The 55727-nt window shown below is 71.6% G+C and carries 58 protein-coding genes and 1 pseudogene (1 of these 59 cut by a window edge); 35 read left to right on the top strand and 24 right to left on the bottom strand.

Annotated elements, in window-relative coordinates; translation table 11 throughout:
• Nucleotides 1-1509: 1509 nt before the first annotated feature.
• Together ASD62_RS07310 and ASD62_RS07305 are read right to left on the bottom strand one after the other, a co-directional pair.
• Nucleotides 1510-1923 carry a VOC family protein gene (locus ASD62_RS07310; protein WP_056915391.1) on the bottom strand — a complete coding sequence of 138 codons (414 nt, stop codon included), beginning with the start codon at nt 1921-1923 and terminating at the stop codon, nt 1510-1512.
• A complete protein-coding gene (locus ASD62_RS07305; RefSeq protein WP_162254755.1) occupies nt 1920-2999 on the bottom strand; it encodes a GNAT family N-acetyltransferase in 1080 nt (359 codons plus the stop codon). The genes ASD62_RS07310 and ASD62_RS07305 overlap by 4 nt, the downstream gene beginning before the upstream one ends.
• A gap of 21 nt (nt 3000-3020) precedes the next feature.
• Here ASD62_RS07305 and fdxA point away from each other — a divergent pair, with 21 nt between their 5' ends.
• The 3 genes and pseudogenes from fdxA to ASD62_RS07290 all read left to right on the top strand — a co-directional run.
• Nucleotides 3021-3347: a ferredoxin gene (fdxA, locus tag ASD62_RS07300; protein WP_056917233.1), complete on the top strand. Its 327-nt coding sequence runs from the start codon at nt 3021-3023 to the stop codon at nt 3345-3347.
• Complete coding sequence (gene dapC, locus ASD62_RS07295) at nt 3344-4465, top strand: succinyldiaminopimelate transaminase (RefSeq protein WP_304438293.1); 1122 nt, start codon at nt 3344-3346, stop codon at nt 4463-4465. The genes fdxA and dapC overlap by 4 nt, the downstream gene beginning before the upstream one ends.
• A gap of 104 nt (nt 4466-4569) precedes the next feature.
• Nucleotides 4570-5861, top strand: a pseudogene (locus ASD62_RS07290) (citrate synthase); the annotation flags it as partial.
• A 201-nt stretch (nt 5862-6062) separates the two neighbouring features.
• Here ASD62_RS07290 and ASD62_RS07285 read toward each other — a convergent pair.
• Both ASD62_RS07285 and dapD read right to left on the bottom strand, forming a co-directional pair.
• Nucleotides 6063-6950: a hypothetical protein gene (locus tag ASD62_RS07285; protein WP_056915389.1), complete on the bottom strand. Its 888-nt coding sequence runs from the start codon at nt 6948-6950 to the stop codon at nt 6063-6065.
• 2 nt (nt 6951-6952) lie between these two features.
• Nucleotides 6953-7885 carry a 2,3,4,5-tetrahydropyridine-2,6-dicarboxylate N-succinyltransferase gene (gene dapD, locus ASD62_RS07280; protein ID WP_056915388.1) on the bottom strand — a complete coding sequence of 311 codons (933 nt, stop codon included), beginning with the start codon at nt 7883-7885 and terminating at the stop codon, nt 6953-6955.
• A 57-nt stretch (nt 7886-7942) separates the two neighbouring features.
• Here dapD and dapE point away from each other — a divergent pair, with 57 nt between their 5' ends.
• From dapE to ASD62_RS07240, 8 genes are read left to right on the top strand one after another with little or no spacing between them, the layout of a single operon-like run.
• A complete protein-coding gene (gene dapE / locus ASD62_RS07275; RefSeq protein ID WP_082580970.1) occupies nt 7943-9079 on the top strand; it encodes a succinyl-diaminopimelate desuccinylase in 1137 nt (378 codons plus the stop codon).
• Between the two features lie 9 nt (nt 9080-9088).
• The gene (locus ASD62_RS07270; RefSeq protein WP_235529069.1) at nt 9089-9868 is read left to right on the top strand and encodes a TIGR00730 family Rossman fold protein; all 780 of its coding nucleotides are present in this window, start codon (nt 9089-9091) and stop codon (nt 9866-9868) included.
• 55 nt (nt 9869-9923) lie between these two features.
• Nucleotides 9924-10175, top strand: a complete 252-nt coding sequence (locus ASD62_RS07265) for a hypothetical protein (RefSeq protein WP_056915387.1) — start codon at nt 9924-9926, stop codon at nt 10173-10175.
• 38 nt (nt 10176-10213) lie between these two features.
• On the top strand, nt 10214-10513 hold the full coding sequence (locus ASD62_RS07260) for a DivIVA domain-containing protein (RefSeq protein WP_056915386.1): 300 nt from the start codon (nt 10214-10216) through the stop codon (nt 10511-10513).
• Between the two features lie 4 nt (nt 10514-10517).
• Complete coding sequence (locus tag ASD62_RS07255; RefSeq protein WP_056915385.1) at nt 10518-11006, top strand: SRPBCC family protein; 489 nt, start codon at nt 10518-10520, stop codon at nt 11004-11006.
• Complete coding sequence (locus ASD62_RS07250; RefSeq protein WP_056915384.1) at nt 11003-11605, top strand: DNA-3-methyladenine glycosylase I; 603 nt, start codon at nt 11003-11005, stop codon at nt 11603-11605. Before ASD62_RS07255 ends, ASD62_RS07250 begins: the two co-directional genes overlap by 4 nt.
• Nucleotides 11602-12813 carry a hypothetical protein gene (locus ASD62_RS07245; protein ID WP_056915383.1) on the top strand — a complete coding sequence of 404 codons (1212 nt, stop codon included), beginning with the start codon at nt 11602-11604 and terminating at the stop codon, nt 12811-12813. The genes ASD62_RS07250 and ASD62_RS07245 overlap by 4 nt, the downstream gene beginning before the upstream one ends.
• Nucleotides 12810-14111: a hypothetical protein gene (locus ASD62_RS07240; protein ID WP_056915382.1), complete on the top strand. Its 1302-nt coding sequence runs from the start codon at nt 12810-12812 to the stop codon at nt 14109-14111. Before ASD62_RS07245 ends, ASD62_RS07240 begins: the two co-directional genes overlap by 4 nt.
• Before the next feature lie 42 nt (nt 14112-14153).
• On the opposite strand, the gene ASD62_RS07235 is transcribed toward ASD62_RS07240, so the two are convergent.
• Entirely contained in the window at nt 14154-14972 is an 819-nt protein-coding gene (locus tag ASD62_RS07235) for an enoyl-CoA hydratase/isomerase family protein (RefSeq protein ID WP_369818759.1), read from the bottom strand.
• A gap of 178 nt (nt 14973-15150) precedes the next feature.
• On the opposite strand from ASD62_RS07235, the gene ASD62_RS19695 reads away from it, so the two are divergent.
• The 3 genes from ASD62_RS19695 to ASD62_RS07225 all read left to right on the top strand — a co-directional run bounded on the left by ASD62_RS19695 (nt 15151) and on the right by ASD62_RS07225 (nt 17338).
• Nucleotides 15151-15324, top strand: coding sequence for a DUF3117 domain-containing protein (locus tag ASD62_RS19695; protein ID WP_082552876.1), 174 nt, complete (start codon nt 15151-15153; stop codon nt 15322-15324).
• A 140-nt stretch (nt 15325-15464) separates the two neighbouring features.
• Nucleotides 15465-16985: a M17 family metallopeptidase gene (locus ASD62_RS07230; protein ID WP_056915381.1), complete on the top strand. Its 1521-nt coding sequence runs from the start codon at nt 15465-15467 to the stop codon at nt 16983-16985.
• Nucleotides 16982-17338 (top strand): hypothetical protein, encoded by a 357-nt coding sequence (locus ASD62_RS07225; protein ID WP_056915380.1) that lies wholly within the window; start codon nt 16982-16984, stop codon nt 17336-17338. The genes ASD62_RS07230 and ASD62_RS07225 overlap by 4 nt, the downstream gene beginning before the upstream one ends.
• A gap of 3 nt (nt 17339-17341) precedes the next feature.
• Here the strand turns inward: ASD62_RS07225 and ASD62_RS07220 are convergent, their stop codons facing one another.
• On the bottom strand, nt 17342-17974 hold the full coding sequence (locus tag ASD62_RS07220; RefSeq protein WP_056915379.1) for an O-methyltransferase: 633 nt from the start codon (nt 17972-17974) through the stop codon (nt 17342-17344).
• Nucleotides 17975-18142: 168 nt separating this feature from the next.
• On the opposite strand from ASD62_RS07220, the gene sigE reads away from it, so the two are divergent.
• The 4 genes from sigE to ASD62_RS07200 all read left to right on the top strand — a co-directional run bounded on the left by sigE (nt 18143) and on the right by ASD62_RS07200 (nt 21616).
• A complete protein-coding gene (gene sigE, locus ASD62_RS07215) occupies nt 18143-18796 on the top strand; it encodes an RNA polymerase sigma factor SigE (protein WP_200956927.1) in 654 nt (217 codons plus the stop codon).
• Nucleotides 18797-18861: 65 nt separating this feature from the next.
• Nucleotides 18862-19446: a hypothetical protein gene (locus tag ASD62_RS07210; protein ID WP_056915377.1), complete on the top strand. Its 585-nt coding sequence runs from the start codon at nt 18862-18864 to the stop codon at nt 19444-19446.
• Nucleotides 19443-21260 carry a S1C family serine protease gene (locus tag ASD62_RS20625; RefSeq protein ID WP_056915376.1) on the top strand — a complete coding sequence of 606 codons (1818 nt, stop codon included), beginning with the start codon at nt 19443-19445 and terminating at the stop codon, nt 21258-21260. Before ASD62_RS07210 ends, ASD62_RS20625 begins: the two co-directional genes overlap by 4 nt.
• Nucleotides 21261-21271: 11 nt before the next feature.
• Nucleotides 21272-21616 (top strand): twin-arginine translocase TatA/TatE family subunit, encoded by a 345-nt coding sequence (locus ASD62_RS07200; protein WP_056915375.1) that lies wholly within the window; start codon nt 21272-21274, stop codon nt 21614-21616.
• 6 nt (nt 21617-21622) lie between these two features.
• On the opposite strand, the gene ASD62_RS07195 is transcribed toward ASD62_RS07200, so the two are convergent.
• Genes ASD62_RS07195 through ASD62_RS07180 form a run of 4 tightly spaced genes read right to left on the bottom strand, consistent with a single transcriptional unit; the run spans nt 21623 to nt 25199 of the window.
• Nucleotides 21623-22768, bottom strand: coding sequence for an Mrp/NBP35 family ATP-binding protein (locus ASD62_RS07195; protein WP_056915374.1), 1146 nt, complete (start codon nt 22766-22768; stop codon nt 21623-21625).
• Nucleotides 22769-22777: 9 nt separating this feature from the next.
• Nucleotides 22778-23344, bottom strand: a complete 567-nt coding sequence (locus ASD62_RS07190) for a DUF1003 domain-containing protein (protein WP_082552874.1) — start codon at nt 23342-23344, stop codon at nt 22778-22780.
• A complete protein-coding gene (locus ASD62_RS07185; RefSeq protein ID WP_056915373.1) occupies nt 23337-24614 on the bottom strand; it encodes a magnesium transporter MgtE N-terminal domain-containing protein in 1278 nt (425 codons plus the stop codon). The genes ASD62_RS07190 and ASD62_RS07185 overlap by 8 nt, the downstream gene beginning before the upstream one ends.
• Nucleotides 24615-24635: 21 nt before the next feature.
• The gene (locus ASD62_RS07180; protein WP_235530657.1) at nt 24636-25199 is read right to left on the bottom strand and encodes a hypothetical protein; all 564 of its coding nucleotides are present in this window, start codon (nt 25197-25199) and stop codon (nt 24636-24638) included.
• 51 nt (nt 25200-25250) lie between these two features.
• Between ASD62_RS07180 and ASD62_RS07175 the strand changes: the two genes are divergently transcribed.
• From ASD62_RS07175 to ASD62_RS19685, 3 genes are all read left to right on the top strand, one after another.
• On the top strand, nt 25251-26342 hold the full coding sequence (locus tag ASD62_RS07175) for a CoA ester lyase (protein ID WP_056915372.1): 1092 nt from the start codon (nt 25251-25253) through the stop codon (nt 26340-26342).
• Nucleotides 26342-27253 (top strand): CoA ester lyase, encoded by a 912-nt coding sequence (locus ASD62_RS07170; RefSeq protein ID WP_056915371.1) that lies wholly within the window; start codon nt 26342-26344, stop codon nt 27251-27253. The genes ASD62_RS07175 and ASD62_RS07170 overlap by 1 nt, the downstream gene beginning before the upstream one ends.
• Before the next feature lie 222 nt (nt 27254-27475).
• A complete protein-coding gene (locus ASD62_RS19685) occupies nt 27476-28450 on the top strand; it encodes a L,D-transpeptidase family protein (RefSeq protein ID WP_235530656.1) in 975 nt (324 codons plus the stop codon).
• A 10-nt stretch (nt 28451-28460) separates the two neighbouring features.
• Here ASD62_RS19685 and ASD62_RS07160 read toward each other — a convergent pair whose 3' ends face one another.
• Together ASD62_RS07160 and ASD62_RS07155 are read right to left on the bottom strand one after the other, a co-directional pair.
• Entirely contained in the window at nt 28461-29228 is a 768-nt protein-coding gene (locus ASD62_RS07160) for an alpha/beta hydrolase family protein (protein ID WP_056915370.1), read from the bottom strand.
• 45 nt (nt 29229-29273) lie between these two features.
• A complete protein-coding gene (locus ASD62_RS07155) occupies nt 29274-30128 on the bottom strand; it encodes a serine protein kinase RIO (RefSeq protein WP_056915369.1) in 855 nt (284 codons plus the stop codon).
• A 288-nt stretch (nt 30129-30416) separates the two neighbouring features.
• Between ASD62_RS07155 and ASD62_RS07150 the strand changes: the two genes are divergently transcribed.
• Nucleotides 30417-31628 carry an acyl-CoA dehydrogenase family protein gene (locus ASD62_RS07150; protein WP_056915368.1) on the top strand — a complete coding sequence of 404 codons (1212 nt, stop codon included), beginning with the start codon at nt 30417-30419 and terminating at the stop codon, nt 31626-31628.
• 20 nt (nt 31629-31648) lie between these two features.
• On the opposite strand, the gene ASD62_RS07145 is transcribed toward ASD62_RS07150, so the two are convergent.
• Nucleotides 31649-33355, bottom strand: coding sequence for a cell wall-binding repeat-containing protein (locus ASD62_RS07145; protein WP_157581392.1), 1707 nt, complete (start codon nt 33353-33355; stop codon nt 31649-31651).
• A gap of 122 nt (nt 33356-33477) precedes the next feature.
• Here ASD62_RS07145 and ASD62_RS07140 point away from each other — a divergent pair, with 122 nt between their 5' ends.
• The gene (locus ASD62_RS07140; protein ID WP_056915366.1) at nt 33478-34050 is read left to right on the top strand and encodes a general stress protein; all 573 of its coding nucleotides are present in this window, start codon (nt 33478-33480) and stop codon (nt 34048-34050) included.
• Nucleotides 34051-34163: 113 nt separating this feature from the next.
• The gene (locus ASD62_RS07135; protein ID WP_056917226.1) at nt 34164-34907 is read left to right on the top strand and encodes a PIG-L deacetylase family protein; all 744 of its coding nucleotides are present in this window, start codon (nt 34164-34166) and stop codon (nt 34905-34907) included.
• A gap of 42 nt (nt 34908-34949) precedes the next feature.
• On the opposite strand, the gene ASD62_RS07130 is transcribed toward ASD62_RS07135, so the two are convergent.
• The 5 genes from ASD62_RS07130 to ASD62_RS07110 all read right to left on the bottom strand — a co-directional run bounded on the left by ASD62_RS07130 (nt 34950) and on the right by ASD62_RS07110 (nt 41579).
• A complete protein-coding gene (locus ASD62_RS07130; RefSeq protein ID WP_056915365.1) occupies nt 34950-36443 on the bottom strand; it encodes an aminopeptidase P family protein in 1494 nt (497 codons plus the stop codon).
• Nucleotides 36444-36495: 52 nt separating this feature from the next.
• Nucleotides 36496-37497, bottom strand: coding sequence for a DNA topoisomerase IB (locus ASD62_RS07125; RefSeq protein WP_056915364.1), 1002 nt, complete (start codon nt 37495-37497; stop codon nt 36496-36498).
• 63 nt (nt 37498-37560) lie between these two features.
• Nucleotides 37561-39303 (bottom strand): glycerol-3-phosphate dehydrogenase/oxidase, encoded by a 1743-nt coding sequence (locus ASD62_RS07120; protein WP_056915363.1) that lies wholly within the window; start codon nt 39301-39303, stop codon nt 37561-37563.
• Nucleotides 39304-39307: 4 nt separating this feature from the next.
• Complete coding sequence (glpK, locus tag ASD62_RS07115) at nt 39308-40831, bottom strand: glycerol kinase GlpK (protein WP_056915362.1); 1524 nt, start codon at nt 40829-40831, stop codon at nt 39308-39310.
• Between the two features lie 130 nt (nt 40832-40961).
• Complete coding sequence (locus ASD62_RS07110) at nt 40962-41579, bottom strand: MaoC family dehydratase (RefSeq protein WP_369818757.1); 618 nt, start codon at nt 41577-41579, stop codon at nt 40962-40964.
• Nucleotides 41580-41759: 180 nt separating this feature from the next.
• Between ASD62_RS07110 and ASD62_RS07105 the strand changes: the two genes are divergently transcribed.
• The 4 genes from ASD62_RS07105 to ASD62_RS07090 all read left to right on the top strand — a co-directional run bounded on the left by ASD62_RS07105 (nt 41760) and on the right by ASD62_RS07090 (nt 44589).
• Nucleotides 41760-42134: a YciI family protein gene (locus ASD62_RS07105; protein ID WP_056915361.1), complete on the top strand. Its 375-nt coding sequence runs from the start codon at nt 41760-41762 to the stop codon at nt 42132-42134.
• 61 nt (nt 42135-42195) lie between these two features.
• Nucleotides 42196-43047: a PHP domain-containing protein gene (locus tag ASD62_RS07100; protein ID WP_056915360.1), complete on the top strand. Its 852-nt coding sequence runs from the start codon at nt 42196-42198 to the stop codon at nt 43045-43047.
• On the top strand, nt 43044-43661 hold the full coding sequence (locus tag ASD62_RS07095; protein ID WP_056915359.1) for a MarC family protein: 618 nt from the start codon (nt 43044-43046) through the stop codon (nt 43659-43661). The genes ASD62_RS07100 and ASD62_RS07095 overlap by 4 nt, the downstream gene beginning before the upstream one ends.
• A gap of 10 nt (nt 43662-43671) precedes the next feature.
• Nucleotides 43672-44589, top strand: coding sequence for a PD-(D/E)XK nuclease family protein (locus ASD62_RS07090; protein ID WP_235530655.1), 918 nt, complete (start codon nt 43672-43674; stop codon nt 44587-44589).
• Nucleotides 44590-44610: 21 nt separating this feature from the next.
• On the opposite strand, the gene ASD62_RS07085 is transcribed toward ASD62_RS07090, so the two are convergent.
• Nucleotides 44611-45525: a hypothetical protein gene (locus tag ASD62_RS07085; RefSeq protein WP_056915358.1), complete on the bottom strand. Its 915-nt coding sequence runs from the start codon at nt 45523-45525 to the stop codon at nt 44611-44613.
• Between the two features lie 196 nt (nt 45526-45721).
• Here ASD62_RS07085 and ASD62_RS07080 point away from each other — a divergent pair, with 196 nt between their 5' ends.
• The 3 genes from ASD62_RS07080 to ASD62_RS07070 all read left to right on the top strand — a co-directional run bounded on the left by ASD62_RS07080 (nt 45722) and on the right by ASD62_RS07070 (nt 48171).
• Nucleotides 45722-46510, top strand: coding sequence for a ParA family protein (locus tag ASD62_RS07080; protein WP_056915357.1), 789 nt, complete (start codon nt 45722-45724; stop codon nt 46508-46510).
• Between the two features lie 240 nt (nt 46511-46750).
• Entirely contained in the window at nt 46751-46993 is a 243-nt protein-coding gene (locus tag ASD62_RS07075) for a hypothetical protein (protein WP_056915356.1), read from the top strand.
• 131 nt (nt 46994-47124) lie between these two features.
• Complete coding sequence (locus ASD62_RS07070; protein ID WP_056915355.1) at nt 47125-48171, top strand: NAD(P)-dependent alcohol dehydrogenase; 1047 nt, start codon at nt 47125-47127, stop codon at nt 48169-48171.
• 47 nt (nt 48172-48218) lie between these two features.
• Here the strand turns inward: ASD62_RS07070 and ASD62_RS07065 are convergent, their stop codons facing one another.
• Both ASD62_RS07065 and ASD62_RS07060 read right to left on the bottom strand, forming a co-directional pair.
• Entirely contained in the window at nt 48219-49754 is a 1536-nt protein-coding gene (locus tag ASD62_RS07065; RefSeq protein WP_056915354.1) for a hypothetical protein, read from the bottom strand.
• A gap of 81 nt (nt 49755-49835) precedes the next feature.
• Nucleotides 49836-51386: a DEAD/DEAH box helicase gene (locus ASD62_RS07060; RefSeq protein ID WP_056915353.1), complete on the bottom strand. Its 1551-nt coding sequence runs from the start codon at nt 51384-51386 to the stop codon at nt 49836-49838.
• A 240-nt stretch (nt 51387-51626) separates the two neighbouring features.
• Here ASD62_RS07060 and ASD62_RS07055 point away from each other — a divergent pair, with 240 nt between their 5' ends.
• The gene (locus ASD62_RS07055; RefSeq protein ID WP_056915352.1) at nt 51627-52319 is read left to right on the top strand and encodes a ferritin-like fold-containing protein; all 693 of its coding nucleotides are present in this window, start codon (nt 51627-51629) and stop codon (nt 52317-52319) included.
• A gap of 96 nt (nt 52320-52415) precedes the next feature.
• Here ASD62_RS07055 and ASD62_RS07050 read toward each other — a convergent pair whose 3' ends face one another.
• The 3 genes from ASD62_RS07050 to ASD62_RS07040 form a co-directional block, all read right to left on the bottom strand.
• The gene (locus tag ASD62_RS07050; RefSeq protein ID WP_056915351.1) at nt 52416-52694 is read right to left on the bottom strand and encodes a GlsB/YeaQ/YmgE family stress response membrane protein; all 279 of its coding nucleotides are present in this window, start codon (nt 52692-52694) and stop codon (nt 52416-52418) included.
• 252 nt (nt 52695-52946) lie between these two features.
• Entirely contained in the window at nt 52947-53171 is a 225-nt protein-coding gene (locus ASD62_RS07045) for a DUF3107 domain-containing protein (RefSeq protein ID WP_056917224.1), read from the bottom strand.
• A 76-nt stretch (nt 53172-53247) separates the two neighbouring features.
• Nucleotides 53248-53904 carry a TetR/AcrR family transcriptional regulator gene (locus ASD62_RS07040; protein WP_056915350.1) on the bottom strand — a complete coding sequence of 219 codons (657 nt, stop codon included), beginning with the start codon at nt 53902-53904 and terminating at the stop codon, nt 53248-53250.
• Nucleotides 53905-53980: 76 nt separating this feature from the next.
• Between ASD62_RS07040 and moeB the strand changes: the two genes are divergently transcribed.
• The 3 genes from moeB to ASD62_RS07025 form a co-directional block, all read left to right on the top strand.
• Nucleotides 53981-55195 carry a molybdopterin-synthase adenylyltransferase MoeB gene (moeB, locus tag ASD62_RS07035; RefSeq protein ID WP_056915349.1) on the top strand — a complete coding sequence of 405 codons (1215 nt, stop codon included), beginning with the start codon at nt 53981-53983 and terminating at the stop codon, nt 55193-55195.
• A gap of 11 nt (nt 55196-55206) precedes the next feature.
• Nucleotides 55207-55554 carry an MGMT family protein gene (locus ASD62_RS07030; protein ID WP_056915348.1) on the top strand — a complete coding sequence of 116 codons (348 nt, stop codon included), beginning with the start codon at nt 55207-55209 and terminating at the stop codon, nt 55552-55554.
• 81 nt (nt 55555-55635) lie between these two features.
• A protein-coding gene (locus ASD62_RS07025) for an ATP-dependent DNA helicase (RefSeq protein WP_235530761.1) crosses the window boundary here: on the top strand, nt 55636-55727 show its 5' end (the start). 3100 nt of this gene lie beyond the right edge of the window; only the first 92 of its 3192 coding nucleotides appear in the window; its start codon is at nt 55636-55638; its stop codon lies off the right edge, out of view.

The raw sequence follows: 55727 nt of genomic DNA, 5'->3' as shown, positions 1-55727 counted from the left end.
GGCGCCACACCCGGTGTCGGGTGGTCCGGATCGTCGGGAACCCGCCAGCTAGAGCTGGGTGGTTCTGTCCCGATATGAACCCATTTTCGTGTCGTTTGCGTGTGTCCTCGATTTCGCGACCCGGAGCTGTCGGGCTACGGTTTCGCCCTGTTCGAGTCTGCGCGTGGAACCGTTCCACGCAGCCGGAGACAGTGACCGGAGCGCCCCTGCAGGGAGGTGGCCTGCCGGTACCGCGTCCGCCGTGATGCACCACTGCTCCGTGCGACCCACGCTCCTGCGTGGGGCAGACAGGCGCCCCTCAGGCCCGCTCCGGCGGGAGTCGGGCGTCCCCCCAAGCGTCCCCCCGCGCGCAAGGAGAAGCATGTCCACCCCCCGTCGTACCGTCCTCAAGCACCTCGGTGCCGCAGCCCTCGTCTCCTCCGGAGCGGCCGTCGTCGGAGCCTCGTCGGCCTCCGCCGCCGTCGCCGAGGACGACATCCTGCTCGACTCGTTCACCGGCACCGACGACGAGAGGCTGACCAAGGCCCTCGCGGTCGCCAAGGCATCGAGTCCCCGTCGAGCCATCCGGCTCGCCGGCCGCGCCCACACGTTCACGCAGACGCGAACGACGTTCTCCGGCCTGCGGATCCTCGGCCCGAACGTCGGCTGGCAGAACCCCGAGATCGCCGGAACCAGTGGCTGCCTCCCGCAGTGCACCGTCACGCTCAACTGCGGCAACGGCGCGAAGTCGTGGCTGGTCGGAACCGCCACGACGTACAACGTCATGGTCGCCGGCATCACGTTCAAGTCCTCGAACGCCGTGACGCAGTTCTACCACCACCCGATNNCTACGGGTTCAAGCACGTCCTGGGCACCCCGGCCGACCCGTTCTCGATGACGCTGGTCACCACGAAGGGCTCCTGGACCTGTGTCGCGGTGCAGGACACGCAGTTCTCCCTGCGCGGCTCCGACAACTTCCTGTGGGTCGCCGGCGACATGAACTACGGCTGGGCCGGCGCCAACGGAGGCAAGTACCTCATGCGGTTCAGCAACCTGGCCAAGACCGCGGTGCGCCACCTCTACCTGACGGCCCGCGGTGGCTCCCGCGCGGTCCTCGTCGAGGGCCCGGCCTCCCAGCAGGGCGGCCTGGACATCAGTGACTGCGTCATCGAGGGCCAGAACGCGGGCGACCCCGCCATGGGTGCCCTGATCGTCGTCAAGGGCGGCGGCGTCTCGCTGACGAACACCAAGCTCAACTTCGGCATGGCCCGCCCCACCGACTTCAAGGACCAGAAGGACACCGCGCTGATCATGGTCCAGGGCGGCACCGCACTGATCACGAACACGTGGACCAACCGCGCCACGGCCACGCCGGAGTCGGTGCCGGTCGTCGCCGTGTCCGGTGGCGCCGCCTACGTCTCCCGCGTCATGGGCATGGGTGGCAACTGGGCGGGCAAGCCCAAGGTGGTCCGGACCGGTGGCACGCTCGTCCCCGACGCCACGGTCGCCGCAGCCTGACGGCTGGGTGCCCTACCGCACCAGGTGGGCGTAGGGGTCCGGTCGCTCGGACTCGCTGCGCAGCACGCAGAACTCGTTGCCCTCCGGGTCGGCGAGCGTCGCCCAGCCGGTGCCCGGGCCACGGTGGTCCCGCAGGTCGTGGACCATCGTGGCCCCGGCGCCGAGCAGGCGCTCGACCTCTTCGTCCATCGTCCGGTCGGTGGGCCAGAGGTCGAAGTGGATGCGGTTCTTGACCGTCTTCGCCTCGGGCACCTCGATGAACAGCACCCGCTGACGCCCGTCGGGCGAGAAGATCATGCACTCGTCGTGCCCCGGCAGGTTGGGGTCCTGCGGGTCCTCGCCGAAGCCGAGGACCCCGGCCCACCAGACCGACTGGGCGTGGGCGTCGCGGGAGTCCAACGTGGTGTGCGAGATGCGTGACGTCATGGCGCCACTCTTCCCGCCGACCCTTGCCGTGCGCCACCGGTTTGCGGCGACGTGAGGTACGCGTAGGACGAGTGCACGACGAACCCCAGCCGTCGGTACAGGCGGATCGCCGTCTCGTTGTCGTGCTCCACCTGCAGGTGGAGCAGCGAGACGCCCTCCTCGCGGAGCGCGACGGCGAGGCGCGCGGTGAGATGCGCGGCCAGCCCGCGCCCCCGGTATGCCGGGTCGGTCCAGACCGCACCCAGGCCGCCCCACCCGGCGCCGATCCCCAGTCGTGCCAAGGCGATCGGTGCGGTACCGGCCGCATCGCCAGCCCTGAGCCCCAGCTGCTGGGAGAGCCCGCCACCGGGGGTGATGCTGCCGAACAGCACGCGCGGGCTGCCGCTCAGGACCGCCTCCGTGGCGCCCGGCACCGTGGCCCGGGTGCGGTGGTAGGCCTCCAGCCACGAAGGGGACAGGTCGTCCGCGATCGTGACCGCCGGTCCGCCGGGGTCGGCAGCGGCGATGGTCTCCCGGGCGGCAGTGAGGTTCAGCGTGCGGCTGCCGACGGTGTAGCCACGGGCCAGGAGCAGCGCCCCCAGCGAGTCATCGGCGGGCTCGAACCCCTGAGGTCCCGCGAGGGCGAACTTCGCTGGGAGGCCTCGCCCGGCATACCAGTGCTCCACCTCCTCGACCGCGGCGGCGAGGGGCCTCCCGGGGCTTCCCACCGGGACGACCGAGTTGCCGCGCTGGGTGTACCCCGCCGAGGCGCGCAGCTGCCAGTCACCGAGGGCGCCGCGCTCGACCGCGCCCCACGCCGGCACCATGACGCGCTGGAGGTCCTCGATGGTCAGGGCCAGGTGGGGTGCGCCGCGGCGCGACGGCTTCGGGGGGACCTCCTTGGCGGTGGTCACCCGCGCCAGCGCGATGGTGACAGGGCCGCGCGAGGTCTCGACGACCACGTGCTGCGCGTCGCGCTCCGCAAGGGTTCCCACGCTGTCGGTCAGGGTCGCCCCGGTGGCCTCGTCGGGGGCGTCGAGGCGCCACCTGACCACCACTCGGGACCCGAGGGGGATCCTCCGCACGTCTGCTGGCACAGGCCGCATAGTATGTCCGCCATGACGTACGTGATCGCCCAGCCTTGCGTTGACCTCAAGGACAAGGCCTGCATCGAGGAATGCCCGGTCGACTGCATCTACGAAGGTGAGCGGTCCCTCTACATCCACCCGGACGAGTGCGTCGACTGCGGCGCCTGCGAGCCGGTGTGCCCCGTCGAGGCGATCTACTACGAGGACGACGTGCCCGAGCAGTGGGCCGAGTACTACAAGGCGAACGTCGAGTTCTTCGACGACCTCGGCAGCCCCGGCGGTGCCGCCAAGCTCGGCATCATCAACAAGGACCACCCGATCATCGCCGACCTGCCCCCGCAGGAGCACGACGAGTGAGCATCCGCTCGCTCCCCGACTTTCCCTGGGACTCGCTCGCTCCGTACAAGGAGCGGGCGAGTTCCGCTGTCCCGGGCGGGATCGTCGACCTGTCGGTGGGCACCCCCGTCGACCCCACGCCGGGTGTCGTGCAGGAGGCGCTGCGTGCTGCCGCCGACGCTCCCGGCTACCCGCAGACCTACGGCACCCCGGCCCTGCGTGAAGCGGTCGCCACGTGGTTCGCCCGTCGCCGGGGGGTCCCGGACCTGGACCCCGACGGTGTCCTGCCGACGGTCGGGTCCAAGGAGCTGGTCGCGTGGCTGCCGACCCTGCTCGGCCTGGGCGCGGGTGACGTCGTGGGGTTCCCCGGCATCGCCTACCCGACCTACGACGTCGGCGCCCGCCTCTCCGGGGCGACCCCCCAGGTCGTCGACGGGCTCAACGCGCTCGGGCCGCTGACGGCCGCCACGACACCGAAGCTGTTGTGGCTCAACACCCCCAGCAACCCCACCGGTCGCGTCCTCGGCATCGACCACCTCGCCAAGGTCGTGGCCTGGGCCCGCCAGCACGGCGTGGTCGTCGCCTCGGACGAGTGCTACGCCGAGCTGGACTGGCGCAGCGACTCGACCGAGCCGACCACCCCGAGCATCCTCGACCCACGGGTCTGCGGCGGCAGCCACGAGGGCCTGCTCGCCGTCTACTCGCTGAGCAAGCAGTCCAACCTCGCCGGGTACCGCGCCGCATTCGTCGCGGGGGACGTGACCCTCGTTCGTCAGCTGCTCGAGGTCCGCAAGCACGCCGGCATGATCGTGCCGTGGCCGGTGCAGGCCGCCCTCACGGCCGCGCTCGGTGACGACACCCACGTGGCCGAGCAGAAGGCCAGGTATGGCGCGCGGCGTGCCGCCCTGCGCGAAGCCGTCGAGGCGTTCGGCCTCCGCGTGGACCACTCCGACGCGGGCCTGTACCTCTGGGCGACGCGGGGCGAGGACGCCTGGGAGACGGTCGACGCCCTGGCCTCGCGCGGGATCCTCGTGGCACCGGGCACCTTCTACGGTCACGCGGGGCGCGAGCACGTGCGGATCGCCCTGACCGCGACCGACGAGCGCATCGACGCCGCGGTCGGCAGGCTCCTCGCCTGAGGTGCCCGTTTTCCGCCCGTGCGGTGGGTTGGGGTAGCGTCGAGCGTGCGCGAGGCACGCCGTGTGAAGGGTGCCCGCCCCGGGACATTTGAGGATGGTTACGCATGAGCAATGACGGATCCACCGGCGCCACGCTGAAGGCCGGCACCACCGAACTCGACCTCCCCCTGGTCAAGGCAGCCGAGGGCAACGACGGCTACGACATCAGCAAGCTGATGAAGGAGACCGGCAACACCACCCTCGACATCGGGTTCGTCAACACCGCCTCCTGCAACAGTGCGGTGACCTACATCGACGGCGACCAGGGCATCCTGCGCTACCGCGGGTACCCGATCGAGCAGCTCGCCGAGAAGTCGAGCTTCCTCGAGGTCTCCTACCTGCTCATCTACGGCGAGCTGCCGACGCAGACCGAGCTCGACGACTTCGACTCCAAGATCCGTCGCCACACGTTGCTGCACGAGGACCTCAAGGCCTTCTTCGGTGGGTTCCCGCGTGATGCGCACCCGATGCCGGTGCTGTCGTCAGCCGTGTCCGCGCTCGGCACCTTCTACCAGGACAGCCTGGACCCGTTCGACAAGGAGCAGGTCGAGATCTCGACCGTGCGCCTGCTGGCCAAGCTTCCGACCATCGCGGCCTACGCCTACAAGAAGTCGGTCGGTCAGCCGTTCCTCTACCCCGACAACTCCCTGTCGGTCACCGAGAACTTCCTGCGCATGACGTTCGGCTTCCCGGCCGAGCCGTACGACCTCGACCCCGACATGGTCAAGGCGCTGGACCTCCTGCTCATCCTGCACGCCGACCACGAGCAGAACTGCTCGACGTCGACGGTCCGCCTCGTCGGATCCGCCCAGGCCAACCTGTTCAACTCGGTCTCCGCCGGCATCCACGCCCTGTCCGGCCCGCTGCACGGCGGCGCCAACTCGGCCGTCCTCGAGATGCTCGACGGGATCGCCAAGGACGGTGGCGACGTCGATGCGTTCGTCCGCAAGGTGAAGAACAAGGAGGACGGCGTCAAGCTGATGGGCTTCGGCCACCGGGTCTACAAGAACTACGACCCGCGCGCGGCGATCATCAAGAAGACCGCCGACACCATCATCAACAAGGACGGCGTGAAGGACCCGCTGCTCGACATCGCGCTGCAGCTCGAGCAGCGCGCCCTCGAGGACGACTACTTCGTGGAGCGCAAGCTCTACCCGAACGTCGACTTCTACACCGGCCTGATCTACAAGGCCATGGGCTTCCCGACCAAGATGTTCACGGTCCTGTTCGCCCTCGGTCGCCTGCCGGGCTGGATCGCCCAGTGGCGCGAGATGATCGAGGACCCGCAGACCAAGATCGGTCGCCCGCGCCAGATCTACACCGGTCACACCGAGCGCGACTACGTGGACTTCAGCGCNCCGGTTCCCCACGGAACCGGGCCTCGCGCCATACCCGGGTCCCTCCGGCCCGCCCGCGCGGAGGGCGCCACCGGGTGTTCCACCTCACCGAACGTGCCTCAGTCCACCAGGGCATGCAGGAGGACGAGGAGCTCTCGCCGCAGGCGGGGGTCGCGCAGGTCCGCAGTGGCCATGCGGACGACTCGCCAGACGAAGTCGGGTCAGCTGGTGGTCGGGAAGGTGACGGTCACGGTGGTGCCGGCGCCGCCCTTGACCGACTTCCACGTCCAGCCGTCGGTGTCGCGGGTGCGGGTCCACTCCTTCGAGCCGACCCGGACCTTCGTGGCGCCGTACTGCGCCGCCTTGGCGACCGCGAACGACCCCGTGCTCCACGCCTGCCGCTCGGAGCCTGCCTTGACGGTGAGGACGCTGCCCTTGACCGAGCCCTTCACCCCGAGCTCCTTGGACAACGCGGCCCTCAGGTCGGCGGGCCGGCCACCCGTGGAGTCGTCGAGGCGGCAGCCGAGGCCGCCGGGGGAGTGGCCGCTGAGCGTCGAGGCCATGAGGCGGCCCTCCTGCTCGTGGTCGGCGTACGCCTCGGGGTAGGCCGAGCGCTGCACCTTCTGGGCGATCTCGGTGATGCGCATCTGCTCGTACCCGTCGACCTTGACGAGCGCGTCGTAGAACTTGTTCGTGGCGTAGACCGGGTCGAGGATCTGCTTCTCCGTGCCCCACCCCTGGCTCGGCCGCTGCTGGAACAGCCCGACCGAGTCCCGGTCGCCGTAGGTCAGGTTGCGCAGCTTGGACTCCTGGATCGCCGTGGCGATGGCGATCGTGCCGGCCCGGGCGGGCAGGCCGCGCTTCTCCGCGATGGCCACGATCGTTGCGGCGTATGCGGTCTGGCTGGGGTCGAAGTCCACGCTGGTGCCCAGCGCGGTGGCCTGGCACCGGGGGCCGCCCAGGTTGTGCAGGGTGCCGCGCAGCCCGATCCAGCCGGCACCCACGAGTCCCGCGACGAACAGCAGCAGCACGACCCGGGTGACGAGGCGCCGGGTCCGCGACGGGGGCCTGTGCTCGGAGAGGACGGTGCCCCGCTTGGTGCTGGGCACGGCTAGTCGTTGGCGTGCAGCGCGGAGTTGAGCACGATGCCGTGCCCGTCCCGTGCCTTGGCCTCGACGGTGCCGGTCACCGAGTTGCGGATGAACAGGAGGTTGTCGTGACCGGACAGCTCGCGGGCCTTGACGACCCGCCCGTCCGCGAGGGTGACCTTGGTACCCGCCGTGAGGTAGAGGCCCGCCTCCACCACGCAGTCGTCACCCAGGGCGATCCCGAGACCGGCCTCGGCGCCGAGGAGGCAGCGCTCACCGACGCGCACGCGCTCGGTGCCGCCCCCCGACAAGGTGCCCATCGTCGATGCGCCGCCACCGATGTCGGACCCGTCGCCCACGACGACACCCTGGGAGATCCGGCCCTCGACCATCGAGCTGCCGAGCGTCCCGGCGTTGTAGTTGACGAACCCCTCGTGCATCACGGTGGTGCCCGGCGCCAGGTGCGCGCCCAGGCGAACCCGGTCGGCGTCGGCGATGCGGACGCCCGTGGGGACGACGTAGTCGACCATCCGGGGGAACTTGTCGATGCCCAGCACGTTGACCGTCCCGCGCAGGCGCAGCCGGGCGCGCGTCATCTCGAAACCGTCGACCGCGCACGGGCCCTGGGTCGTCCAGACGACGTTGGCGAGGACCCCGAAGATGCCGTCGAGGTTGATGCTGTTGGGCTCGACCAGGCAGTGCGAGAGCAGGTGCAGGCGCAGGTACGCGTCGGAGGGGTCGGCCGGCGCCGCGTCGAGGTCGACCTGCACGTCCACGACGGTGCGTCGCACCCGACGGAGCTCGTCGGCGCCGGCGAGGGCGCGCAGCTCCTCGGGGACGCTCGCACCGTCGGGGCGTGCGCCGAGCGCCGGCTCGGGGTACCAGGTGTCGAGGACCACACCGTCGACGGTCGTGGTGGCCAGTCCGAAACCCCATGCGCTGCGCTCACTGCTCATGTGGGCAAGCCTAGGGGAGCGAGGCTGAGGATCCGGACGCTGGATAGGGTCGTGGGCATGGCGAACCCTTCTCAGGACACCCCCCAGCACACCACCCAGGACAGCCCCCAGGACACCGCCCACGACCTCGTCCCGCTGGACCTGTCTGCCGACGTCGTGACGTTGACCGCGGCGCTGTGCGACATCGAGTCCGTCAGCCTCGACGAGCGACGGGTGTGCGACGCGATCGAGGCGGCGCTCGTGCCGCTGGAGCACCTCACAATCACCCGCATCGGCAACACCCTCGTCGCGCGCACCGAGCTCGGCCGTGACGAGCGCGTCGTCCTCGCCGGCCACATCGACACGGTCCCGCTGACCAAGGCTCCCGCCAACCTGCCGACCCGTCGCGAGGGCGACGACCTCGTGGGCCGCGGCACCGTCGACATGAAGGGCGGCGTCGCCGTCCAGCTCAAGGCCGCCCTGGTCACCGAGCCGAGCCGCGACCTCACCTTCGTCTTCTACGAGGGGGAGGAGATCGACAGCGAGCACAACGGCCTCCTGCACGTCCAGCAGCAGCGCCCCGAGCTGATCGCCGACGCCGACTTCGCCGTCCTCCTCGAGCCGACCGCCAGCCAGGTCGAAGGTGGCTGCAAGGGCACCCTGCGGGTCGACGTGACCGCCCGTGGCCTCGCGGCGCACTCGGCCCGACCGTGGAACGGGCGCAACGCGATCCACGCCGCCGCCGACCTGCTGACCCGCCTCACGGCATACGAGCCGGCCACGGTGACGGTCGACGGCCTGGACTACCACGAGGCCCTCAACGCCACGGGGATCCGTGGCGGCATCGCGGGCAACGTCATCCCGGACGAGTGCGTCGTCACGGTCAACTACCGGTACGCCCCCGACAAGTCGCCGGAGGTCGCGCTGGCCCACGTGGCCGAGCTGTTCGAGGGCTATGACCTCGTCGAGCTCGACAACGCCCCCGGCGCCCGCCCCGGCCTGGACCTCCCGGCCGCCAAGGCGTTCGTCGAGGCGCTCGGGCTGCCCGTCATCGCCAAGGAGGGCTGGACCGACGTCGCCCGCTTCTCGGCCATGGACATCGCCGCGGTGAACTTCGGCCCCGGTGACCCCAACCTCGCGCACCACGACGACGAGCGGTGTCCCGTCTCGCAGCTCGTGTCCGCCGAGGCGGCCCTGCTGCGTTGGCTCGCATAGGTTGATCGCGTGAGTGACGAGACGACGGACATCACCAGCGCGAGCGACTACGAGTACCACACCGGCCCGGTGACCCTGCGGGGTTCGCGCGTCCCCGGGACAACCACCGACCAGCGACTGCTCGACAGCCGCGGCTCCAGCGAGTGGCTGCACACCGACCCGTGGCGGGTGATGCGGATCCAGAGCGAGTTCGTCGAGGGGTTCGGGGCGCTCGCCGAGCTCGGCCCGGCGGTGAGCGTGTTCGGTTCGGCCCGGACGAAGCCCGGCACGCCCTTCTACGAGCTCGGCACCCATGTGGGGCGGGCCCTGGTCGAGGCCGGGTATGCCGTGATCACCGGTGGCGGGCCCGGCGCCATGGAGGCGGCGAACAAGGGTGCCCGTGAGGCGGGCGGGGCCTCGGTCGGCCTGGGGATCGAGCTGCCGTTCGAGCAGGGGCTGAACGAGCACGTGAACCTGGGGGTGAACTTCCGCTACTTCTTCGCGCGCAAGACGATGTTCGTCAAGTACGCGCAGGGGTTCATCGTCCTGCCGGGCGGGTTCGGCACCCTCGACGAGCTGTTCGAGGCCGTCACCCTCGTGCAGACCCGCAAGGTCACGTCCTTCCCGATCGTCCTGATGGGCACCGAGTACTGGGGCGGGCTGCTGGACTGGTTGCGCGGCACGGTCCTCGATGCGGGAACGGTCAGCGAGAAGGACATCGACCTCCTGCACCTCACCGACGACGTCGACGAGGCCGTCCGCATCGTCACCTCGACCGACCAGACGGTGGCGGCCAAGCGTCCCGAGTGACGTCCGGCCCGATCGACCCATGGACTGCGGGGCTGGCCGGGGCGATGATGGACCCGTGAACATCTCACCGCTGCCACGGCAGGGTGACGTCGTGGTCGGTCGCGACGTCGCCGGCCGGACGCTGCGGATCTCCGGTCACCCGGAGAGCGGGCGGGTGGTGCTGTCGATCTGGCAGGACACCGTGTGCCGGGCGACGGTCCGCCTCCTGGCCGAGGACGTCCCCGCGGTCGTGGAGATGCTCGCGCGCAGTGCGCTGACCCCCGCCGCGTCGGGGGAGGACTCCCGCGCCCTCGACACGGCAGGCTGAATAGGACGCTCCCAGCAGTTCGTGCGACGATCACCTGCGTGATCTGGGTCTTCTTCACCGTCATCGCCGTGCTGCTCATCGGCGGCTTCGCCGCGCTCGTGACGGGCCGGCTGGGCTACGACCCGATGGCGGACGCGACGAGCACCCAGAGCTCACCAGCCCTGTCCGACGGGTTCGCGTCCGACGAGATCTCCGCCGTGCGCTTCGACACCGCCCTGCGCGGTTACCGCATGGACCAGGTCGATGCCGTCCTCGACCGGTTGCAGTCCCGCCTCGCCGAGCTGGAGGGTCCGCGCGCGGCCACCGAGCCGGAGAGCCACCGCGACACGGTGCGCTGAGCAGATGGCCACCCTCCACCTCACCCGGCACACCGCGGCGAGTCCTGCCGCCGTGTGGGACGTCGTCGCCGACTTCGCGGGCTACGGCGACTGGATGCCGATGACCCGGATGACCACGGACGCGGGGGAGCCGCGGGTCGGCTGGGGGTTCGCGGGGCTCAGCGGGCCCGGTCCGCTCGTCTTCTCCGACTCCATGCTCGTCACCCGGTGGGACCCACCATCGCCCGACAGCGACCCCGCCGCCCCCGCGGTGTTCCGGGTGGTCAAGACCGGACGCCTGCTCGGTGGGTGGGCCGAGGTGACGGTGACCCCCGAACCACACATCGGCAGCCCGGGTGTGCTGGGTTCCCGGCTCGACTGGGTCGAGGACGTCGTCGTGCGTCCACTGCCGTTCAAGCGCCTGTTCGAGCCGGCGCTGGACCGCGCCAGCACGTGGCTCTACGGACGTGCCGTCGACGCCATGCTCGCGCGGGCCGCCGGGTCCCGACGGTGAGCGGCCTCCTCGTCGGCTCGGACGGGTTGGCGCGCTGCGCGTGGGCCGGGTCGACCCCGGACTACCTCACCTACCACGACACCGAGTGGGGTGTGCCGGTCCACGGCGAGCAGGCGCTGTACGAACGCCTCACCCTCGAAGCCTTCCAGTCCGGGCTGTCCTGGATCACCATCCTGCGCAAGCGCGAGGCCTTCCGCGCCGCGTTCGCAGGCTTTGACGCCGAGGTGGTCGCGACCTTCGGCGACGCCGATCGGGCCCGGCTGATGGCCGATGTGGGCATCGTCCGCAACCGCCTCAAGGTCGATGCCGCCATCCACAACGCCGCCGCCGTGCTCGCGCTGCGGGAGTACGGCGGGCTCGACGCCCTCGTCTGGTCGCACGCGCCGGCCGACCACGCACCGCCGAGGTCGGCCGAGGACTTCCGGGCGACCAGCCCGGAGAGCGTCGCCCTCGCCAAAGGCCTCAAGAAGGCGGGGTTCGTGTTCGTCGGCCCCACGACGATGTATGCCGCCATGCAGGCGTGCGGCCTCGTGGACGACCACGTCGTGGGCTGCCACCGGTCGGGGGTCGGTGCCGGGGCGGACCAGGGCCCCGCATGAGCAGGGGCGCCGTCCTCCTCAGGTCGCTGACCGTCAGGACAGCGCTGGTCTACCTCGCCCTGCGGGCCGTGTCGGGCCTGCTCCTCGTGCTGGCCAGCCGGGACCAGGCGGTGATGCCGGACTGGACCGGCCCGACCGTCGAGCCGATCGACATGACCGTCCTCTGGGACGGCAGCTGGTACCGCAACGTGGCGGAGCAGGGCTACCCCAACCCGCTGCCCGTCGACCAGGCCAGTGGACACGTCGCGCAGAACGCCTGGGCGTTCTACCCGCTCTTCCCCCTCCTGGCGCGGATGCTCATGTCGGCCGCGGGTCTGGGGTTCCCCGTGGTGGCCTCGACCCTGGCCCTCCTCGCCGGGCTCGGCGCGAGCGTCCTCATGGCCCGCCTGCTGGCCGAGAAGGTGGGCGACAGGGTCGCCCTCGGTGCCGTCGCCGTCTGGGCCGCGTTCCCGGCGGCGGTGTCCCTCCAGCTCGCGTACACCGAGTCGCTCGCGATGTTCGTCCTGTGCGGCCTGCTCTGGGCGCTGGTCCGACGCAGCTGGGGGATGGTGGCCGGGCTCTCGCTGCTGCTGGGCCTCACCCGGCCCATCGCCGTGCCGGTGGTCGTCGTGGTCGGTGTCTCCGTGCTCCTGCTGTGGCGAAGGCGCCGCCAGCAGAACGTCACCCGGGGTGAGCTCGTCTCGGCCCTGGCCGCGCTCGCCACCACCGCGGTGGGCGCAGTGCTGTGGCCCCTCATCGCCTGGCAGGTGACCGGGTCCCGCACGGCATACACCGACACCATGGCCGCGTGGCGCGCCGGAGGTGAGATCACCCCGCTCAAGCCCTGGCTGGGCATGTCGCAGTGGGCCTTCCGCGACTTCGACGGTGCCGCCGTCTACGGCCCCGTGGGGCTGGCCGCCCTCGTGACGACCATCGTCGTGCTCACCTGCGGCCCCTGGGCGACCAGGCTCGGCCCCGAGCTGAGGGTCTGGTGCCTGGCGTACCCCGCCTACCTCGCGGTCGTCCTCGACCCCTTCACGAGCATCTTCCGCTACGCCCTGCCACTGTTCCCGCTGCTCGTCGTGGTGCTCGGCGGCGGCTGGCTCGAGCGGGCCGCGCGCCACCTGACCGTCCGCGTCGGCTTCCTCGTGGCTGCGGGCATCGTGGGCCAGGTCGCCTGGATCTGGAAGCTGCTCGTCTACCACGCGCCGGCGGACTACCCGCCGTGACCGCCGTCGCCCGCGTCCGCAGCGTCCCGTCCCTGCTGACCTCCTCCCTGCTCACCTCCAGCGGCCGCAGCGCCGCCGCCGGGTGGGCCCTGCGCCGCCCCGTCGTCTTCCTGCTCCTCTGGTATGCCGTGACGCGGGTCCTCGTGTTCGTCACCATGGCGGTCGCCGCGACGTGGTTCCAGACCCCTGCGGGGGTGGGCCACCTCCACCCGACGATCGGTGACGTCCTCGGTGGGTGGGACAGCGTCTGGTACCGCCGGGTGGCCGTCGACGGCTACCCCGTGCCACTGCCTGCCGACCCCGACACCGGGCTGCTGACCTACAGCGCATGGGCGTTCTACCCGGCGTTCCCGATGCTCGTCCGCGCCCTCATGGTCACGGGGATGTCTTCCGAGGTGTCCGCGGTCCTGCTCAACCTCGTCCTCGGTGCGGTCTGCACGATCCTCGTGTGGAAGTGCCTCAACTTCGCCCTGCACGCGGCCCCGCAGCCGGCCCGCGAGCGGCTGGCCCTCGTCGCGGGCATCCTGTGGTGCCTCTACCCCGCGACCTCGGTGCTGGTGATGCCGTACACCGAGGCCCTCGCGGGCGTGCTCATCGCCGGGTCGCTGCTCCTGCTGATGCGGCGGCAGTACGCCCTCGTCGCACTGGTCACGATCGGGCTCGGGTTCACGCGTGCCGCCGCCCCTGCGATCGCCTGTGCCGCGATCGCGCACCTCGCCCTGCGCTGGCGCGAGGACCGGGCGGCGGGCACGCGGCCGCTGACCGGGCAGCGGACGACCGCTGCCCTGATGCTGCTGGCGACGGCCGCCTCCTCCATCGCCTGGCCCGTCGTCGTCGGGATCGCCAGCGGGCTGCCGATGGCGTTCTTCGACGTGCAGGCCGCCTGGGGGCAGAGGCCGGAGTCGGGGCCGTTCGTGCTGTGGCTGTCGTGGGCGTGGGACGGCCACGGCGTCGTCGGGGTGGCGGTCCTCGTCGGCCTCGTGGCGACGTACATCGCCCTCATCGTCGGCCGCCACGGCCGCTGGCTGGCGATCGAGCTGCGGGTCTGGGCCCTGGCCTACCCGCTCTACCTGCTGGCGGTCGTCCGGCCGATCACGAGCATGTGGCGGTTCCTGCTGCTCGACTTCCCCATCGCCGCGCTCGTGGCGTCCGTGGCGATGCGGACCTCGACGGGGGAGCGGGTGGTGCCGCACTGGCGGCGCCGGGTCGCCGTCGTGGCCCTCGTCCTGCTCGGGGGCATGTTCTGGTTCACCTGCACCCTGCTGACGTACACGCCGTGGGCGGCAGCCCCGCCCTGACCGTGTCGCCGGTCGCTGGCCGCCCGCCGGTCCGTCAGCCGGTCACTCGCCGGTGAACACCGGCTTCTCCTTCGCGAGGAACGCAGCCACCGCCGCCTTGTGGTCGGCACTGGCACCGGTGAGCGCCATGTACTCGCCCTCCCGCTCGAGGGACTCGCCCAGGCCGTGGCCGGCGGCGAACGCGACGGCCTGACGGATCGAGCCGTACGCCAGCGTGGGGCCCTTGGCCAGGGTGGTCGCCAGCTCCAGCACGGCGGCGTCGAGGTCGGCCGCGGCGACGACCCGGGTGACCAGGCCGAGGGAGAGGCACTCGTCGGCGGGGACCGTGCGCGGCAGCAGGAGCAGCTCCTTGGCGCGGGCCGGGCCGACGAGCCGCTGGAGGCTCCAGGACGAACCCGAGTCGCAGGACAGTGCGATCCCGGCGAACGCCAGGTTGAAGCCTGCCGTGTCCACCATCACCCGGAAGTCCGCCGCCATCGCGAAGGCGGCGCCGGCACCTGCCGCGACCCCGTTGACCGCGGCCACGACCGGCTTGTTCATCGTCGTCAGCAGCTCGACGATCGGGTTGTAGTGCTTGGGGACGGTCTCCCACAGGGACGGGTCGTCCGACTGCTGGAGCCGGATGTGCTCCTTGAGGTCCTGGCCGACGCAGAAGGCGCGACCGCTGCCGGTGAGCACGACGCACCGGACCGTGGGGTCGGCGGCCACCTCCGTCAGGGCCGCGAGCAGGGCCTCCTTCGTGGGGGTGTCGAGGGAGTTCATCGCCTCCGGCCGGTTGAGCCTGACGGTGGCGACCGCACCCTCGCGTTCGACGACGACGGGCAGGTGAGGGGGCTGCGGCGCTGCAGGACTCTGGGTCATGCCGGACATCATGCCCTGCGGCCACCGGGTCGCCCGGGGCTGCACCCCGGACCGGATTTCGCCTGTGAGCAGGTTCACGGGATAATGGAGCAAATCTGGCACGCACGGGCGGAACTCAAGCACTGGCGTGGACCCGCGTGCCCAGCAGCAAACCACGCCATACGGAAGGGACACACCCATGGCGGCAATGAAGCCGAGGACTGGCGACGGCCCGCTCGAGGTGACCAAGGAAGGTCGCGGCATCGTGCTGCGCATGCCTCTCGAGGGTGGTGGGCGCCTCGTCGTCGAGATGACCCCCGACGAGGTCCGTGCACTGGGCGAGGCCATCGACAACTGCGAGGGCCTCAAGTAGTCCTGCCTCCACAGCTTTCGAGGACCCCCTCCGGCGCCTGCCGGAGGGGGTCCTCGCCTGTGCGGGGCCGCACGGCTCGACCGGTCCACCGAGGGCCACGGGTATGCCGCCGACTCCGGTCGGGTGGGTAGGGTCGGGCCGTGCCTGCTCCAGAACTGCTCGACCCCCCGTCCAGCTCGTGGTCGGTCCGGCCCGACGCGCTCGCCGACGTCCTCGCCGACCTCGACCCGACCGACCTGCTCCTTGCCGTCCCGGTCCACCGGGGCGGCCTGCGCGCGGACTCGGACGCGGCCGGGTGGCTGCCGGTGGTCGGTCTCGACGCCACGGACGTGCAGGCGGCCCACGAGCCCTCCGGCGAACCCGGCGCCGTCACCCGGCTGCCGCTGGTGCCCGGGGAGCGCGCCGCCCGCACGGTGCTGCTGGTCGGGCTGGGCGACGCGGGTCCGGCGGACCTGCGCAGCGCCGGCGCCGCCCTCGGTCGGGCCGGACGCGGCCGGGCCCACCTCGTGGTCGCCGTCACGGGCCTCGACGCGCAGGCCCAGGCAGCTCTCGTGGAGGGCATCGCCCTGGGTGGGTACACCTCGCCGCGCTGGCGCGGTCCCGACGCCACGCCCTCGAGCGCACCGGTGGCAGGGGTGACGCTGGTCGGGACCTTCGACGAGGTGGCCTGCCGACGTGCGGTGACCCGGGCCCGGGCCACGATGGTGGCCCGGAACCTCGCGGTCGTCCCCTCCAACACCAAGAACCCGGCGTGGATGGCCGCCCAGGCGCGCACCATCGGGCGTCGGGCCGGGTTGGACGTCAAGGTCTGGACCGAGCGCGACCTCAGGTCCGAGGGCTTCGGTGGGCTCCTCGCGGTCGGGGGCGGATCGGCCACGCCGCCGCGCCTGGTGCAGCTGTCACACGAACCCGCCGGCGCCACCTCGAGCACCCCGCACGTCGTCCTCGTCGGCAAGGGGATCACCTTCGACACCGGTGGCCTCGACATCAAGCCCGCCGAGGGCATGCTGGCCATGAAGACGGACATGTCGGGCTCGGCCATCGTGCTCGCCGTCGTGGCGGCCTGCGCCGCGCTCGACCTCCCGGTACGGGTCACGGGACTGCTCGCGCTCGCCGAGAACGCGGTGAGCGGCAGCGCCTACCGGCCCTCCGACGTCATCACGATGTACGGCGGTCGCACCGTCGAGATCGGCAACACCGACGCCGAGGGCCGCATCGTCATGGCCGACGCCCTGGCCTACGCGGACGCCCACCTCGCGCCGGACGTCCTGCTCGACATCGCCACCCTCACCGGGGCCGCGAGGGTGGCCCTCGGCCGCAGCATGGCACCGGTGTACGCCACCGACGACGCCCTGAGCGACGCCCTGGTGGCGGCCGGCCGGGCCAGCGGCGAGCTGCTGTGGCCGTTCCCCCTGGTGGAGGACTACCGGTTCGCCCTCGACAGCGTCGTGGCCGACGTCAACCACATCGCGGGCACTCCTGTCGGCGCCGGCTCGATCACGGCAGCATTGTTCCTGCGCGAGTTCGTGGGCGAGCGACGCTGGGCGCACCTCGACATCGCCGGGGTGGGTCGTTCCGACGTCGACCGCGGACTCCTCACCAAGGGTGGGACGGGCTTCGGTGCCCGCCTGCTGCTCACCTGGCTGGAGGAGATGGCATGAACGCGGGATACGGGTTGTCGGTGCGCTGGTCGCTCGAGGACGCACCGAAGGACGTCGCGACGTCGTTGCGCGACTACGTGGTCGGCACGTCGATGGCGAAGTTCATGTTCCTCGACGGGCTGGCGTTCAAGACCTGGCGGATGGTCGAGGGGGAGTGGTTCGAGGGCACGTACGTCTTCGACCAGCAGGTCTACCGCGACGACTTCCTCAAGGAGTTCGCCGAGACCGCCGCGGAGTCCGCGGGCAGCGCGATCATCGGCTCGGCGCCGATCCTCATGGAGCCGTTCGAGGTCGTGGCCATCGCCGAGGGACCCGAGCGCTTCCGCCGGGGCCCGGGACCCGGCACCGCCTGAGGGTCAGCGCTTGACGGCCGCGAGGACGCCGTCGCCCACGGGCAGCAGGGCCGGGACGAGGCGGTCGTCGTCGCGCAGCTTCTTGCCGAGGTCGCGCAGCACCGTCGTCTGGGCGTCCCGGGCAGCCGGGTCGGCCACCTTGTCGTGCCACAACATGTTGTCCAGGACCAGCACGCCACCGGAGCGCAGCAGCCGGATCGCGTGGTCGACGTACTCCGGGTACTCGGCCTTGTCCCCGTCGACGACCACCATGTCGTAGGCGCCGTCGGTCATGCGGGGGAGGACGTCCAGCGCCCGTCCCGTGATGACGCGGGTCCGCTGGTGGGCGACGCCCGCCTCGGCGTACGCCTTCTTGGCGACGCCCTGGTGCTCGGCCTCGACGTCGATCGTCGTGAGGATGCCGTCCTCCGGCATCCCCTGGAGCATCCACAGGCCCGAGGTGCCGGCGCCGGTGCCGATCTCCACCACGGAGCGCGCCTTGGCGGCTGCTGCCAGCAGGCGCAGCAGGACTCCGGCACCGTTGCCGACGGGGGTCGCGCCGAGCTCCTCGCCGCGGCGGCGGGCGTTCTCGATCACCTCGTTCTCCGTGACGAACTCCTCGGCGTAGGCCCAGCTGGCCGGCTTCTGTGCACTCATGCGGGAAACCCTACTGCCGCGAACACGCGCCGCCGGCCCCGCGGCATACAGGAAACGCTCAGGTTGTTGGGGAACCATGCAAGCCACTCGGTCGTCTGGACCGAATGCATGGTGTGAGCGCCGCAACGGCGCCCGACGGAGGTGAGGGACGTGACCGCGACCGACACGATCGGCCCGGCCCGACAGGATGTCCAGAGTGACGTCCAGGAGGCCCCCGCCTGGGTGCCCCCGACGTGGGAGGAGATCGTCGAGCAGCACTCGGCGCGCGTCTACCGCCTGGCCTACCGTCTCACCGGCAACCCGCACGACGCCGAGGACCTGACCCACGACGTGTTCATCCGCGTCTTCCGGTCGCTGCACAGCTACCAGCCCGGGACGTTCGAGGGCTGGCTGCACCGCATCACGACCAACGTCTTCCTCGACAAGATGCGGCGCAAGCAGCGCATCCGGTTCGACGCGCTGTCCGACGAGAGTGCGGCCCGCCTCCCCACCCGCGAGGCCGGCCCCGAGGCCGCGTACGACGCCACCCACTTCGACGACGACGTCCAGCGCGCCCTGGACGCCCTCTCACCCGACTTCCGTGCAGCGGTCGTGCTGTGCGACATCGAGGGGCTGTCGTACGAGGAGATCGCGACGACGCTGGGCGTCAAGCTGGGGACGGTGCGTTCGCGCATCCACCGCGGCCGGGCCCAGCTGCGTGAGGCCCTCGCCCACCGCGACCCGACCCTCGACCGCCCCGCGCTCGACATCGACCGCACCCCCGCCCCCGTCTCCCGTCGGCGTCTCCCGGTGATCCGCCGCGCGGTCCCGGGGTCGCGGTGAGCCGGCTGGGCCTGCCGGGCGCCCGGTGCCTGGGCGCTGACCTGACCGCGTACGCGGATCGGGCGATGGACGCCGCCACCCTGCTCAAGTGGGACCGGCACGTGGTGGCCTGCACCTGCTGCCGCGCCGCCGTCGACGACGAGCGGCGCGTGCTCGCGTCGTTGCGCTCGCCGTCGGCACCGGAGGTCTCGCGCGACCTTCGGGGGCTGCTCCTCGCGATGGCGAACGATCCCGTCCGCGCCGAAGACGCGTCCGCCGCCGGCGCGGACGTCCGCTCGGCGTGGTCGCTGCCCATGGTCCCGCCGGTCCCGACCGCTCCCGTCCCGGTGATGGACCGGGGTGCCCCGGCGATGCACCGGTCCGCACGTCGGGCCACGATGTTCGCCGGTCTCGCAGCCGGTGCCACGGCTGCCGCCGCGTGGAGCCTGGTGGTCACCGGTGGGAGCCTCACCTCTCCCGCGCCGACGCCCGTCACACCGGGCACGGTCCAGCGGGCCCGTCCGGCCACCCCGGGCTTCGCGACCGCGGCGTTCACCGTCCCGTCCCTCGGGACGAGGGTGACCGCGGCGCCGCCGCGCAGCACGCAGCCCACCTCGTCCACCCCCGACGTGGGCGCGGCGCGGCTGGGTTCGGCACAATCGACCCCATGAGCGACGAGCGTCCCCCGAGCAGCGACCAGCCCGGTCACGAGGCGGGCCAGCACGAGGGCCACGGCCAGACGCCGGAGACCGGGGCCGTCGCCACCCCCGACCCCACTCCTGAACCCGCGGACACCCCCGAACCGGCGCCGGAGCCGGTGTGGTCCGAGGCGACCCCAGCACACCCGGGCCGGCCTGTCCCCGACGGGGCCGGCGTTCACGAGCCCGCGTCACCGCGGGACGTCACGCCCGTGGAGCCCGCGTGGGACCCCTGGGCGCCGCCGCGCGACGACCAGCCGGTGGCCCAGCCCCAGCAGGGGTATGGCGCCGGTTCGGCTCCCGACCACACCCAGCCGGTCGACCTCTCGCACACCCAGGAGCTCTCCGGCTCCACGGCTTCGGCAGGGGACCCGGTCCAGACCCCGGCGCAGACTCCTGCCCAGGCTCCGGCGCGGGAGCAGGCCTGGGCGAGCGAGCCCACCGGCTGGCCGAGCCAGGCCGACCGTGAGCACGGGCCCGGGGACGCCTCCGCCGGTGCGGGCGCGCCCGCGCTCGGCGCGGCAACCCTGGGCGCGGCGGGGGCGCCTGCGCCTTCGGCCCAGGGCAGCGGCTGGGACCCGATCTCGGCCACGAGTGCCGATGCGGGGTACGGCGGCCATCAGGGCCACTGGGTCGGCGGTCAGCCGCTGGCCCCCAGTGCCCCGCACCAGAAGGGTCCGGGCTGGGGTGCCCTCGTCGGGGTCGCGGCCGTCGCCGCGCTCGTCGCAGCGACCCTCGGCGGGATGTTCGGTGGCTGGCTCGGTGCGACCGACCGGCTCGGCTTCGGCAACCTCGACCGCACCGGTACCTCGATCCCCACGGTCGGCGCCGGGGCGACCGCCCGGCCCGAGGGCAGCATCGCCAACATCGCGGCCAAGGCGCTGCCCAGCGTCGTGACGATCAAGGTCAAGGGCGCCGACGGTGCCGGGACCGGGTCGGGCTTCGTGCTCGACCGGGACGGCCACATCATCACCAACAACCACGTGGTCGCCAGTGCCGCCGCAGGCGGCACCATCGCGGTGGAGCTGTCCAACGGCACCGAGATCGAGGCGACCATCCTGGGGCGCGACAGCTCCTACGACCTCGCGGTCCTCAAGACCAGCCGGACCGACCTCGTTCCGCTCGTCATCGGGGCGTCCAAGGACGTCGTCGTCGGTGACCAGGTCATCGCCGTCGGCGCCCCCCTCGGCCTGGAGTCCAGCGTCACGTCGGGCATCGTCAGCGCCCTGAACCGGCCGGTCAGCCCCGGTGGTGACGGCGACCAGCAGTCCTTCATCAACGCGATCCAGACGGACGCCGCGATCAACCCCGGCAACAGCGGCGGTCCGCTGCTCGACATGCAGGGCCACGTCATCGGCATAAACTCCGCCATCGCCCGGATCCCCGGCGCCGCGGACGTGCAGTCCGGCAACATCGGTGTCGGGTTCTCGATCCCGAGCGACCAGGTGGCCAAGACCGCGGCCCAGCTGATCAAGACCGGCAAGGCCGAGCACCCCGTCATCGGGGTGATCCTGGACCGCCAGTACACCGGCAGCGGCGTGAAGATCCTGGCCTCCGGGTCCGGAGCCAGCGCCAACCCCGTCACGCCCGACGGTCCCGCCGGCAAGGCGGGTATCAAGCCCGGTGACGTCATCGTCGAGTTCGACGGACGGCCCGTGTCCGACCCCGACGACCTCGTCGTGGCGATCCGTGCCAAGAGCGTCGGGGACAAGGTGCCGATGAAGGTGCGCCGCGGGAGTGAGACGATCAGCGTCACGGTCACCCTGACCGGTACCTCGGGCAGCTAGGACGACATCACATGATGGACATCAACGGGTGGGAGTTCATCGCCCTGATCGTTCTCGCCGTGGTCATCCTCGGCCCCGAGCGGCTGCCCGAGTATGCCGCGAAGCTGGGCCAGTTCGTCCGCCAGGCGCGGTCGATGGCCGAGGGTGCCAAGGGTCAGCTGCGTGAGCAGATGGGCCCGGAGTTCGACGACATCAACTGGAAGCAGTACGACCCGCGGCAGTACGACCCGCGACGCATCGTGCGCGAGGCGCTGATGGAGCCGGACGCGGACGACGACCACGTCGGCTCCACGGCCCCCGACGTCGTGGCGCACGACCCGTCACGGGCCACGCCGTACGACGTCGACGCGACCTGAGGGACGTCAGCGACCGACGGGCGACAGGCCCAGCGAACGACCAGCGAGGCCGCGCGAGCGCGTGCCCAGGCCGCGCGCGATCCCGCGAAGCGCCACGGCGGCAGCCGAGTCGGGGTTGCGCAGGACGACCGGCACACCCTCGTCGGCACCCTCGCGCAGGTTGGTGTCGAGGGGGATCTGGCCCAGCAGGGGCACGTCCGCCCCGACGGCGCGGGTGAGCGAGTCGGCGACGCGCTGACCGCCACCGGAGCCGAAGATCTCCTGCCGCGAGCCGTCCGGCAGCTCGAGCCACGACATGTTCTCGATGACCCCGACGAGGCGCTGGTGCGTCTGGAGGGCGATCGAGCCCGCACGCTCGGCGACCTCGGCGGCTGCCTGCTGCGGGGTCGTGACGACGAGGATCTCGGCACCGGGGATGAGCTGGGCGACCGAGATGGCGATGTCGCCGGTGCCCGGCGGCAGGTCGAGCAGGAGGACGTCGAGGTCGCCCCAGAAGACGTCGCCGAGGAACTGCTGCAGGGCCCGGTGGAGCATCGGGCCGCGCCACACGACCGGCTGGTTGCCGGGCACGAACATGCCGATCGAGATGACCTTCACCTCGTGGCTGATGGGCGGCAGGATCATGTCGTCGACCTGCGTGGGGCGGTGCTCGACACCGAGCATGCGCGGCACCGAGAACCCGTAGACGTCTGCGTCGACGACCCCGACCCGCAACCCGCTCTGGGCCAGGGAGGCCGCGAGGTTGACGGTGACCGAGGACTTGCCGACGCCGCCCTTGCCGGAGGCCACGGCATACACACGGGTGAGGGAGCCGGGGCGGGCGAACGGGATCTCGCGCTCGGCGACGCCCCCGCGCAGCTGCTGTCGCAGGGCGGTGCGCTGCTCGTCGCTCATGACGCCGAGGGTGACGTCGACGGACGTCACGCCGGGCACCTTCGCCAGGGCGGCGGTGGTGTCCTTGGTCAGCGTGTCCTTCATCGGGCAGCCCGACACGGTCAGGAGGATGGTGACGGCGACCCGGCCGCTCTCGTCGACCGTGCAGCTCTCGACCATGCCGAGCTCGGTCACCGGCTTGCGGATCTCGGGGTCGATGACCGTCGCCAGCGCTTGGTGGAGGGCCTCGTCGGTCACAGGTGCTGCGGGGTGGGGCATGCCCCCATGCTAGGTCGAGGACCCGTCCCGCGAAGAACCGGTCGGGCCGCCGCGGCTGTCATCTCCCTCACGCCGGCGCGACTCGAACCCCCGCTCGTCGAGCTCCTCGAGCAGGCTGCGCAGCTCGGAACGCACGAAGTCGCGCGTCGCGGTGTCGCGCATGGCCAGGCGCAGGGCCGCCACCTCGCGGGTGAGGAACTCGGTGTCGGCGAGGTTGCGCTCGTCTCGCGCCCGGTCCTGCTCGAGGGCCACGCGGTCGCGGTCGGCCTGGCGGTTCTGCGCGAGGAGGATGAGCGGCGCGGCATACGAGGCCTGCAGGCTGAGCATGAGCGTGAGGAAGATGAAGGCGTAGGGGTCCCAGCGCAGGTCAACCGGGCCGAAGGCGTTCCAGCCGATCCACGCGATGACGAACAACGTCATGTAGATCAGGAAGCGCGGCGTCCCCATGAACCGGGCGAAGCGCTCGCTCCAGACGCCGAACGTCTCCTGGTTGACCGACGGCCGGGGCAGCAGCGTGCGACGGGTCTCGCGTGGCTGGTCCAGGCGGGCGGGGGCGCGGTTCTGGCGCTCAGCCACGGGTCACCTCGTGCCGCTCCTCGCGCCAGTCGTCGGGCAGGATGTGGTCGAGCACGTCGTCCACCGTGACCGCTCCGACGAGGCGGCCGTCCTCGTCGACCACGGGCACCCCGACGAGGTTGTACGTCGCGAGCATCCGGGTGACCTGGCCCAGGGGCGCCTCGGCCGTCAGGGGCTCGATCTCCTTGTCGAGGATGCTGCCGATGGAGCCGTGCGGGGGTTCGCGCAGCAGGCGCTGGATGTGGACCATGCCGAGGTACTTGCCCGACGGGGTCTCGTGCGGGGCGCGGCAGACGTAGATCGTTGCGGCGAGGGCGGGGGACAGCTCGACCCGGCGCACGACGGCCAGGGCCTCGGCGATGGACGCCTCCGGGCCGAGGATGACCGGCTCGGTGGTCATCATGCCGCCGGCGGACTCCTCGTCGTACGTGAGGAGGCGCCGCAGGTCGGCGGCCTCGTCGGGCTCCATGAGCTGCAGGAGCTCCTCCTGCTTCTCGGTGGTGAGGTTGTGCAGCAGGTCGGTCGCGTCGTCGGGCTCCATGGCCTCGAGGACGTCGGCGGCCCGCTCCACCGGGAGCGAGTCGAGGATCTCCACCTGGTCGTCCTCGGGCAGCTCCTCGAGGACGTCGGCCAGCTTGTCGTCGTCCATCGCCTCGGCGACCTCGGCCCGGCGCTTGGGCGACAGGTCGTGGATGACGTCGGCGAGGTCGGCGGACTTGAGGTCGTCGTAGGTCTCCAGCAGCAGGGCCGCGGACTGGCTGCTCGACGACTGGTGGATGCCGGTGACGTCCTCGACAGGAACCAGCACGGTCGCGCCGCGGCGTCGGCGGAACGGCCCGATCGCGGTCCGGCTGCTCCCGCCCTGGCGCACGAACACCTTCGAGATCGACCAGTCGCGGCTGCGCTCGCGCTCGATCGCGACGTCCTCGACGGTCGCGGAGTACGCGCCCTCCGGGTCGGCGACCGTGACCGGGCGCTCGAGGATCTCGGCCATGACGAGGACCTCGTTGGTGCGCTGCTCGAAGCGGCGCATGTTGACCAGGCCGGTCGTGATGACCTGTCCGCCGTCGACCGAGGTCACGCGGGTCATCGGCACGAAGACGCGACGTCGGCCGGGCACCTCGACGACGAGGCCGATGACGCGTGGTCGGCGCCGTGAAGCCCCGAAGGTCACGACGACGTCGCGCACCCGACCCACCTGGTCACCGAGCGGGTCGAACACGCTCAGGCTGGTCAGGCGGCCCACGAAGACACGCGACGGAGTGCTCACGCCGCAAGGCTATCCGGCTGGTCAGCCGCCGTCAGGGAGGTGGTTGCCGCGACGGCGCCGTGGCCGTCCGCGCCAGTGCCACGGACGCCACGTGGAGGTCGTCGCCTCGGACACCGGCACCGGTGCGGCGCCCGACCCGGTGTCGTAGCTGCCGGGTGCCTCGAGCGGTGCTCCGTAGGGGGTGAGCGCCCGGACCGTGCACTCCCGGGCCCAGCGCTCCAGCGCATCGGCGGCGGCGTTGAGCCGGCCCGCCTTGAGGGCGTCGGTCGCCACGGCCCAGCGCTCCTCGTCGGGCCGGATCTCGCGCACGCTCGCGGACACGGTGAGGAGCCGTCCGCCGGTGTCCTTGCTGCGGGCCACGAGCGTGACCTCCTCCGGCAGCCACGGCAACGTCTGCTCGCCCGGACCGGAGACGACGTAGACCGTGTCCTCGGCCCAGGCGTGCCAGAAGGGCCAGGCCCGGTCGCCGGGGGGTTGCACCCACATCAGGCCTGACTTGGAGGCTGCCTCGGCGAACAGCGCCGTCACGTTCAGCGGCGGGCTCGCTGGTGCCGTCCCGGGCTGGTCGGGAGCGGTCTCGGTCACACGTGAACTCTGTCATAACCCCCGCGTGACTGTCGCTGCTAGCGTCGCCGCGTGCGCAGCCCCAAGGACTACTTCGCCCCCCTTGCCGTGGGTGCCCCGGCCCCCCTGACGCAGGTGCCCTCGAGGCCCTCCCGGGTCATCCACTTCTTCGACCCGAGCAACGAGAAGATGGCCGCCAAGGTGCCGGCGATGGTCGGCACGGTCGACGTCCTGCTCGGCAACCTCGAGGACGCCGTGAAGGCCGACCGCAAGGTCGCCGCCCGCGAGGGCCTGGTCGCGATCGCGAAGGCGACCGACTTCGGCGACTCCACCCAGCTGTGGACCCGCGTCAACAGCCTCGACAGCCCCTGGGTGCTGGACGACCTGACGACGCTGGTCACCGAGATCGGCGACAAGCTCGACGTCATCATGGTGCCGAAGGTCCAGGGCCGGGAGGACATCCACTACGTCGACCGCCTCCTCGCCCAGCTCGAGGCCAGGGCCGGGCTGACCCGCCCGATCCTGGTGCACGCCATCCTGGAGACCGCCCGCGGCGTCGCGAACGTCGAGGAGATCGCCGGCGCCAGCCCGCGCATGCAGGGGATGTCGCTCGGACCGGCCGATCTCGCGGCCGACCGCCGGATGAAGACGACCCGCGTCGGTGGTGGGCACCCCGGGTACCTCGTCCGCCAGGATCCTCCCGAGGGCGTCGACGACGCCGTGCACGCCGCGCGCGCCACCTACCAGCAGGACCTGTGGCACTACACGATCGCGCGCATGGTCGACGCCTGCGCGATGCACGGGATCTTCCCCTACTACGGTCCCTTCGGTGACATCGCCGACGTCGTCGCGTGCGAGGACCAGTTCCGCAACGCGTTCCTGCTCGGCTGCGTCGGCACGTGGTCGCTGCACCCGGTGCAGGTCGAGATCGCCAAGCGGGTGTTCAGTCCGTCGCCCGAGGACGTGGCCCACGCCCGGCGCGTGGTGGACGCCATGGGTGACGGCACCGGTGCGGTGATGCTCGACGGGAAGATGGAGGACGACGCGAGCCTCAAGCAGTGCCAGGTGGTGCTCGAGCTCGCCGAGCGGCTCGCCAGGACCGATCCCGCACTCGCGCAGGCGTATGCCGTGAAGTCGCCTTCTCTCGAGGGCGAGGGTTCCTGATGGGTGACCTCGGACCGGGTGCAGGCGACGAGGGTGCGCAGGCGGCATACCGGCCTCGTCGTTCGGTCCTCTACATGCCCGCGTCCAACGAGCGGGCCCTGGAGAAGGCCAAGACGCTTCCCGTGGACGCGCTGATCCTCGACCTCGAGGATGCGGTGGCCCCCGACGCGAAGGTCCAGGCACGCGAGAACGCTTGTGCTGCAGCACGATCCGGTGAGTACGGGCCGCGCGAGGTGACCATCCGCATCAACGGCAGCGGGACGCAGTGGCACGACGAGGATCTCGCGGCGGCGTGCGCGGCAGGCCCCGACGCGGTCGTCGTCCCCAAGGTCGAGTCGGCGCAGGAGGTGCGCGAACTCGTTGCCGCGATGGAGGCAGCCGGGGCCCCGGCACGCACCTCCCTGTGGGCGATGGTGGAGACGCCCGCCGCGATGCTGCACTGCGAGGAGATCGCGGTCGCCTCCGAGCGGCTGACCGTCCTCGTGATGGGGACCAACGACCTCGCCAAGGAGCTGCAGGCCGAGCACGTGCCCGGGCGGCAGCCGCTGCTCACGGGGCTCGGGCTGTGCCTGCTCGCAGCCCGCGCGACGGGCACGGTCATCCTCGACGGCGTCTACAACGACGTCCGTGACGCAGAGGGCTTCGCTGCGGAGTGCCTGCAGGCCAGGCAGCTGGGGTTCGACGGGAAGACGCTGGTGCACCCCGGACAGGTCGAGCCCTGCAACGCGGTGTTCGCGCCGAGCCCCGAAGCCGTGGAGGAGGCCAAGGGCATCCTGCGCGCATGGGAGGACGGGGCCGGAGCAGGGGTCGTGACCTACGGCGGCAGGATGATCGAGAGCCTCCACGTCGACACCGCCCGCCGGGTGCTGACGGTGCACGAAGCGGTCTCGGGGTCCACCTCGACAAGTTGAGAAATCAACTCGAATCGGCAGGCAACCTTTGGCCCCCGCTCCGCGTCTAGGTGAGTGCGGTCGCCCTCGGGGGGAGGGCGACCGCGCCATGTCCGGGGCCGGTGGGCCAGGTCTCGAGTCGGCAACGACACGCATCCGGGACAACCGGTTTGCGTGCTGGTGCGTCACCCTGTGTGAGGTTCCGCAGGTACGGCCTCACCGCGCAGCGACGAGAGGGACACCATGACCCACCACCGACTCGACCCACGCCGTTCGACGACGGTCCTGGCCACGGGCCTGATGGTTGCCGCCACGGCCCTCAGCGGGTGCGGCATGGTGTCGGTCGGGAGCGCGAGCGCCTCGTCGAGCGGACCGGTCGCCGGAGCGGCACCGTCCTCCTCGGACCAGCCGTCCGCCGACACCCCCTCCGCGGACACCCCGAGCGCCGACCCCACGACCAGCGAGCCCACCGAGGCGACGCCGGCCGTCCCCAGCGACACGGCAACGGCCACGCCGACGACGAAGCCGACCACGAAGCCGGCTCCGGCGCCGACCACGCCGAAGCCGACCACCAAGCCCGCCCCCACTCCGACCGCGCCGAAGCCACAGCCGGTCCCGACGGAGGGCGACACCCTCCACGTCGGCGACTCGGGGCCGTACGTGAAGTCGGTGCAGCAGCGACTCTCATCGCTCGGCTACTGGAACGGCACCGCGGACGGCGAGTTCGGCCTGCTGACGTCGCAGGCCGTGATGGCCTTGCAGAAGGCCGCCGGCCTGGGCCGTGACGGTGTGTACGGGCCCTCGACCCGGAAGGCCCTCCAGGCGGGGACCCGCCCGCAGTCGCGCATCGGTGGCACCGGCATCGAGATCGACAAGGCCCGACAGCTGCTGCTCGTGGTCCGCGGTGGGCGCGTCACGACGATCCTCAACACCAGCACCGGGAGCGGCGAGACGTACACCTCGAGGGGCAGCCAGCACGTCGCGAACACCCCGGCCGGGACGTTCAGCACCTTCCGCTCCGTCGACCACCTCGACAAGGGCCCGCTCGGCGACCTCTGGCGCCCCCGGTACTTCAACGGTGGCATCGCCGTCCACGGGGCGGCGTCGATCCCCGGATACCCGGCGTCGCACGGCTGCGCCCGCGTGAGCAACCCGGCGATGAACATGATCTGGGCCGACAACCTGATGCCGATCGGTAGCCGCGTCGTCGTCTACTGACGCGGATCGCTCAGAGCTGCTTGGCGATCCACTCGAGCTGGCCCCGGGCGTGCTCGCGCCAGTAGGTGTTCGTGTGGCCTCCGGCGTAGACGGTCAGGGTCGCTGACGGGAGTACCTTCGCGAAGGCACGGTTCGCCGCCACGAAGGGGTCGCGGTCCCCGCAGTCGAGCCGGACGGGGAGGCCCGCGAGGACGTCGGCCCGGTCGAACACGTCGTGCGCGACGAAGTCCTCCCGGTCGTCGAACGCACCCGAGGCGCTCGCGCCCGGGCCGGTCCAGAGGGCCGCACTCTCGGCGACCACGGCGCCCACGCCCTCACGACCGAGCTGTGACGCCAGCAACAGGGCCCCGTAGCCGCCCATCGACCACCCGAGGAGGGCCACCGGGCCGCCGTACCCGCCCTCGTTGCGGGCGAGCGGCAGGAAGTCGTCGACGACCATGGCCCCCGTGTCCACGCCGCTGCGGCGCCGGTGCCAGTAGGAGTCGCCGCCGTCGACCGAGGCGATGGTGAGCCCGGTCGCCGCCACGTGCTCGTCGAGGTGCAGCGAGTCGAACGCCGAGCGCGCGCTGCCGCTCTTGCCGTGCAGGACGACGACGAGCGGGCTGGCGCCGCGCCCGGAGTCGGGGAGGGCCATCTCCCACCGGATGTCGTGGTCCGGCCAGTGACGGCTGCGCAGGGTCCCGGACCGGCGCCGGGGGCCGCTGGCGCCGCACCCCGCGAGGCCGAGAGCTGCTCCGGCTGCGCCGAGGAGCACCCCGCGCCGGCTCACCGTGGACATGCCGCGAGCCTAGCCGCGCCCCGCTGGGCGCTCGGTCGCCGCGCCTCACCACCGGGCGGTCGAGGCGGCGACGAGGTCACCGAGGAGCTCGCCCTCGTCGACCGCCAGGCCCCGGGTGGTGAACCAGCGGCACATGTTCGTGACGTCGCGCTCCAGGAACTCGAACCCGCGCGGGTTGCCGATGATGTCGACGATCTGGGGCCAGTCGATGACGACGAGGCGGTCGTGGTGGAGCAGGACGTTGTACGGCGAGAGGTCGCCGTGGGTCCAGCCCCGCTCCGCCAGGACGACCATGACCGAACGCAGCTGCTCGAAGAGCTCGGGCAGCAGGGCCGCCTCCGGTCGCGCCTGGGCCAGCCGCGGTGCGGCCACTCCGTCGGCGCCGATGAACTCCATGAGCATCTCGCGATCGCTGAGCTGCACGGGGTAGGGAACGGGGATCCCCATCTCCCACAACGTTCCCAGGGCCTCGAACTCCGCGATGGCCCACTGCCCGGAGAGCAGCTCCCTGCCGAACTCGGTGCGTCGTGCCATGGCTCGCATCTCGCGGCTGCGACGGACCCGGCGTCCCTCCTGGTAGCCGGCGTCGCGGTGGAACATCCGGTGCTCGCCGGTGCGGTAGCGCTTGGCGGCGAGGAAGCTGTCGACCGCCGGCTCGGTCGTGCCGTCGGGGATCCAGCGACGGACGATGTGGACGTCCGCCTCCTTGCCCGTCTTGAGGACGCCGAGGTCGGTCTCGACGGCGCCGAGCGCGGTGATGACCCAGTCGGGTCGGGGTTTCGGACCGTGCGTGGCACCGTCCCAGCTCGACCAGCGCTCGCCCTCGGGCGGGTCGTCGGGAAGGCTGTCGAACGAGAAGAGGTCAGCCCCTGGAAGGGCCGCGGACTCCTTGAACTGCATGGGTGAACTCCAAGGGAAGAGGGGAGAGGGCACAGGTGGTGCCCGGGACCGTCGTGGACATCTCGACCCTCCGTCTCTTCCGTTGTGGAGCTCGGGCGCGGGCTCGGCTGCCCAGCGCTTCCGGTGAGAGCGTGACAGACCGGTATGCCGCCCCGCCACCGATTTACCGACGCTGCACCTCCCCGCGGGTGGGGAGGCTCACACGGGCTGAACCTGTGCCGGGACCGAGCCGCTCGGCATACTCGCGGGAGGTTCCCTTTCCCGCGAACGCAAGGTGGCGATCCCCGGATGTCCCGACTCCAGCAGACCGACGGACTGAGCGACGAGCAGGTCGAGCTGGTCAAGCTCGTCAAGGAGTTCGTCGACGAGCAGATCATCCCGGTAGCGCAGGAGCTCGAGCACGCCGACGAGTACCCGACGCAGATCGTCGAGGGCATGAAGGAGATGGGGATCTTCGGGTTGATGATCCCCGAGGAGTACGGCGGCCTCGGCGAGTCCCTGCTGACCTATGCGCTCGTGGTGGAGGAGATCGCCCGGGGCTGGATGTCCGTGAGCGGCATCATCAACACGCACTTCATCGTCGCCTACATGCTGCTGCAGCACGGCACCGAGGAGCAGAAGCAGCGGTACCTGCCGCGGATGGCGACCGGTGAGGTGCGAGGGGCGTTCTCGATGAGCGAGCCGGGTCTGGGGTCGGACGTCTCGGCGATCAAGTCCAAGGCCGTCAAGGGCGGCGGCGAGGGCAACGCGACCGAGTGGACCCTGACCGGCCAGAAGATGTGGCTCACGAACGGCGGCAGCGCGAATCTCGTTGCGGTGCTGGTGAAGTCGGACCTCGGCGCCGACTCGGTCTACAAGAACATGACGACCTTCCTCGTCGAGAAGGAGCCCGGCTTCGGCGAGACCGCGCAGGGCGTCACCATCCCCGGGAAGATCGAGAAGATGGGCTACAAGGGTGTCGACACCACCGAGCTCGTCCTCGACGGGCACCGCACCACGTCGGCCCAGATCCTCGGTGGCGAGCCGGGCAAGGGCTTCTACCAGATGATGGACGGCGTCGAGGTGGGCCGCGTCAACGTCGCGGCCCGCGCCTGCGGCGTCTCGATGCGGGCCTTCGAGCTCGGGATCGCCTACTCCCAGCAGCGCGAGACGTTCGGCAAGAAGATCGCCGAGCACCAGGGCATCCTCTTCCGCCTTGCCGACATGGCCACCAAGGTCGAGGCCAGCCACCAGATGATGGTGAAGGCCGCCCGGCTCAAGGACGCCGGCAAGCGCAACGACCTCGAGGCAGGGATGGCCAAGTACCTCGCCTCCGAGAACTGCGCGGACGTGGTCGAGCAGTCGTTCCGCATCCACGGTGGCTACGGGTACTCGAAGGAGTACGAGATCGAGCGGCTGTACCGCGAGGCCCCGATGCTCCTCATCGGCGAGGGCACCGCCGAGATCCAGAAGATGATCATCGGTCGGCGCCTGCTCGAGGACTTCGCGCTCAAGACGTAGCAGCGGACCCGGGAGCGGGCTCAGTACCTCGGTGCTGCCGGCAACCCGAAGTAGTCCTCGATGGTGTGGAACCCACCGGCCTTGTAGTCGCGTGACGTCGCGGCGCCGAGGTAGCGGAAGTGCCACGGCTCGGGGCTGTAGCCCGTGGTCGGGGTGCGCCCGCTCTCGTAGCGCAGGACGAATCCGAACCGGGGGGCGTTGGCCGCGAGCCAGCGGCCCTGCGGGGTGTTGCCGATGCAGCGGTAGTCGTTGCAGCTGGGGTCACCCACGGGTGACAGGTCCATGCCGAGTCCGGTCTGGTGCTCGCTGTAGCCGGGCCGGGCGACCACCTTGTCGGCGGCGGCCACGCCCCGCAGTGCGACCTCGGCGTTGTAGACCTGCACCTGGTACGAGTAGGAGCGGTAGCCGCTGAGGAGCGCGATGCGACCGGCGCCCTCGGCTCTGGCGGCGTCGATCATCGTCTTGAGCGCGGCGGCGGCGTCCCTGCGGAGCTTGTGGCCGTTGATCGTCGCGACGTCGGGCTGGACGAGGCCGCTGGGTGCATAGCTCTTCGGGCTGAGGCGTCGCTGCTTGTTGGCGACCACCCACAGGCTGTCCGCGGCCGTCAGGCTCCGACAGGCTCCGAGCGTCCCGACGTACCCGCGGATCGCTCCCGGACCGCCGACGAGGCGAACCCTCGAGATGACCGTGCGACTCAGCTCTGTGCGCACGGAACCGTTGGCGCAGTAGGCGTAGGAGAGGTACAGGGGTCGCTTGGACCGCCCCGCGAGCACCCCGACGGCGAGGGCGTCGGCGAAGCCGTTCCCCGCGGCCACGTAGGCGTCCCCCCGGGAGAGGGACGGGAACGCGCGGCTGTTGACGGCGATCGTGGTGGTGTACCGGTCGGCGCCGGCGGAGCGGGTCACCGCCGAGGAGCCGACGAGGGACCGCAGACCCGACTCGATGCCGCTGGAGACCACCCCGGTGCCGCCCGCGATCCGCACCGTCGTCACACCGAGGTCCTTGAGCAGCTGGCTCGTCGCAGCGGGCAGTGTGCGCGAACGACCGTCGACGAGGACGACGGGACCGCCTGCGGCGGAGGCCGCGGGGCCGGCGGAGAGGGCGTCGGCATACCCCTGGCCGGTGGCGACCCAGGCGGTGCGGGCGCCGGACGGGAAGCCCTCCCGCGCGACCGCCGCGGAGGTGGTGTAGCGATCGGCCCCCGAGATCCGGCTCACGGGGAGGCCGAGGGCGCTGACGTCCCGCATCGCCTTGGCGGAGACCGCCCCGGCGCCGCCGACGACCACGACACGGTCGGGGGCCAGGCGACGCAGCTCGGTCGCCGTCGATGCGGTGAGTCGGTCGGGCTGGGTGAGGAGCAGGCCGCCGCCGCGGGCCACCGCGGTCGGGCCGGCAGCCAGGGCGTCCGCGTAGTCGGCCCCGGAAGCGAGGTACACGGTGGTCAGGCCCGCGGGGTTCGCGCTCGGGAAGGCAGCCCGGGAGGCGGCGACGGCGGTGGCGTAGCGGTCGGCGCCCGCTAGGCGGTCCGTGGTCGGGGCGGCGGCAGCGGTGACGGGAGACGGCACCGGGTCGGCGTCGGGACCGACGTCCCGGGTGGTGGCCTTGCCGGCGCGGGCGTCGGGATCGGCCCTGGGTGCCGCGTGCGCCGTTGCCGGGACGGCGAGGAGGGCGATCGCGGCACAGGCCGAGACCGCCCTGGCGCGACGGAGAGTGCTGGCCGGGGACACCACTCCAGAGTGACACCTTCCCCGAACGGGCGCGAGGGTGGTGTCCCCGTCACGGCTGAACAGGGGAGGACCGGACCCCGGCCGTTCAGGCAACGTCCAGCGGGCTTTGACACACTGGAGGCATGAGCACGCAGCCCACCGCCCTCAGTCGCTCCCGCGCCGTCCTCGCGCTGGAGTACCCGATGTCCCTGGGCCGGTACGACACCTACGACAAGGCGCAGCGGGCGGTCGACTACCTGTCGGACCACGAGTTCCCGGTGCAGAACGTCCTCATCGTCGGCACCGACCTCAAGCAGCTCGAGAGGGTGACCGGACGCCTGACCCGCGGACGGGCTGCCCTCGGCGGGCTCATCTCCGGCGCCTGGCTCGGCCTGTTCGTCGGCGCGGCCTTCGCCCTGTTCGACAACCAGGGCCTGTCCGGCATCCTCGCGACGGTGGCCTTCGGCGCCTTGTTCGGCGTCGTGTGGAGCCTCCTCGGCTACCAGATCGCCCGGGGCCCGAGGGACTTCACCTCGGTCATGCAGGTCGTGGCCACGCAGTACGAGGTCCTCGTCGAGCACAAGTTCGCCGCCCAGGCCCGTGAGCTGCTCACCCAGATGGACCCGATGGCCGCTGCCCAGGCGCAGGCCCAGGCGAACCTCGATGCGGCTCGGCAGCAGCAGGCGCACCCGGGTCAGCAACCCCCGCCCGCCTGACGGAGCCACCCGGCACACCCGCAGCCGGTCCCCGGCGGCGCACCCGCAGCCGGTCCCTGGATGCGTGACCTCGGGGGATGGGCAGGACGGACGCCGGGTCGTACGCTGCCGGGATGAGCGAGCCCGCCGGTGACCGACCCGCCCTCGTCGACTTCGGTGACGACTTCTCCTCCGTCCTGTGCGTGGTCGCGCACCCGGACGACATCGAGTACGGCACCGCGGCAGCCGTGGCGAAGTGGACCGCGGCCGGCAAGACCGTCACCTACTTCCTGCTGACCCGCGGCGAGGCGGGGATCGACACGATGCACCCCGACCAGGCGGCCGGTGTCCGCGAGCAGGAGGAACGGGACGGCGCCGCGCTCGTGGGGGTGACCGAGGTCGACTTCGGCGACCACCGCGACGGGAACGTCGAGTACGGGCTCCCACTGCGCCGGGACATCGCCCGCGAGATCCGGCGCCGCAAGCCGGACGTGGTCGTCACCGGTCACTACGGGGACCGGTTCGTCCAGGGGATGCTCAACCAGGCCGACCACCGGGCCGTCGGGCTCGCCTGCGTCGACGCGGTGGCCGACGCCGGGAACCGCTGGATCTTCCCCGAGCTGGTCGACGAGGGGTTCGAACCCTGGAGCGTCAAGCGGCTCTGCTTCGGCGGCTCACCCACCCCCACCCACTTCGTCGACGTCACCGACCACGTCGAGCAGTCGGTGGCCTCGCTCGAGGCCCACGCGGCCTACAACGCGGCCCTGCCCGACACGTTCCCCAAGCCGGCCGAGCTGATCGGCATGATCCTCGGGTGGGGTGGTCAGGCGGCCGGCGTCGACAAGGCGCTGACCCTCGACGTGGTGGACCGTCGCTGAACGAGGCACGACACGTCGCGCCTCGCTCAGCGACTCAGCGACTCAGCGGGACTGGACCTCGGCGATCCAGGCCTCGACGTCCTGGGACGTGCGCGGCATGCCGGCGGACAGGTTCTCGTGGCCGTCGGCGGTCACCAGGACGTCGTCCTCGATGCGCACCCCGATGCCACGGAACCGCTCGGGTGCCTTGAGGTCGTCAGCCTTGAAGTAGAGCCCCGGCTCGACGGTGAGGACCATGCCGGGCACGAGCTCGGCGTCCATGTACTCCTCGCGCGTCGCGAGCGCGCAGTCGTGCACGTCGAGGCCGAGGTGGTGGCTGGTGCCGTGCACCATCCAGCGGCGGTGGTACTGACCGTGCTCCCTGTCGAGGGTCCCCTCGACGTCGACGCCCTCCGGCAGCAGACCCCAGGAGTGCAGGTGCTCGGCGATCACGCGGATCGCGGCGGCGTGCACGTCGGAGAACTTGTTGCCGGGCTTGACCGCTGCGAGGCCGGCCTCCTGCGCGGCATACACGGCGTCGTAGATCTCGCGCTGCGCGTCGGAGAAGGTGCCGTTGACGGGGAGCGTGCGGGTGATGTCGGCGGTGAAGAGGGAGTCCACCTCGACCCCTGCGTCGAGCAGGATGAGGTCGCCTTCGTTGATCTCCCCGGTGTTCTTGATCCAGTGCAGCGTGGTGGCGTGGTCGCCGGCGGCGCAGATGGAGTCGTAGCCGACACCGTTGCCCTCGTGCCGGGCGGTGAGGCCGAAGACGCCCTCGACCCAGCGCTCGCCGCGGCCGTTGGCCAGCGCCTCGGGCAGGTCGGCGATGACCGCCTCGAACCCGTGGTGGGTCGCCTCGACGGCCTTGCGCATCTCCTCGACCTCCCACTCGTCCTTGGTCAGGCGCAGGTGGGAGAGGAAGTGGGCGAGCTCGTCGTCGCTCTCGGTGAGCTCGTCCTGATCGGTGTTCTCCGAGGCGCGTGCGGCGTCGAGCTGGCGGGTGAGGTCGCGGTCGGCGTCACGCACGACGCGGACGGTCACCTCGCCCGAGTCCTTGACCGCGGCATCGGCGAACTCGTCGATGTGGCGGGCGGTGAGGCCGAGCTCGGTCTCGATGTCCTCGATGGTGGGGCGTGCGCCGACCCAGAACTCGCCGTACCTGGAGTCGGCGAAGAACTCGTCGCTGTCACGACCCGCGAGGGGACGGAAGTAGAGGATGGACTCGTGCGAGCCGTCGTCGCGGGGCTCGAGGACGAGGACGGCGTCCGGCTCCCGGTCACCGCCGAGGCCGGTCAGGTGGACGAACGCCGTGTGGGGCCGGAACACGTAGTCCGTGTCGTTGCTGCGCACCTTGAGGCCCCCGGCGGGGATGACCAGGCGGTCGCCCTCGTAGGCGGCGCTCACGGCGGCACGCCGGTCCGCGGCATACCGGGCGGCCTCGCTCAGCCCGGTGGCACCCGGGGTGCGAGGTGCCCAGTCCTCGGCGACGAACGCGCGGAACTCGTCGGTCGTCGGGCGGGCGCGGTTCTCCGGCTTGGTCTGCTCTTCGCTGCTCACGGCGCCATCGTGCCATGGAGGTATGACGTGTCGCAGCCCCCGGGGCGGGCCCTCAGCTCGGCGCGAGCAGCGCGAGCACGGCCTTCTCGATGGCGGCCTGACGGCGTTCGGGGCTGCGGAACCGGCTGGGGTCGACGTCGATCGTCGTGCCCGACTCGTAGCTGTCGAGGACGCGCGGGTCGATGTAGGAGTTCTTGGCGATGGTGGGGGTGTTGCCGAGGTAGCTGGCCACCTCCTCGACGGCGGCCTTGATGGCGCGCTTGCGTGAGGTCTTGGTGTCGCCGGGCTCGTTGCTGGAGCGGAGGGCGACCGCTGCCAGCACCGTCGCGTGCCACGTCCGGAAGTCCTTCGCGGTCATCTCGCCGCCGAGCAGCTCGGCGAGGTAGGCGTTCACCGTGGTGGCGTCGAGGTCGGACCACCGCTTCGCGTCCTGGTAGGCCAGCAGCCGCCTGCTCGCCGAGCGCCGCTTGCGCAGCCGGTCGAGTGCCTCCATCGCGGCCGTGTCGTCGATCTCGATGCAGTGCTCGATCCCCGACTTCCCCACGAAGCAGAACACGATGACGTCACCCTTGCGCGTGACGTGCTGGCGCTCCAGGGTCGTCAGCCCGAACGACCCGTTGTCCTCGGTGTACGCGTCGCTGCCGATGCGGAAGTAGCCCAGGTCGAGCAGCCGGACGGCCACGGCGGACGCCCGGCCGCGCGGCATACCCTCCAGCGCGAGGTCCGCGAGGACCCGCTTGCGCGCGGCCGGCAGGCGGGCGGCGGCGCCCAGGACGCGGTCGAACTTCGCGGCGTCCCGCTTGATCCGCCAGTCCGGGTGGTACAGGTACTGCCGACGGCCGGCCGCGTCGCTCCCGACGGCCTGGATGTGGCCGTTGGGGACGGGGCAGATCCAGACGTTCTCCCACGCTGGGGGGATGACAAGGGCGCGGATGCGTTCGACGTCGGCGGCGGGGAGACGGGCGCCGTCGGCGTCGAGGTAGACGAACCCCTTGCCGGCCCGGCGACGGGTCCAGCCACGGGAGGCGGGGGAGACGGTACGCAGGCGAGCCATGGTGGGACCCTAAGCCAAAAGCGCAGGTCAGGCCCCTTGGAGAGGGCGTATGGCGCGGCCGCGCTACAGGGTGCTGTCCGGCCCGCTGCGACGGGCCTCGTCGGCGGAGGCGTCGTCCGGCATGGTCTGGCTGACCCGTTCGGCCTCGACCCGGCCGAGGTAGATCGCGATCTCCTCCTGCGTGCGGGCCTCGTCCCAGCCGAGCACGGGTGCGACGAGGGCCGCTGCCACGGGTGCTGCCGAGACCCCGCGGTCCCAGGCCTCGATCGAGATGCGGGTGCGGCGGGTCAGGATGTCGGTGAGGTGGAGCGCTCCCTCGTGGGACGCGGCATACACGACCTCGGCCTGGAGGTGGTCCTCGGCGCCGTCGAGGGGTTGTCCCAGCTCCGGGCGCTCGGCGACGAGGGCGAGGACCTCCTGGGTGAGGACGCCGTAGCGCTGCAGCAGGTGCTCCACCCGGGCGACGTGCAGCCCGGCGTCGGCGGCGAGGGAGTGGCGCTGGTTCCAGATCGCGGCGTAGCCGACGGCCCCCACGAGGGGAACCGTGTCGGTCGTGGACGCGGGGACTCGTCGCGAGATCGCCTGTGCCGCTTCGTCCACGGCGTCCTTGGCCATCACGCGGTAGGTCGTGTACTTGCCTCCGGCGACGACGACGAGTCCGGGGGCGCTGTGGGCCACCACGTGCTCGCGGGACAGCTTGCTCGTGGACTCGGACTCGCCGGCGAGCAGTGGGCGCAGCCCGGCGTACACGCCTTCGACGTCCTCGTGGGTGAGCGGCGTCTGGAGGACGCGGTTGACGTGGTCGAGGATGTAGTCGATGTCGGCACGGGTGGCCGCGGGGTGCGCCTTGTCGAGTGCCCAGTCGGTGTCGGTGGTGCCGATGATCCAGTGCCGGCCCCACGGGATGACGAAGAGCACGGACTTCTCGGTGCGCAGGATCAGGCCGGTCGAGGAGTGGATGCGGTCCCGCGGCACGACGAGGTGGATGCCCTTCGAGGCGCGCACGTGGAACTGCCCGCGCTCGCCGACCATCGCCTGGGTGTCGTCGGTCCAGACACCCGTCGCGTTGACGATCTGCCGGGCGTTGATGACGAACTCCTCGTCGGTGAGCTTGTCGATCGCCCGGACCCCGGTGACGCGCTCACCCTGGCGCAGGAACCCGATGGCGGCGACACGGTTGGCGACGTGGGCGCCGTAGTGGGCGGCGGTCCGGGCCAGTTCCATCGTGTGGCGGGCGTCGTCGACCTGGGCGTCGTAGTACTGCACGGCGCCGGTGAGGGCGTCGTTGCGCAGGCTGGGCATGAGCCGCAGCGCCTGGCGGCGGGTGAGGTGGCGGTGGTGGGGCAGCCCGGCGCCGCCGCTGGCCGCCATGGCCATCGCGTCGTAGAGCGCGATGCCCGAGCCGACGTAGGCGCGTTCCCAGCCGTGGTGGGTGAGGGGGTAGAGGAACGGGACCGGGCGCACGAGGTGCGGCGCGAGGCGGGTGAGCAGCAGGCCGCGTTCGTGCAGGGCCTCCCGGACCAGCGCGAAGTCGAGCATCTCGAGGTAGCGCAGGCCGCCGTGGATGAGCTTGCTCGACCGTGACGACGTGCCGCTGGCGAAGTCGCGCTGCTCGATCAGGCCTGTCGACAGGCCCCGCGTCACGGCGTCGAGGGCGGTGCCGCTGCCGACGACCCCGCCGCCGATGACGAGCAGCTCGAGCTCCTCGCCGGACTTGAGGGCCTCGATGGCGCGCTGGCGGGACTGCGGCGAGAGCCCTGTGGTCCGGGCGTTCCCGGTCGTCCCGGTGGCGGTTCCCGTGGTCATTGCCCTACCCCTCGTCGACGTCCACCCAGTCCAGGGTGCGTTCCACGGCCTTGCGCCACCCGGCATACCCGTCGGTGCGCTGCTCGTCGCTCCAGGTCGGCGACCATCGCTGGGACTCCTGCCAGTTGGCGCGCAGCTCCTCGGTGCCGGACCAGAAGCCAGTGGCCAGACCTGCAGCGTAGGCCGCGCCCAGGGCGGTGGTTTCGGCGACCACCGGGCGTGAGACGGGCACGCCCAGAATGTCCGCTTGCAGCTGCATGCAGAGGCCGTTGGCGGTGACGCCGCCGTCGACCTTGAGCACCTCGAGCTCGACGCCGGAGTCCTTGGTCATCGCGTCCGCGACGTCGCGGCTCTGGTAGCAGATCGCCTCGAGGGTGGCCCGGGCCAGGTGGGCCCCGGTGTTGAAGCGGGACATGCCGACGATGGCGCCGCGGGCGTCGGGGCGCCAGTAGGGCGCGAACAGGCCGGAGAAGGCAGGGACGAAGTAGAGGCCGCCGGTGTCCTGCACGGACCGGGCGAGGCGCTCGACGTCGCCGGCCCCGGAGATGATCCCGAGCTGGTCGCGCAGCCACTGGACGGCCGAGCCGGTGACGGCGATGGACCCCTCGAGCGCGTAGACCGGCTTGGCGTCGCCGAACTGGTAGGCGACCGTCGTCAGCAGCCCGGACTCGCTGCGGACGATCTCCTCACCGGTGTTGAGCAGCATGAAGTTGCCGGTGCCGTAGGTGTTCTTCGCCTCGCCGGGGCTGAAGCAGACCTGGCCGACGGTGGCCGCGTGCTGGTCACCGAGGTCGCCGGCGAGCGGGACTTCCCCACCCAGGGGGCCACCGGGGCGGGTGGTGCCGTAGAACGCCGGGTCGGAGCTCGGCCGGATCTCGGGGAGCATCGAGCGCGGGATGTCGAAGAAGGACAGCAGCTCGTCGTCCCAGTCGAGGGTCCGCAGGTCCATGAGCATGGTGCGGCTGGCGTTGGTCACGTCGGTGACGTGGACGCCGCCGTCGGTGCCGCCAGTGAGGTTCCACAGCAGCCAGGTGTCGATGGTGCCGAAGACCGCGTCGCCGTCGTCGGCCGCCTTGCGTGCGCCGTCGACGTTCTCGAGGATCCACTGGACCTTGCCCGCGGCGAAGTAGGCGGCCGGCGGGATGCCCGCGCGCTCGCGGATGACCTCGCCCTTCCCCGACTGGTCGAGCGCCCGGGCGATCTTGTCGGTGCGGGTGTCCTGCCAGACGATCGCGTTGTACAGGGGGCGACCGGTGCGGCGGTTCCACACGACCGTGGTCTCGCGCTGATTGGTGATGCCGAGGGCGGACAGGTCGCTGGCCTGCAGGTCGAGGTGGGCCAGGGCGGACGCGATCACGGTCTGGGTGCGTTCCCAGACCTCCAGCGGGCTGTGCTCGACCCACCCGGCGCGCGGCATGATCTGCTCGTGCTCGAGCTGACGGCGGCCCACCTCGGCCCCCGAGTGGTCGAACACCATGAACCGTGTGCTCGTCGTCCCCTGGTCCACCGCGCCAACGAAATCGGCCATGCCCAGACCCTAGCGGTGCAGTGACCGACCCGACGGGGGCTGTTCGGGACCCGATCCGCGCTCAGTGAGCGCGAACGGTCGGCAAGGCTGGGCCTTTGCGACAGTTGGTGCTCACTGAGTGACGGAGGGCTCAGCCCTCGGGCGCGGGGGTGGGGGCCGGCTCGGGGGTGGGGGCCGGCTCGGGGGTGGGGGTCGGCGCGGGGGTGGGGGTCGGCGCGGGGGTGGGGGTCGGCGCGGGCTCGACCAGCTCGGGGCGGCCGGGCTGCTCACCACCGCGGGCAGCGAGATAGCTCTCCTTGGGCACCATGACCTTGCGGCGGAAGATGCAGACCAGCGTGCCGTCCTGGTTGTAGCCCTTGGTCTCGACGTGGACCACTCCGCGGTCGTCCTTGGACCTGCTCTCCCACTTGTCCAGGACCTCGGTCTGGCCGTAGATCGTGTCGCCGTGGAACGTCGGTGCGACGTGGCGCAGCGACTCGACCTCGAGGTTGGCGATGGCCTTGCCCGAGACGTCGGGGACGGACATGCCCAGCAGCAACGAGTAGATGTAGTTGCCGACCACCACGTTCTTCTTGAACTGCGTCGTGTTCTCCGCGTAGTTCGAGTCGAGGTGGAGCGGGTGGTGGTTCATGGTCAGGAGGCAGAACAGGTGGTCGTCGTACTCGGTCACCGTCTTGCCTGGCCAGTGCTTGTAGACCGCGCCGACCTCGAACTCCTCGTAGCTGCGTCCGAATTGCATGGTGGCCATCCTGCCGATCGGGGACCGACGGCGACACCGGTATGCCGCGTGGGTTCCCTCACAGCGCGCGCGCACGTCGGGTGGGCACGTGGAGAAAGATCCTGAGCGAAATGTCGAGTACGCCGGGCTCCGGGCGTCATGGTGGTGACCGGGCCGCACGGCCACCAGCACCCAGACAGGGAGCCCCACATGAAGTACGTCATCCTCATCCACTCCAACCCCCAGCCCTGGGGTCACCCGACGGCCGACTTCCTGGCCGAGCACCAGGCGATGCCGGCAGCCGAGCGGGAGCGGCTCAACGCGGACTTCGAGGCGGTCATGCAGGACCTGTCCGAACGCGGCGAGCTGGTCGGCGGCCAGGCCCTGGGCGATCCGCGGGAGGCGACCCTGGTGCGGTTCGAGGGTGGCCGGCGCAAGGTGACCGAAGGTCCCTACGCCGAGACGACCGAGCACTTCGCGGGGTTCTTCCTCATCGACGTCGCCGACCGGGCACGGGCTGAGGAGGTCGTGCTGAAGTTCGCAGGACCCGGGGAGACCGTCGAGCTGCGCCCCGTCGCCGAGTAGCCCAGCTGGAGGGGGCGGCCACCGGGCGGGAGGACCCGGTGGCTGCCCCTACCCTTGGGGCGTGCTCATCGACCTCCACACCCACTCCTCGGCGAGTGACGGCACCCAGCCGTCCGCCGACGTGGTCCGGTCGGCCGCACTGGCCGGACTGGACGTGGTGGCCCTGACCGACCACGACACGTATGCCGGGTGGCCGGCCGCCGTCGACGCCGCCCTCGAGGTCGGGGTCGGCCTGGTCCGGGGCGTGGAGATCAGCTGCCAGCACCGGGGCATCAGCGTCCACCTGCTCGGCTACCTCGTCGACCCGGACCACCCCGAGCTGCGCGCCGAGCTGGCCCACGCCAAGGACTCCCGCGAGACCCGGGTTGCACGCATGGTGCACGCCATGGCGGCCGACGGCATACCGGTCACGCTCGAGCAGGTGCGCGGGCTCGCCGGTGACGGTGCCACCCTGGGCCGGCCGCACATCGCCGACGCCCTCGTCGACAGCGGCGTGATCCGCACCCGCGACGAGGCGTTCGAGGACCTGCTGCGCAACGGAAGCCGCTACTACGCCTCGCACTACGCGCCCGACCCGGTGCGCGCCGTCGAGCTCGTCCGGGCGGCGGGCGGGGTGCCGGTCATGGCGCACCCGTTCGCCAACGGTCGCGGCTGGACGGTCGGCGACGAGGTCATCGAGTCGATGGCCCGGGCCGGGCTGGGTGGGCTCGAGGCCGACCACCGTGACCACACCCCGCGGGAGAAGGCGCACGCCGTCGACCTCGCCGCGCAGCTGGGACTGTTCACGACCGGCTCGAGCGACTACCACGGCACCGGCAAGCAGAACGTGCTCGGCGAGAACACCACGGACCCCCTGGTGCTCGCCGAGATCGAGGACCAGGCACGGAGCGACATCGAGGTGGTCAGGCCGTGAACGACATCGTCGACCTGCAGGTCCTGGGCTCGGTCTTCGTCACCCTGCTCGTGATCATGGACCCGCCGGGCGCCCTGCCGATCTTCCTGGCCCTCACCGGCACCCTGACGCAGAAGCAGAAGATCGCCGCCGCCCGTCGCGCCTCGCTCGTGGCGCTGGGCGTCATCGTGCTGTTCGCGGTGTTCGGGCAGCAGATCCTCACCTACCTGCACATCTCGCTGCCGGCGCTGCAGGGGGCCGGTGGCCTGCTGCTGCTCCTCGTGGCCCTGCAGCTGCTCACCGGTTCGGAGCAGGAGCAGCACGCGGACGCAGGCGTGAACGTCGCCCTGGTGCCGCTCGGCACCCCGCTGCTCGCCGGACCGGGGGCGATCGTCGCCACGATGCTCCAGGTCAAGCGTGCCGACGGCCTCAGCCAGTACGTCGCGGTGGCGCTGGGGCTGATGGCCACGATGTTCGTCGTGTGGCTGTTCTTCCGGTTCGCGGGGCAGGTCCACCGGGTGCTCAAGGACAGTGGCACGGTCCTCATCACGCGCATCGCAGGGCTGCTCCTGTCCGCGATCGCCGTCCAGATGGTCGCGGACAGCATCCGGGCCTTCGTCAGTGGCAGCGCCTAACGTGGCGGGCATGCAGCAGGGGAGTCCCGCGGGGCCGGCGTCGGCCGCCCGGTCCGCGTTCGTGCAGGAGTCGTTCGGCGGTATGCCGCGGCGCCTGTTCCGCGCCAGCCCGAGCCGCCTGCTCGCGTGGGTCGACTGCCCGCGCCGGTACCGCATGCAGTACCTCGACCGACCCTCCCCGCCCCAGCGCGCCCAGCGGGCGCACACCTCGGTGGGCACGGCGGTGCACAACGCCCTGCGCGACTGGTGGGACCTCGCCCCGGAGCAGCGCACCCCGGAGGCCGGTGCCGAGCTCGTGCGGACCTCGTGGATCGAGGCGGGCTTCCGCGACGCCGACCAGTCGCTGGAGTGGCGCCAGCGGGCGCAGGGGCAGGTGCGCACCTACCTCTCCGACGTCGACCCCGTCGACCAGCCGCTGGGCATCGAGCGCACCGTGTCGCTCAAGACCGAGGAGCTGGCCCTCCAGGGCCGCATCGACCGGCTCGACGACCGCGGCAGCGAGCTGGCGGTCGTCGACTACAAGACGAGCCGGTGGGAGCCCACCGACGACGACGCGCGCACCTCGCTCCCGCTCGCCCTGTATGCCGCGGCGGCGTGGAAGATGTTCCGCCGCCGCTGCGTCCGGGTCGAGCTGCACCACCTGCCCAGCGGCGCAGTGGCCACGCACGAGCACAGCGGTGAGTCGCTGCAGCGCAAGATCGCGGAGGCCGAGTCCATCGCACGCGAAGCCCGTCGCGCCGAGGACGACTATGCGCAGTTCGGCGTCGACTCGGGACGGTTCCCCGCCACGGTGGGGCCGCTGTGCCAGTGGTGCGACTTCAGGGCGCACTGCCCGGCCGGCCAGGCGTTCGGGCCGGAGAAGTCGAGCTGGGCCGCCCTCGAGGACCCCGCTCGACCGGCGGCACCGTCCTCGGGCACCGGCACCTGACCGCCTCGTCGAGGGCTGGTCTCAGAAGTTCCAGCGGATGCCGACGCGTCCGGGCCCGACCCGGTGCACCACGTGCTGGACGCTGGTGGAGTCGCCGAGGTCGATCAGGGACGAGGTGGTCATCCCGTCGAGCACGCTGTAGGTCTCGACGGTGACGGGCAGCCTGGCCGGGTGGAACCGCACCCAGATCATCAGCTCGGTGACCCTGTGCAGGAGGAAGTACTCGATCGACTGCTCGGGGTCGAGGTCGCGGGGGAGCACGACCTGGTGCTCGGCCGCTGCGGTCTCGTCGACGCGCAGGGGCCGGTCGAGGATGATCTCGGCGGCGAACACGCCGTCGGCGTCGTGGGAGATCGTACGCCCGACGCGGCAGCCGCTGACCGCCCGGAACTCGGCCCGTTCGCCGCTCGGCTGGTCGGTCGCGAGGAGGGCAGGGATGCGCTGGGCGCCGTCGCGCATGGCACGGACGACGTTGCGGATGGTCCGCACGCGCTGAACGCCGTGGGCGTCGACGTCGAGGGTGTCGTGCACCGTGAGGTCGACGAGCTCGAGGGTGTCGCCGAACCCCAGCTGCTCCATCGCCTGGGTCGCGAGCGGGATCTCGACCGGGAGGTCGGCGGCGCGGGGCAGCTCGCGGGGCGGACCGGGCCGGCGTCGAGGGCCGAGCTTGCTCAGGAGGTGGCCGCGCGGAACCCCGAGGATCTCCTCGAGGTGGGCGACGGCTTCCAGCGAGCCGACCCGCTGGGGCTGGCTGCGCCCGGACTGCCAGTAGCTGAGGGTCGCGATGCTGACGGGGGTGCCGCGCTCGTCGAGGCGGCGACGCAACGACTCCAGGCTGCGTCCGCTGCGCTTGACGGCCGTGCGGAGGGCTGCAGGGAAGGTGGCATCGTCGAGTCCCTGGGGGCCCCCCTGGCCCCGGTGTTGCGGCGTCGCCACAGCCAAACCTCTCCTGTCGGCACGTCCGCGCCGCCCTTTGCGTAGCCCTGCGCTACGCCCAACACGATAAGCGTTCAACTATCTCTTCGCGCGGGGACCGGACAATCCCTGTCCGTACGGCCGCCGCATCGTCACCGTTCGTACCTGACAGACTGGCGCCCCCGGCACACCCACCTCGCACGGAAGGGCCCTCCCGTTGGCCAGAGCTCGCACCCGGCCCGCAGCCATCGTCTCGGTGGCCAACCAGAAGGGCGGCGTCGCGAAGACGACGTCGGTCGCCTCCCTCGGGGCGGCGTTCGCCGAGCAGGGCAAGCGCGTGCTGCTGGTCGACCTCGACGCCCAGGCGTGCCTCACGTTCAGCCTCGGTGTGGACCCCGACGAGGTCGAGGCCTCCGTCAACGAGGTGCTCCTGGGCAAGGCGACCATCGCCGACGTCCGGGTCGCCTGCGACGACGGTGTCGACCTGGTGCCCAGCGTGATCGACCTCGCGGGCGCCGAGGCCCAGCTGCTCCCGCGACCCGGACGCGAGTACGTGCTGCGCACCGCCCTCGAGGACGTGCGCGGCGACTACGACGTCATCCTGCTCGACTGCTCACCCAGCCTGGGGGTCCTCACGCTGAACGCCCTGACCGCGAGCCAGGGGCTGGTCATCCCGATGCCGTGCGAGATGCTCAGCCACCGCGGGGTCGGCCAGCTGCTCGACACCGTCGCCGACGTGCAGAAGATCCTCAACAAGGACCTGCGGGTCCTCGGGATCCTGCCCACGATGTTCGACGGCCGCAGCAACCACGCCCAGGAGGTGCTCGCCGACGTCGGCCAGCGCTACGACCTGCCGGTCCTGAGCCCGCCCATCCCGAAGACGGTGCGGTTCGCCGAGGCGCCGGCGGTGGGCCGCAGCATCCTGGCTACCTCCCGCACGTCCAAGGGGGCCAAGGCCTACCGTGAGGTCGCGAAGGCGCTCGCGAAGCAGCTCGCCACGCTCTGAGGTGGCGTGCGTTGCCTGTGAGACGCCTGTGACGCGGCTACCGCACCTCAACCGAACGGACGACCCCCTACTGAGCCGATCGGGCCGGAAACGGCGCCGTCGGCGTGTCGGAAGGTATGGAACTGGCAAAGAGGTCGTGACCGCTGGTTGATGCGCTGCGACGATCTCTGCATCCGCCACGGAGCACGACCAGACCCCCTGCTGGTCGTCGAGCGCGGCGCAGATCCGAGGAGTCCCCCAATGTCGTCCACCCCCCAGCCGACATCCACCACCCGCTCGACCGGCGCCCACGCCGGACCGCTGCAGACCATCCTCGCGGCGATCGCCGTGTGCGTCCTCTACTGGTCCGTGGGCATCAACGACACCTCCGACGCCACCACGGGCTCGGGCGCCCCGGCGGTCCAGCTCCAGCAGGTCGGGAACTCCACGTCGGCGCAGTCCGCCGTCCCCGCCGCATACCGGGTTTCCGGGCAGTCGCGGTAGCTCGTCCGAAGCATTCTCCCCGGCGTTCGCGGCGCGGTCGCGCACCAGCCCCGCCGGCGGGCTCGGAATAGTCACGTCCGCGAGGGACTTGTCCCTTGACGGTGACTGACCCCGACCCCCCAAGGAGAATCATGTCCCGCACTGCAGCACTGTCCGCCGCGTCCGCCGGAGCCGCCCTCGAGGCGACCACGATCGAGCGCCGCGAGCTGCGCGATGACGACATCGTCATCGACATCGCATTTGCCGGAATCTGCCACAGCGACATCCACCAGGTCCGTGAGGAGTGGGGGAGCGCCATCTTCCCGATGGTGCCCGGCCACGAGATCGCCGGAGTCGTCTCCGAGGTCGGTGGCGGCGTGACCCGTTACAAGGTCGGCGACCGCGTCGGCGTCGGCTGCATGGTCGACTCCTGTGGCGAGTGTGAGTACTGCAAGGACGGCCAGGAGCAGTTCTGCCTCAAGGGTGCCGTCATGACGTACAACGGCACCGGCTACGACGGCGAGAAGACCATGGGCGGCTACGCGCAGTCCGTCGTCGTGAGCGAGCGCTTCGCCGTCCGCATCCCCGACGCCCTCGAGCTCGACGTCGCCGCACCGCTCCTGTGCGCCGGTATTACGACGTTCAACCCGCTCAAGCGCTGGGGCGCAGGGCCCGGCAAGAAGGTCGCCGTCGTCGGCCTCGGTGGCCTCGGCCACCTCGGCGTGAAGTTCGCCGCCGCCCTCGGCGCCGAGGTCACCGTGCTGAGCCAGACGACCTCCAAGGAGGCCGACAGCAAGGCCTTCGGCGCTGTGGCCCACTACGCCACCAAGGACCCGGAGACCTTCGAGAAGCTGCGCGGCTCGTTCGACCTCATCCTCAACACGGTGAGCGCGAACCTGCCGTTCGACGACTACCTGTCGCTGCTCAAGGCGAACGGCGCCATGGTCAACGTGGGCGCCCCGAGCGACCCGAGCACCTTCGTGGCGTTCTCGCTCATCGGTGGCAGCAAGGCACTGGCCGGCTCCAACATCGGCGGGATCCCGCAGACCCAGGAGATGCTCGACTTCGCGGCCGAGCACGGCATCGCCGCCGAGATCGAGACGATCGACGCCAGCAAGGTCAACGAGGCCTACGACCGCGTCGTGAACTCCGACGTGCGCTACCGCTTCGTCATCGACACGGCGACCATCGGCGCCTGACACCCCGCCCGACGCGCGGCGCGCCACGCGTCCCGCACGGCGAGCCTTCAGCCCCTGGCCCAGTACCGGACCAGGGGCTGAAGTGCGTCCTGGACCGCGCGGGTCTGCCCTTGGCTGTCCGTGTCCAGAGCGCTGACCGAGGGCGCCTGGCCCTCGGCGAGGTCGACGAGCCCGGTGACCGACGTCCCGGGGACCGGCAGGAGCAGGAGCACGGTGGGATGGGCCGACCCCAGGTCCGCCCGGCGGGCCCGGACGACGTCCAGCAGGGGCCGCCAGCTCGCCTCGCGCAGGGGGAGCCGGACGAGCAGGGTCTGGGTGGTCGGGCGACGTCCGTGCTCGTCGGCCTCCGCCCAGTGGACGCAGGTCGCACCGCTCGCGCCCGCGCGCAGGGCGGCAAGGTAGTTGGCGGCCTTGCCGAGCCGTCCGGGCGGGCCCGTGTACGCGAGGTTGAGGCCGTGGCCCACGTCGGGGCAGTCGACCTCGGGGTCGGGGGCGAGGGCGTCGTCGCGGTCGTAGTCGGGAGGCGCGGGTGAGGTGTGCAGCTCCACCTGCTCGACAGCCTCCGGCAGGGCCGCGAGGACCCGTGGGAACGAGACGTCGGGAGTGACCCGCAGGTCGGCGGTGACGGGACGCCTGGTGTCGGAGGTGCCGGGGTCCACGGTGACTGCCACGGCTCCTGAGTCCCGCCGCAGCTGGGCCGCCGCGGAGGTGGCCCACGCCTGCTCGTCCATGGTGACCGGACCGACAGGGCCTTCGACGACCTCACCGAACCGGCTCAGGCCGAAACCCGACCGGTGCAGGGCGTCGACGTCCTCGGCCACCAGACCAGGGCCCGGGAGCCTGATCACGCTCCGGCGGTCCGTGCTCGGTGTCCCGGAGACCGTGAGCGTGACTGCTCGGGCCGGGGCCAGTCGCACCGCCAGGGCGAAGGCCCGCCGGTCCGACGCACTGACGGTGCCGCCGTCGAGGACCCGTACCTCGTGGCCCTCGGGGTCGCGGACCGCGACGGATGGGGGTCCGTTGACCCACGACTCGTCCGGGTGCGGCACGGCGCCGGCCAGGGTCGTCACAGCGGCAGGCAGGTCGGAGCCGGTCTCCACGGTGGCGGTGAAGGGCGCGGACCCCGATCGCACGGCGATCTGAACCGCGACGACACCAGGCAGGTCACGCATCGCGCCGAGCACCCGCAGGGTCGTGGCATTGGTACCCGGGCGCGCACCGACGAGCACCACGTCCCGGCCCTGCCGCAGCTCCACGGCTGGACCGCTCAGGGACGGGTGGGCGGCGGCATACGCGACGATGGCGCGAGCCAGGCGGTCGACGACCGCGACGTCGAGCGGCACGGCCACCACGGCACGGTCGGTGGGCTCGAACACCCGGCCGGCCACCCCGGCGACGCCGAGGGCCACGGCCCGGGCGGGTTCGTCGACGGACACGACGTCGGGCTGGTCACGCAGCCAGGACCGGAAGCGCTCCTGCTCGCTCGGCCGCAGCACCGCGACCACGACCGCGACGACCGCGACCGCGGCCACCAGCAGGATCGCGACGGTCCGGCGCCCGGAACGGTGCATGAAGTCCCCCACGACGTGAGGATGGCACCAGTGCCCACGGGTATGGCGCCGACGTGACCGATTCGCAACGCGGCGCCGTACCCGGCAGTGGGGTCAGCCCTCCTGGCCGGCGGGGGCGGCGTCGCCCGTGCCGCCGCGGGTGCGACGCCGGTTGCGGTTGCGACGCGGCTTGGTGGCTGCGTCGCCATCCTTGGGCGCCGAGTCGGGGCGGCGCTCGCTGCGACCGGCGTCGCGCGAACCCTCGCGTCCACGACCACCGTCGCGGCTTCCCTCTCGGGCGCCGTCACGACCACTGCGGCCACCGCCGGCGGGGCGCCGACCGCTGGCCTTGCCGGTCTCGCCGAGGTCCTCGAGCACCTCGGCGTCGAGCCCCGCGAGCTTCTGGGCGGCCTTCGGCAGGCGGCCCTTGGCGGTGCGCGGGATGTCGAGCTGCTCGTAGAGGTGGTCCGAGGAGGAGTAGGTCTCCTCCGGGTCCGGGATGCCCAGGTCCAGCGTCTTGTTGATCAGGCCCCAGCGGGGGATGTCGTCCCAGTCGACGAACGTGACGGCGATACCCGTGTTGCCGGCGCGGGCGGTGCGGCCGATGCGGTGCAGGTAGGTCTTCTCGTCCTCGGGGCACTGGTAGTTGATGACGTGGGTGACGTTGTCGACGTCGATGCCGCGGGCCGCGACGTCGGTGGCGACGAGGATGTCGACCTTGCCGTTGCGGAACGCGCGCAGCGCCTGCTCGCGGGCGCCCTGGCCGAGGTCACCGTGGATCGCGGCGGCGGCGAACCCGCGGTCGACGAGCTCGTCGGCGACCTTGGCGGCGGTGCGCTTCGTGCGGCTGAAGATGATGGTCAGGCCACGGCCCTCGGCCTGCAGCATGCGCGCCAGCATCTCGACCTTGTCCATCGCGTGGGCGCGGTAGACGAACTGCTCGACGGCCTTGACCGTGTGGGCGTTCTCCTGGTCGTCGCCCATGGCCCGGATGTGGGTCGGCTGCTTCATGTAGCGACGGGCCAGCGCCACGACCGCGCCCGGCATGGTCGCCGAGAACAGCATGGTCTGGCGGTTCGGCGGCGTCATGGCGAGGAGCTTCTCCACGTCGGGCAGGAACCCGAGGTCGAGCATCTCGTCGGCCTCGTCGAGGACGACGGACTTCACGTGGGACAGGTCGAGGTGGCCCTGCTTGGCCAGGTCGATGAGGCGACCGGGCGTGCCGACGACGACCTCGACGCCGTTGCGCAGCGCCTCGACCTGCGGCTCGTACGCGCGGCCACCGTAGACGGTGAGGACGCGGATGCCGCGTCCCTTGCCGGCGCGCTCGAGGTCGGCGGCGACCTGGACCGCGAGCTCGCGGGTGGGTGCCACGGCCAGGGCCTGCGGCTTGCCGGCGTGCTTGAAGCCGTCCCAGGCGTCGTCGACGCGGGCGATCGTGCGGTTGAGCATCGGGACGCCGAAGCCGAGCGTCTTGCCGGTGCCGGTCTTCGCCTGGCCGATGATGTCGTGGCCGGCGAGGGCGACCGGGAGGGTCATCGCCTGGATGGGGAAGGGGGTGACGATGCCGGCGGCGCTCAGGGAGGCGACGATGTCGGGGTGGACGTCGAAGTCGGCGAACGTCGGCTCTGCGGGCGCAGCAGCGTCCGTGGTGGTCTCGGTCATGAAGTTCTCTCGATCGGGGCGCTCCCCACGGGGGAGGAGGCCGTCGCGCAGCGGGCCGATCGGAGGTCTTCCATGCTCGTCGAGCGGTTGCGCGGACCACGTCCGCGGCTGATTCGTGCCGACCGGGCACCTTTGACGCGTCCAGTCTACCGCCGGGGCCCTCCCATCCCCTCATCGTCGGTCCCCGGCGGTGGGTCGTCGGGCGTCGGCGGGTGCGGTCGCGCCGTTAGGGTGACGGACATGACGCAGGACGACTGGCTGGCTGATCCGCAGTACCGCGAGGCGGTCGCGGACCTCCTCGGTGCCCTTGCCTACGGCGAGCTCACCGCGTTCACCCGACTGGCCGGTGACTCCGAGCTCTCGCCGACCCAGCCGCTCAAGGCCGCCGTCGCCGGGCTCGCCGTGGCCGAGTTCCGGCACTACGAGATGATCGTCGCCCGCCTCGACGACATGGGGGTGGCGCCCGAGACGGCCATGGCCCCGTTCATCGCCCCCGTGGACGCCTTCCACGAGCGGACCCGTCCGAGCACGTGGCTCGAGGGCCTGGTCAAGGCCTACGTCGGGGACGGCATCGCCACCGACTTCTACCGCGAGGTCGCCGCGTACGTGGACCCCTCGACCAAGGCGCTCGTGCACTCGGCGATGCAGGACGTCGGCCAGGCCGACTTCGTCGTCAAGGTGGTCCGGGAGGCCATCCGCACCGACCCCCGCATCTCCGGGCGGCTCGCGCTGTGGGGTCGTCGCCTCGTGGGCGAGGCCCTGTCGCAGGCCCAGCAGGTGGCGGTCGAGCGCGATGCGCTCGCCTCCCTGCTCGTGGGTGGTGCCGGCGGCCCCGACCGGCCGAGCGCCGACCTCGCCGAGCTCGGCCGGATGTTCGCCCGGCTCACCGACGAGCACACCCGCCGGATGGGACGCCTGGGCCTGGCTGCCTGAGTCCGCCCACCCAAGCAGCCGGCCGACGGCTCGGCCACGGCACACGAAAGGGCCCGGTCCAGCAGGACCGGGCCCCTCTGTCTCTTGCGTGGAGCGTCAGACGTGGTGAGCGCCCTTGCGGCCGGTCACACGCTCGTAGATGACGATGAAAACGGCAGCGACGACCACGCCCGCGAGGAACGGGATGATCTTGAATCCACCGTTGGAGTTGTTGTAGCCGAGCTGGTAGACGATCAGCGATCCCACGAGGGAGCCGAGGATCCCCAGAATGATGGTGACCAGGACTGAGATGTTCTGCTTACCGGGAAGCACCAGTCGCGCGAGTGCCCCAATGATGAGACCGGCGATAATGGCGCCAATGATCGTTCCAATCATCGTTCACTCCTTCTGCACCGGGTTCACCGGTGCTGTTGCTGAGCCGCGTGTGCGGCCCTCACGGGGACAACTCAACACCGGTATGGGCGGAATCGCACCCCGGGGAGCGGGACGGGAAGATTACGGACCGGGAACGATTCTCCCGAGTTTGCGCAGGTCAGCGGCCTGCGGTATGGCGCCGGCCGACGCCGCCGGGTGTGGTCGCCCGGTGTGGTCGCCGGGCGCCCGTGGCGGGCCCCGGCGACCGGTGGGTCAGCTGTTGCCGAAGCCGACGCCGCGCTTCTCGGACTCGCCGATCTGCACGTACCCGAGGGCGCCGGCGGGGACCACGGTGACGCGGCCCTTGTCGTCGGTGAGCGACAGGGAAGCGCCCTTGTCGATGGAGGCCGCCACGGCCTTGGCGACCTCGTCGGGGCTCTGGGCGGACTCGATGACGACCTCACGGGAGACGTTCTGCACGCCGATCCGGACCTCCACGGTCATGGCCTTTCTGTGGGACGGAGCACGCGGCACAGCTGCCGGTGCGGACTGTCGGTCTGACTTGTCGGTAAGGCTAACCAGCGTGCTCGGGGGAACCTTCCCCGCCCACCTTGGGGAAGGAGCCGAGACCGCGCCAGGCGAGCGTGCCGACGAGGCGGGCGGCCTCGTCCTTGGGCACGTCCGACCCCTGGGCGAGCCAGTGGCGGGCACTGACCTGGGCAAGCCCGGTGAGCGCCATACCGAGCAGCGAGGCGTCCTCGTCGGGGAGGCTGGTGTCCTCGGCGATCACCTCGGCCACCGCCTCCGCGCAGACCAGGCCGACGGCGTCGAGGCGGTTGCGGACCGCCGACTCGTTCGTGAGGTCGGACTCGAAGATCAACCGGAAGGCGGCGCCGTCCCGGGACACGAAGTCGAAGTAGGCGGCGATGGAGGCGTAGACGCGCTCCTTGTTGTCGTGCGTGGAGGCCAGCGCCTCGCGCACGAGCATCTCGAGCGCCTCGCTGTGCTTGTCGAGCAGCGCGAGGTAGAGCTCGAGCTTGCCGGGGAAGTGCTGGTACAGGACGGGTTTGGACACGCCCGCGCGCTCGGCGATGTCGTCCATCGCGGCAGCGTGGTAGCCGGACTCGACGAACGCCGCCTGCGCGGCCTCGAGGAGCTGGGCACGGCGAGCGGACCGCGGCATCCGCTGTCCGCGGGCGGCGTCGGTGCCGGTGTCGGCGCGAAGCGACATGCGTGCCTCTCAGGTCGGGAGGTCACCGCCGGGCGGCGGTGTCGGGGACATCGTACGGGTGGGTAACGTGAGTCACATGGCCATCCCACCGCTGGTTGCGCCCGGTCCCGAGCTCACGGTCGAGCAGAAGGGCCGGTACGCGCGGCACATCCTGCTCCCCGACATCGGCCTCGAGGGCCAGCAGCGACTGTCCAACGCCCGCGTGCTCGTCGTGGGTGCGGGCGGGCTCGGGTCGCCCGCGCTGATGTACCTCGCGGCGGCCGGTGTCGGCACGATCGGCGTCGTCGACGACGACGTGGTCGACGCCTCGAACCTCCAGCGCCAGGTCGTCCACGGGGTCGCCGACGTCGGGCGCCGCAAGACCGAGTCGGCCGCCGAGACCGTCGCGGCGATCAACCCCCTGGTGACCGTGGTCCGCCACGACCTGCGGCTCACCTCGGAGAACGCGCTGGAGGTCCTCGCCGACTACGACGTCGTCCTCGACGGCGCCGACAACTTCGCCACCCGGTACCTCGTCAACGACGCCTGCGTGCTGCTCGGGCTCCCGCACGTGTGGGGGTCGATCTACCGGTTCGACGGGCAGGTGTCGGTGTGGTTCGCGGGGTACGGCCCGTGCTACCGCTGCGTGTTCCCGGAGCCGCCCCCGCCCGACGCCGTGCCCTCCTGCGCGACCGGTGGCGTGCTCGGGGTGCTGTGCGCGGCGGTGGGTTCGGTGCAGGTCGCCGAGGCGGTCAAGCTCATCGTCGGTCGGGGCGAGACCCTCGTCGGCCGGCTGCTCGTGCACGATGCGATGCGCCAGACGTGGGACTCGCTCACGGTCCGCGCCAACCCCGACTGCCCCGTGTGCGGCGAGTCCCCGACGATCACCGCGCTGGTCGACTACGAGGAGTTCTGCGGCACGGCGGGCGCCGTCGTGGTCGAGGGCGAACCGTCCGAGCGGGCGGCGACGCCTGCCTTCGCGGAGGTGTCCGCGACCGAGCTGGCCGACCTGCTGGCCGCCCGCGAGCGGGGGGAGACGAGGTTCGAGCTCGTCGACGTCCGTGAACCCGGCGAGCGCGCGATCGTGTCGATCCCCGGCGCCCGCGCCGTGCACCTCGACGAGTTCCGTTCCGGGACGGTCGCGGACGAGCTGCCGCGCGACATACCGGTGGTCGTGCACTGCAAGTCGGGAGCCCGCTCGGCAGAGGCCGCGGGACTGCTCGCCGCGACCGGACGCGACGACGTCAGCAACCTGACCGGCGGGGTGCTCGCGTGGGTGCGCGACGTCGACCCGTCTCTTCCCGTCTACTGAGGAGGACCGAGTTGGTCACGGACGCAACAGGATTCGGGCAGCCGAGCGAGTTCGCCGACGACGTCCTCGAGGTGGTCGACCAGATCCCCGAGGGCATGGTCATGACGTATGGCGACATCGCCGAGGTGCTCGGACGCGGCGGTGCGCGCGGGGTCGGGTCGGTGATGGCGAGGTACGGCTCGGACGTCCCCTGGTGGCGCGTGCTGCGCTCCGGGGGGTACTTCCCCCAAGGGCTCGAGGACGAGGCGCTCGCCCACTACCGGTCGGAGGGAACCCCGCTCGTCCGCGGCCAGGTGGACGGCCGCCGGGTGGACCTGTCCGTCGCCCGCTGGAAGGACGCCCGCCGTCCCTCGGCGTGAGTGCATCGCGTTCGTCGGCCCGGCGCCGGTGGGGCGTGACCGCCGATGTCGGCCCGGGGTGATGGAATCGGCCCCGTGCTGATGCTCCGCCGTGCCCCGAGCCTGGTCGTCGACGCGCCCGCGCTCGACGAGGTCCAGCGAGCTGCGGTCGCCCACCGGGGCGGGGTGCTGCG

It is taken from the genome of Phycicoccus sp. Root563, assembly GCF_001427915.1.
Lineage (GTDB): Bacteria > Actinomycetota > Actinomycetes > Actinomycetales > Dermatophilaceae > Pedococcus.
Note: the sequence above shows the minus strand (reverse complement) of the source record. Positions and strands in the feature narration are given on the sequence as shown.

Bases quoted from the DNA above. Each gene is read 5' to 3' on its own strand.
- ASD62_RS07310 (WP_056915391.1), bottom strand. From the start codon at position 1,923: ATGACGTCACGCATCTCGCACACCACGTTGGACTCCCGCGACGCCCAC.
- fdxA (WP_056917233.1), top strand. From the start codon at position 3,021: ATGACGTACGTGATCGCCCAGCCTTGCGTTGACCTCAAGGACAAGGCC.
- dapD (WP_056915388.1), bottom strand. From the start codon at position 7,885: ATGAGCAGTGAGCGCAGCGCATGGGGTTTCGGACTGGCCACCACGACC.
- dapE (WP_082580970.1), top strand. From the start codon at position 7,943: ATGGCGAACCCTTCTCAGGACACCCCCCAGCACACCACCCAGGACAGC.
- ASD62_RS07255 (WP_056915385.1), top strand. From the start codon at position 10,518: ATGGCCACCCTCCACCTCACCCGGCACACCGCGGCGAGTCCTGCCGCC.
- ASD62_RS07245 (WP_056915383.1), top strand. From the start codon at position 11,602: ATGAGCAGGGGCGCCGTCCTCCTCAGGTCGCTGACCGTCAGGACAGCG.
- ASD62_RS07235 (WP_369818759.1), bottom strand. From the start codon at position 14,972: ATGACCCAGAGTCCTGCAGCGCCGCAGCCCCCTCACCTGCCCGTCGTC.
- ASD62_RS19695 (WP_082552876.1), top strand. From the start codon at position 15,151: ATGGCGGCAATGAAGCCGAGGACTGGCGACGGCCCGCTCGAGGTGACC.
- ASD62_RS07225 (WP_056915380.1), top strand. From the start codon at position 16,982: ATGAACGCGGGATACGGGTTGTCGGTGCGCTGGTCGCTCGAGGACGCA.
- ASD62_RS07220 (WP_056915379.1), bottom strand. From the start codon at position 17,974: ATGAGTGCACAGAAGCCGGCCAGCTGGGCCTACGCCGAGGAGTTCGTC.
- ASD62_RS07210 (WP_056915377.1), top strand. From the start codon at position 18,862: ATGGACGCCGCCACCCTGCTCAAGTGGGACCGGCACGTGGTGGCCTGC.
- ASD62_RS20625 (WP_056915376.1), top strand. From the start codon at position 19,443: ATGAGCGACGAGCGTCCCCCGAGCAGCGACCAGCCCGGTCACGAGGCG.
- ASD62_RS07200 (WP_056915375.1), top strand. From the start codon at position 21,272: ATGATGGACATCAACGGGTGGGAGTTCATCGCCCTGATCGTTCTCGCC.
- ASD62_RS07195 (WP_056915374.1), bottom strand. From the start codon at position 22,768: ATGCCCCACCCCGCAGCACCTGTGACCGACGAGGCCCTCCACCAAGCG.
- ASD62_RS07170 (WP_056915371.1), top strand. From the start codon at position 26,342: ATGGGTGACCTCGGACCGGGTGCAGGCGACGAGGGTGCGCAGGCGGCA.
- ASD62_RS19685 (WP_235530656.1), top strand. From the start codon at position 27,476: ATGACCCACCACCGACTCGACCCACGCCGTTCGACGACGGTCCTGGCC.
- ASD62_RS07160 (WP_056915370.1), bottom strand. From the start codon at position 29,228: ATGTCCACGGTGAGCCGGCGCGGGGTGCTCCTCGGCGCAGCCGGAGCA.
- ASD62_RS07155 (WP_056915369.1), bottom strand. From the start codon at position 30,128: ATGCAGTTCAAGGAGTCCGCGGCCCTTCCAGGGGCTGACCTCTTCTCG.
- ASD62_RS07150 (WP_056915368.1), top strand. From the start codon at position 30,417: ATGTCCCGACTCCAGCAGACCGACGGACTGAGCGACGAGCAGGTCGAG.
- ASD62_RS07140 (WP_056915366.1), top strand. From the start codon at position 33,478: ATGAGCACGCAGCCCACCGCCCTCAGTCGCTCCCGCGCCGTCCTCGCG.
- ASD62_RS07135 (WP_056917226.1), top strand. From the start codon at position 34,164: ATGAGCGAGCCCGCCGGTGACCGACCCGCCCTCGTCGACTTCGGTGAC.
- ASD62_RS07125 (WP_056915364.1), bottom strand. From the start codon at position 37,497: ATGGCTCGCCTGCGTACCGTCTCCCCCGCCTCCCGTGGCTGGACCCGT.
- ASD62_RS07120 (WP_056915363.1), bottom strand. From the start codon at position 39,303: ATGACCACGGGAACCGCCACCGGGACGACCGGGAACGCCCGGACCACA.
- glpK (WP_056915362.1), bottom strand. From the start codon at position 40,831: ATGGCCGATTTCGTTGGCGCGGTGGACCAGGGGACGACGAGCACACGG.
- ASD62_RS07110 (WP_369818757.1), bottom strand. From the start codon at position 41,579: ATGGCCACCATGCAATTCGGACGCAGCTACGAGGAGTTCGAGGTCGGC.
- ASD62_RS07105 (WP_056915361.1), top strand. From the start codon at position 41,760: ATGAAGTACGTCATCCTCATCCACTCCAACCCCCAGCCCTGGGGTCAC.
- ASD62_RS07090 (WP_235530655.1), top strand. From the start codon at position 43,672: ATGCAGCAGGGGAGTCCCGCGGGGCCGGCGTCGGCCGCCCGGTCCGCG.
- ASD62_RS07075 (WP_056915356.1), top strand. From the start codon at position 46,751: ATGTCGTCCACCCCCCAGCCGACATCCACCACCCGCTCGACCGGCGCC.
- ASD62_RS07070 (WP_056915355.1), top strand. From the start codon at position 47,125: ATGTCCCGCACTGCAGCACTGTCCGCCGCGTCCGCCGGAGCCGCCCTC.
- ASD62_RS07060 (WP_056915353.1), bottom strand. From the start codon at position 51,386: ATGACCGAGACCACCACGGACGCTGCTGCGCCCGCAGAGCCGACGTTC.
- ASD62_RS07055 (WP_056915352.1), top strand. From the start codon at position 51,627: ATGACGCAGGACGACTGGCTGGCTGATCCGCAGTACCGCGAGGCGGTC.
- ASD62_RS07050 (WP_056915351.1), bottom strand. From the start codon at position 52,694: ATGATTGGAACGATCATTGGCGCCATTATCGCCGGTCTCATCATTGGG.
- ASD62_RS07040 (WP_056915350.1), bottom strand. From the start codon at position 53,904: ATGTCGCTTCGCGCCGACACCGGCACCGACGCCGCCCGCGGACAGCGG.
- moeB (WP_056915349.1), top strand. From the start codon at position 53,981: ATGGCCATCCCACCGCTGGTTGCGCCCGGTCCCGAGCTCACGGTCGAG.